The following is a 57,671-nucleotide window of genomic DNA, read 5'->3' on the forward strand; positions in this document are numbered from 1 at the left end:
GTCGCCGACGCCACGGCCACCTTGCCGTTCTGGCGGTCAAGCACCAACATCACACCACCTCCAGTGGTTCACGGCCGAGCAGCACGTCCGTGGACACGCCGAACAGGTCGGCCAGCTTGGCGATCTCGTCCGCGCTGAAACGGATATCACCCTTGAGCTTGTCGGAGAACGACGCACTGGAGATTCCCAGCTTCCGAGCTGCGTCTATTTGTCGTAATCCTCTTAGCGTTAGTAAGACCTTGATTCGACTAAAAGAATTAGTTTCAAACTTAACACTCATGTTTGAAACAAGTATCATGAACTAGTCTGTTTTGCAAATCGTGAGCGTTTCTTTTGATGAATTATTTAGTTATATGCTAATCTGTGAAGTATGGAAAGAACTCAACTACAGTCAACGGTAACCAAAAACATGAGAGTTGCATTGGCCGCTAACGGACTTCAGCAAAAAGATTTAGCCAATGCGCTTGGTATCACCAGTGCGAGCATGTCGGCCAAGTTCACTGGCCGGACCATGTGGAATCTTGTGGATATAGAAAAAGCCTCGGGCTTCTTTCATGTGAAGCCCGAGGCGTTGGTAGCGGGGCATGGATTTGAACCATGGACCTCTGGGTTATGAGCCCAGCGAGCTACCGAGCTGCTCCACCCCGCGTCGGCTGTTTCAAACAGCTCTCCATAGCTTAAGAGGAGTTTCCCAAAAGTCAAATCGGCGTGTCGCTCCGGTGGGCCGCCGTCGGCCGCCCCGGCGGCGGTTTGCCATAATGGGTGTCATGCCTATCAAGATCCCCAGCGGCCTGCCGGCCAGAGACATACTCGATTCCGAACGCATCTTCGCGTTGGAGAAGCCCGAGGCGGAGCGCCAGCGCGTGCGCCCGCTCCGGCTGGTGATCCTGAACCTCATGCCCAAGAAGATCGAGACGGAGACGCAGCTGCTCCGCCTGATCTCGAAGTCGCCCCTGCAGGTCGAGATCGACTTCATGACGACCTCGACGCACGAGTCCACGCACGTCAGCGCCGACCATCTGGTCAAGTTCTACGAGACCCTCGACGCGTTCCGCGACAACTACTACGACGGCTTCGTGGTGACCGGCGCGCCCGTGGAGCACCTGGCCTTCGAGCAGGTGGACTACTGGGACGAGTTCCGGGCGATCCTCGACTGGGCCGGCTCGCACGTGTTCTCGACCATGTACCTGTGCTGGGGCGCGATGGCCGCGCTGCACGACCGGTACGGCGTGCGCAAGGTCGACCTGCCGGAGAAGCTGTTCGGCGTGTTCCCGCAGTACCTGCAGGACGAGTACTGCTTCCTGACCAACGGCTTCGACGAGATCGCCCTGCAGCCCCATTCCAGGATCGCCGGCGTCGACGAGGCGGACGTCGCGGCCAACCCCGACCTCCAGGTGCTCACCTGGGGGCCGCGGTCCGGTCCGGGGCTCATCGCCACGCGCGACTTCTCCGAGGTGTTCGCGCTGGGCCATTGGGAGTACGGCAAGTACACGCTCGCCGAGGAGTACGAGCGCGACATGGGCCGGGGCCTGACGAACGTGCCGTTCCCGTGCAACTACTTCCCGCACGACGACCCGTCGCTGGAGCCGCTGTTCTCGTGGCGGGCCCACGCGAACCTGCTGTGGCGCAACTGGCTGAACTGGGTGTACCAGACCACGCCGTACGACCTGACCGAGGTGCCGCGGCTGCGCGCCGAGAAGCGGCTGGGCACCGACCGCTCGATCCGGCACGAGCCCGGTTCGCCGCGCCGCGACGGGTTCGGGCCGTTCCTGCGCGACGGGTACGGCGTGATCCCCGCCTGACCTCCGCTCCCGCCGGCCTGCCCACTATGTGAGATGCCGTGTTACGGCGCCGTGTCCTGCGCGCCGCGCCGGCGGCCCCGCCCGCGCCCCGCTCCGTCCGGTCGCCGGACCCGGGCCGGCGACCGGCCGCGCGTCTCGGTGTGTCGCGCGTCATGGGGCCGTCGGGGGCGTCGTGGCGCGCCCGGACGGGCGGCGCGACGCGGGCCTCCACACGTTGAGCCGTGCGGTTTATCGAGCTATTGTTAGATAACCTGGGCCCGGCCGACGCGACGAGGGGTCGGTCATACCGGCATGTCCACGACGGTGGTAGGATGCGTATCCAGCCATTCGGTTGCCCCATGCTCCCCGCCGCGTGCGCCCCGCCATGTCCGCAGGGCCGCAGACGAGGTGCGGGCCGGTAACCGAAACGTCACATTCGCGCATGCTGGTGGGCTAAACTGACAGCATCAAGCGAAGCAGGAGGTGTGAATATGGGTGCATGGGGCACGCTGGTGCTGGCGGCCGAATCGGGGCCGCATCTGCCCTCGGTCGAGGACTTCCTGCCTCCGGAGATACTCTTCGAAGGCACCCCCTTCGCGATCAACCGCATCATTCTCGTCCGGCTCATCGCCACCGCGGTGCTGCTCGCCGTCATGGTCGTGACCGCGTACCGCGCCAAGGTCGTGCCCGGCCGCTGGCAGTCGGCCGTCGAGTGGGTGCTGGAGTTCATCCGCGACAACATCGTGTACCAGATCATGGGCGAGCTGCGCGGCAGGCGCTACGTCCCGATGATCACGACGCTGTTCCTCACGATCTTCGTGTTCAACCTGTGCGGCGTCATCCCCGGCATGAACATCGCGGCGACCGCCACGATCACGATGCCGCTGGTCTTCGCGATCTGGACGTTCTGCCAGTACTGGATCGCCGGCATCCGGGAGAAGGGCCTCGGCCCCTTCCTCAAGGAGGAGCTGTTCCCCGCGGGCGTGCCGTGGCCGATCTACATCATCCTCACCCCGATCCAGCTGCTCGAGCTGGTGCTGATCCGGCCGCTGTCGCTGACGATCCGACTGTTCGCCAACATGATCGCGGGCCATCTGCTGCTCGCCACCTGCCTGGCGTTCACGCAGTTCTACATCGTCGAGTCGGCCGACAAGATCCTCGCGCTGCCCGGATGCCTGTGGCTGGTCGGCGGCCTGATCTTCACGCTGTTCGAGATGTTCGTCGCCGCGCTGCAGGCGTACGTGTTCGCGATCCTGTCGACCGCGTACATCAACCAGAGCTACCCGGAGAACGAGTAGCCGGCAGCATCCCATAGGATTTGCGGCTCCGAAGTACGGAGTCGTCCGGAATGTCGATTTCGGTAAGAAAGGACAACTCATGGATATCATCACTCTCGCCGAAGTGGCTGGAAACATCAGCATTCTGGGCTACGGCCTGGCCGCGCTGGGCCCCGGCATCGGCCTGGGCATCGTGGTCGGCAAGGCGCTGGAGGGCACCGCCCGCCAGCCGGAGGTCGCCGGCCGCCTGCAGACGCTGATGCTGATCGGCGCCGCCCTGATCGAGCTCCTGGGCCTGCTGGGCTTCGTCGCCTTCGTGATGGTGGCTCTGTGATCCGTCCCGGATCATCCGTGACCCTCATCACGCATCGGAAAGGAGAAGTCCATGAAGCCACTTGCTGAAGGCGGGATCGACCTGTTCCTGCCCGAGACGTATGACATCGTGTGGTCATTGGTCATTCTCGTCGTCATCGCGGCGGTGTTCTACAAGGTGGTGCTGCCCCGGTTCCAGAAGGTGTTCGACGAGCGTTCCGCCAGGATCGAGGGCGGCATCGCCAAGGCCGAGCAGGCGCGGAAGGAAGCGGACGAGGCGAAGCGCAAGTATGAGGAGCGGCTGAGCACGGCCCGCGTCGAGGCGTCCAAGATCCGCGACGACGCCCGTGCCGAGGCGTCGCACATCATCGCCGACGCCCGGTCCCGCGCCGAAACCGATGCGGCGCAGATCACCGCCAACGCGCAGCGTTCGATCGAATCGCAGCAGCAGCAGGCCCTGGTGAGCCTGAAGGGCGAGGTCGGCACGCTGGCGACCGCGCTCGCCGGCAAGATCCTGGGCGCCAAGCTCGAGGACGGCGCCGTGCAGGCCTCGATGATCGACCAGATGATCGCCGACATGGACGGCGACGGCGACGGGAAGTGACCGACAGTGCCCCGTTCACACGAGGCCAAGGAAAGGGAGGTGACCAATGCGAGGAGAGGCATCGCGCATCGCTGACCGCGTGTCGCGCGACTCGATGGCCCCCAGGCTGCGGGACACCCGCGAGGAGGCCTGGCGCATCGGCAACGAGCTGTTCTCGGTGACCAACGTGCTCGACAACAACATCCGGCTCGAGCGCGCCCTCACCGATCCCTCGCGCCCGGTCGAGGACAAGGTCGCCCTGCTCGACAGGCTCATCGGCGGCCAGTCCCATGAGATGACGATGGAGATCCTCACCGACCTGGTGGGGCGCAAGTGGAGCCGCGTCTCCGACATCGCCAACGCCGTCGAGGACTTCGGCGTGGACGGCATGATGTACTACGCGGACGCCACCGACGCCACGCTGCAGGTGTCGATCGAGCTGGCGGAGCTGCACTCCGCCCTGCTCAACCTGCCCGTCGTGCGCTCGGGCCTGGGCGACCCCAAGGTCCCGTCGCAGGCGCGCGTCGAGCTGGCCCGCCGGCTGCTCGAGGGCCGGGGCCTGAACAAGGTCACCTACCGCCTGGCCGAGCACGCGGCGTGCAACCCGCGCAACCGCAGGTACCTGACGACCATCCAGTGGCTGATCAACAAGTTCTCGCGCCACATGGGCGAGTCGATGGTCACCGTGACCACGGCCGCCCCGCTGACGCAGGAGCAGATCGAGAAGCTCATCGCGCTCTACACCAGGAAGCTCGGCCGCCCGGTGCACATCAACTCCGTGGTCGATCCGTCGGTCATCGGCGGCATGCGCATCCAGCACGGCGACGAGGTCACCGACAACACGGTGGTCGCGCAGCTGCAGCAGCTGCAGCGGCTCGTGCAGGCCTGAGCCCACCACAGACTTACCAGTCATCAACAAACCAATAAGGAGTGATCATGGCAGAACTGACCATTGATCCCGCCGCGATCCGCGATGCGCTCGAGGAATTCGTCGAGTCGTACAAGCCGTCGGATACGCCCACCCAGGAGGTGGGCTTCGTAGCCACGGCCGGCGACGGCATCGCGCACGTGACGGGACTGCCTGGTTGCATGGCCAACGAGCTGCTGACCTTCGAGGACGGCACGCTCGGCCTGGCGTTCAACCTTGACGCCCGCGAGATCGGCGTGGTCATCCTCGGCGACTTCGCAGGCATCGAGGAGGGCCAGGAGGTCCGCCGCACCGGCGAGGTGCTTTCGGTCCCGGTCGGCGACGGCTACCTCGGCCGCGTCGTGGACCCGCTGGGCAACCCGATCGACGGCCTCGGCGAGATCAAGTGCGAGGGCCGGCGCATCCTCGAGGCCCAGGCGCCCGACGTGATGCACCGCCACCCGGTCGACGAGCCGCTGTCCACCGGCCTGAAGGCCATCGACGCGATGACGCCGATCGGCCGCGGCCAGCGCCAGCTCATCATCGGCGACCGCCAGACCGGCAAGACCGCCATCGCGATCGACACGATCATCAACCAGAAGGCGAACTGGGAGAGCGGCGACCCGAAGAAGCAGGTCCGCTGCATCTACGTGGCCGTCGGCCAGAAGGGCTCGACCATCGCCTCGGTGCGCCAGAGCCTGGAGGAGTCCGGCGCGATGGAGTACACGACGATCGTCGCGTCCCCGGCCTCCGACTCCGCCGGCTTCAAGTACATCGCCCCGTACACCGGCTCGGCCATCGGCCAGCACTGGATGTACAACGGCAAGCACGTGCTCATCGTGTTCGACGACCTGTCCAAGCAGGCCGAGGCGTACCGTTCGATCTCGCTGCTGCTGCGCCGCCCGCCGGGGCGCGAGGCCTACCCGGGCGACGTGTTCTACCTGCACTCCCGCCTGCTGGAGCGCTGCGCCAAGCTGTCCGACGATCTGGGCGGCGGCTCGATGACCGGCCTGCCGATCATCGAGACCAGGGCGAACGACGTCTCCGCGTACATCCCGACCAACGTGATCTCCATCACCGACGGCCAGATCTTCCTGCAGTCCGACCTGTTCAACGCGAACCAGCGCCCGGCCGTGGACGTCGGCATCTCGGTGTCCCGAGTCGGCGGCGCCGCGCAGACCAAGGCGCTCAAGAAGGTCTCCGGCACGCTGAAGATCTCGCTGGCCCAGTACCGTTCGCTGGAGTCCTTCGCGATGTTCGCGTCCGACCTGGACGCCGCGTCGAAGGCGCAGCTGACGCGAGGCGCGCACCTGACCGAGCTGCTCAAGCAGCCGCAGTTCTCGCCGTACTCGATGGAGCAGGAGGTCGTGTCGGTGTGGGCCGGCACGCACGGCAAGCTCGACGACCTCGAGCTGTCCGACGTGCTGCCGTTCGAGCGTGGTCTGCTGGACTACCTCGACCACAACACGGACATCCTGAAGACGATCCGCGAGACCGAGGACTTCACGGCCGAGACCGAGCAGGCGCTCGATAAGGCGGTCGAGGACTTCCGCGCCACGTTCGTCACCGGCGCCGGCAAGCCGCTGATCGAGAAGAGGCCCGCGCCCGCCGCGCCGACCCCGGTCGAGCAGGAGCGCATCGTCGCCAACGCCGAGCGTCCCGAGCACGATCCCGGCAAGCATCCGATGGCAGGGGAGAAGAAGTAAGCATGGGATCGCAGCTCGCATTCAAGTCAAGGATTGCCTCCACCGCGTCGCTGGAGAAGATCTTCAACGCGCAGGAGATGATCGCGTCTTCGCACATCGCCAGGGCCCGCAAGGTCGCGATGGATTCGAAGCCGTACGCTGATGCGATCTTCGATGCCGTGCAGGCGGTCGTCGCCCACGCCCATATCACGCATCCGATCGTGCGCAAGGAGGAGAACAACCCCCGGGTCGCCGTCCTTGCGCTCACGTCGGACCGCGGCATGGCCGGCGCGTACACGTCCTCGATCATCCGCGAGACCGAGTCGCTGCTCGCCCGGCTCGACGCCGCGGGCAGGCGGCCCGAGCTCTACGTGTACGGGCGCCGCGGGGTGACGTACTACAAGTACCGCAACCGCGACGTCGCGCGGACGTGGGAGGGCGACACCGACAAGCCCGGCGTCGAGATCGCCGACGCCATCTCGAACGCGCTGATGGACGCCTACATGAAGCCGGCGGACGAAGGCGGCGTCTCGGAGCTGTACATCGTCTACACCGAGTTCATCAACATGGTCGTGCAGAAGGTGCGCGTGCTGCGCATGCTGCCGGTGGAGCTGGTCCCGGGCGAGACGGCCGTGGGCGGCGACCCGGGCGCGTCCGTGCAGGACGTCTCGCCGCTGTACATGTTCGAGCCGAGCCTGCAGGAGGTGCTCGACGTCGTCCTGCCGAAGTACATCCGCTCGCGCATCCACGAGTGCCTGCTCGAGGCGGCCGCCTCGGAGACCGCGAGCCGGCAGAACGCGATGCACACCGCCACCGACAACGCACGCAAGCTGATCGAGGACCTGACCCGCAAGCTCAACGCCTCGCGACAGGCCTCGATCACCCAGGAACTCACCGAAATCATCGGCAGCGCCGATGCGCTGAACACAGAGGAAGAGTAGGAACGCGAAATGGCTGAGAAGCAGACCACAGCGGCTCCCCAGGACACGACGGCCATGCCGCCGATCACCGGACGCGTGACGCGCATCCAGGGTTCGGTCATCGACGTCGAGTTCCCGGTGGGCCACCTGCCTGACATCTACAACGCACTCAAGGTGGACATCACCAATGTGGGCAGCACGGAGGGCGAGAGCTCGCACGAGATCACGCTGGAGGTCGAGCAGCACCTCGGCGACTCCACCGTGCGCGCCGTCGCCCTGAAGCCGACCGACGGCCTGGTGCGCGGCGCCACCGTCACCGACACCGGCGGCCCGATCAAGGTCCCGGTCGGCGACGTGACCAAGGGCCACGTCTTCGACGTCTCGGGCAACATCCTCAACGCCAAGCCCGGCGAGACGATCACCGTGACCGAGCGCTGGCCGATCCACCGCAACCCGCCGGCGTTCGACCAGCTGGAGTCCAAGACCCAGATGTTCGAGACCGGCATCAAGGTCATCGACCTGCTGACCCCGTACGTGCAGGGCGGCAAGATCGGCCTGTTCGGCGGCGCCGGCGTCGGCAAGACCGTGCTGATCCAGGAGATGATCCAGCGCGTGGCGCAGAACCACGGCGGCGTCTCCGTGTTCGCCGGCGTCGGCGAGCGCACCCGCGAGGGCAACGACCTGATCGGCGAGATGGACGAGGCCGGCGTCCTGGAGAAGACCGCGCTGGTCTTCGGCCAGATGGACGAGCCGCCGGGGACCCGTCTGCGCGTGCCGCTGACCGCGCTGACGATGGCCGAGTACTTCCGCGACGTGCAGAACCAGGACGTGCTGCTGTTCATCGACAACATCTTCCGCTTCACGCAGGCGGGCTCCGAGGTTTCCACGCTGCTCGGCCGCATGCCGTCCGCCGTGGGCTACCAGCCGAACCTCGCCGACGAGATGGGTTCGCTGCAGGAGCGCATCACCTCGACGCGCGGCCACTCGATCACCTCGCTGCAGGCGATCTACGTGCCCGCCGACGACTACACCGACCCGGCGCCGGCCACGACCTTCGCCCACCTCGACGCGACCACCGAGCTGTCGCGAGACATCGCGTCGAAGGGCATCTACCCGGCCGTGGACCCGCTGGCCTCGACCTCGCGCATCCTCGACCCGCGCTACGTCGGCCAGGCGCACTACGACTGCGCCAACCGCGTCAAGGCGATCCTGCAGCGCAACAAGGAGCTGCAGGACATCATCGCCCTGATCGGCATCGACGAGCTCGGCGAGGAGGACAAGACCACCGTCAACCGCGCCCGCAAGATCGAGCAGTTCCTTGGCCAGAACTTCTACGTGGCCGAGAAGTTCACCGGTCGCCCGGGCTCGTACGTGCCGGCCGAGGAGACCATCGAGGCATTCACGCGCATCTGCGACGGCGTCTACGACGAGGTGCCGGAGCAGGCGTTCTCAGGCATCGGCGGCATCGACGACCTCGAGAAGAAGTGGCACGACATGCAGAAGGAATATGGTGCGTGATGGCTGATTCGATCATGCAGGTGAACATCGTGGCCGCCGACCACCCCGTGTGGGCAGGGCAGGCGAAGTCCGTCGTCATCCCCGCGTATGAGGGCGCGATGGGCATTCTGCCCGATCACCAGCCGGTCCTTACGCTGTTCCAGGAGGGCATCGTCACCGTGGTCGACCCGGCGGGCGAGCGCCACGAGTTCGAGGTGAGCGACGGCTTCATCTCCTTCGACTCGAACAGGCTCACCGTCGCGGTCGAGCGCGGACGCGACGTCAGGCGGCGCGTCGCCGCCGACCAGGAGGACGACGGGGCCTCGGCCTGAGACCCCGCCACCCGTCGCGATCACGGCAACCGCACGTCCCGGGGCATCGGGGCGTGCGGTTTTTCCATAGGCGGACGGCGGTGGGTTATAGTGGTGGGTTGTGCGAATCATAGTTGCCGATTGCTCCGCCGAATACTCCGGCCGTCTCAACGCCTCGCTGCCGCCGGCCCGGCGCGTGCTGCTCATCAAGGCCGACAACAGCGTGCTCATCTTCTCCGAGCTGGGCTCGTACAAGCCGCTGAACTGGATGGCGGCGCCGTGCACGATCCGCGAGATCGACCCGGCGGACGCCGGCGCGGACGACGCCGGGGGGTCGGACGAGGGTGCGGACGGCGAGCCGCCGTGCATGGTGCTGCGCGTGAGCGCCGACAAGTCGAGCGACATCCTGGAGGTGACGATCCGGCGCATCTACAGCGACGAGACCTACGACCTGGGCGAGGACCCCGGCCTGGTCAAGGACGGCGTGGAGGACCACCTGCAGCGCTATCTCGCCGAGCAGATCGAGCGCATCGGCGAGGGCGCCAAGCTCGTGCGCCGCGAGTACCCGACCGCCATCGGCCCGGTGGACATCATGGCCGTCGACGCCGACGGCACGCATGTGGCCATCGAGATCAAGCGCCACGGCGGCATCGACGGCGTCGAGCAGCTGACCCGCTACTGCGAGCTGCTCAACCGCGACCCGCTGCTGGCCCCGGTGCGCGGCATCTTCGCCGCGCAGACGATCACGCCGCAGGCCCGCGTGCTGGCGCAGGACCGCGGCTTCGAATGCCTGCTGCTCGACTACGACGAGATGAAGGGCGCCGAATCCGACGAGCTGCGGCTGTTCTGAGCGCGGCGCCGCGGCGCGGATAATATAACGGCCATATACGCGACAGGGGCGGCCGTCCGGAGAATCGGACGGCCGCCCCTGTCGTCGGTGCGGGCCCATGCCCGTGCGCGGCCCGCGCGGGCGGACCCGTTCGGCGGCGTCAGTACGCCGCGAGGATGTCGACGACGAACACGAGCGTCGCGTCGCCCGGGATCGTGTCGCCCGAACCGGACGAGCCGTAGCCCTTGTCCGGGGGGACGACCAGCAGCACCTGCGAGCCGACGGTCTGGCCGGCCAGACCCTCCTGCCAGCCGGCGATGACGTCGGACAGCGCGAAGTCGGACGGCTCGCCGCGGTCCCACGAGGAGTCGAACTGCGTGCCGTCGAGCAGCCAGCCGGTGTAGTGGGCGCGCACCGTGTCGTCGGACTCGACGACCGCGCCGTCGCCCTTGATCAGCGGCTGGACCACGAGCTCGTCCACGTCGCCCTGGCCGTTCATGTCGATCGAGGGCTTGCCGTCCTCGTCGAGCGTGACGATCGGCAGGTCGGCCGGGACGTCGGCGACGGGCTCGCCGGTGGCGCGCGTGTAGTCCTGCGACTTGGAGACCAGCGTCAGCGCCATGATGTACGAGGCGTCGCTGTCGTTCACGCCGACGGCGAAGGTCGCGTTGATCCGCTGCCGGGCGATGAGCTCGTACAGCGCGGAGGAGTCGATGTTGTCCTGCGTGACGAGGATCGAGCAGTCGGGGGTGTCGTCCTCCCAGGTGCTCAGCATCTCGGAGCCGTCCTGCGTGTTGACGGCGACGTACTGGGCGCACACGCGGTCGCCGATCTCGACCGCGTCGCCGTTGCCCTTCTGCAGGATCGCGTAGGCGCCGTCCTCGACGGTCATCGGGGCGTGGAAGGAGATCGTCGGCTTCTCGCCGGGCTCGCCCTCGGCGGTCAGGCCGGGGATCTGGTTGACGTCGTCGAGCTTGGAGTCGGAGGCGTTCGAGTCGCCGCAGGCGGCCAGGCCGCAGCACAGGGCGAGGGAACAGCATGCGGCGATCACCCTCGCCGCGAACGGGTGGTTCGTCATGGTACGCATGCGCACCAGCGTAGCGCCCGACCCTGATTTTCGGCAGGCTGATGCGAGGCCAAGGGCGAGACTGTAGAATGTCAGGTGCTATGACTGTTGAAGAACTCGAACATGAGGAGCCGCAGGCTCAGACCGGTCCGACCCGCCATGCGAAGATCATGCGCGGCGTAGTCACGCCTGTGTTCGGGCTGATCGCCGTGGCGTGCATCGTGCTCGGCGTGCTGAACGCCACCATCTGGAGGCCCAGCACCGACATCACCGCGAACGCCGAGGTGAGCGGCACCCGGTACATCGTCACCGACCCCGGCGTGCTGGGGCTGGTCGACGACCGCGTGAGCCTGAGCGTCGACGGCGCGGACGACGCCGTGTCGGTATGCGTGGCCGTCGGGTCGGCGAAGGACGTGACCGGCTGGGTGTCCGGCAACCCGTACGTGCGCGTCACCGGCATGAGCGACTGGACCGCGCTGTCCACCTCCCGGGCCGCCGCGCAGGGCGAGAGCCTCGCCGGCGAGGGCGACGTGGCGTTCGCCGACTCGGACATGTGGACCAGCGTGCAGTGCGGCGACGGCGCCGTGAGCGTCGACGTGACCGACGAGGACTCCTCGCAGGTGGCGCTGGTCGACCTCGGCGCGGACGACGCCGACGCCGACGTCTCGATGCACTGGATCCGCCAGAGCGTCCCCGACTTCGCGATGCCGTTCTACTTCGCCGGCGGCATCTGCGTGGTGCTGGCGGTGCTGTCCGCCACCGTGTTCGCGATGTCGCCGCAGCGCCGCCGCAAGCGCGCCGCCGTCGCCGGTGCGGCCGGCGGGGCCGATGGTACCGCCGAGTCCGCCGTCGCCGAGGCCGCCGTCGAGGGTGCCGAGGGCGCCGGAACCGTCGGTGCCGCCGCCGGTGCCGGCACGGCCGCCGTCGCCGCGGCCCGCCCGCGCCGCCGCCGTCGGCACGCACGTCACGGCGGGGGCCAGGCGACGCCCGCCGCCGAGAGCGCCGAGAGCGCGTCCGAGACACCGGACGAGCGGGCCGGCACGTCGTCGCCGCTGATCATCGACCCCGCCGCCAGGAACCTGGTCGCCGACCAGGCCGCCCGGTCGGGCGCCCCCGCCGCCGACGAACCCGCCGACATCTTCGCCGCCGCCGGCGTGACCACGCCCGGCGATTCGCCCGCCGGGACCGATTCGGCGGACGACGTCGCCGAGGCGAGCACCTCGGTGATCTCGCAGGACGAGCTGGCCGCGTACTTCGCGCGCTTCGCCCAGGAGTCCGCCGAATCCGCCGCCGGCGACGGGACCAAGGAGGAGGAGTGAGCATGCGCACCCGAGCCACCAGAATCGCCGCCGCCGCACTGGCCGTCGCGCTGGCCTGCGGGCTGGGCGCGTGCGAGGGCCAGGTGCCCGAGCCCCAGGCCGCCGCGTCGAACGTGGACGTCCTGCCCGACCTCACCGAGGACCAGGAGCAGCGGATGCGCAGCGCCATCCTCGACGCTTACAACCAGTCGATCGCCGACCTCAGCGCCGACGGGCTGTCCTCCGTGCTCACCGGGCCGATGCTCGACGTGCACACCAGCAGGATCACGGTCGCCCGGTCGACCGGCGCGATGGACCCGCTGGCCACGATCCCGGGCGAGATCGAGCAGACGGTGATCCCCACCGATTCGGGGTGGCCGCGGGTCGTGTACTCGATCACCACCACGACCGAGGACCAGCAGTCGATGCGCCTGCTCGTGTTCACCCAGGACTCGCCGCGGCAGAACTACAAGCTGTGGGGCGTGGTGCGGCTGTTCCCGGGCACGGAGCTGCCCAGCTTCACGATCCCCTCCATCGGCTCGTCGATGGGCACCGCGGGCGACGAGGGCCTGGTGGCCACGCCGCAGGAGGCCGTCGAGCGCTACGCCGACGTGCTGCAGAACGGCGCGAACAGCGAGTACGCCGGCCAGTTCGCCGACGATTCGCTGCGCCAGTACCTGACCACGCTGTCGCAGACCGTCCAGGAGGGCATGGAGCGCAACAACGGCACCCAGCAGCAGACCTTCACGCCGGTGACCGACACGATCAAGGTGATGCGCTCCAGCGACGGCGGCGACCTCGTCGTCGCGCAGATCAACTCCGACTGGACCAGGGCCGCGGGCGACGGCCGGCAGTCGCTGCCGGCGTCGGACGCCGAGCAGGCGCTGTTCGGCGACGGCACCGCGACCAGCACGATGCACGTCACCTACGTGAACGTCGTGGCGCTGTACATCCCGCCGGCCGATTCCGGCGAGCAGATCGTGGCCGTGGGCGCCGAGCGCCAGCCGATCAGCGTCGAGGCGCTGTAAGGCCGCGGGGGCTGCAGGGCCGCCGGCGCGCCGCAGAGACATGCCCGGTGCGCCCCGACGAGCCCGGCGGAACCGTCGCGCCGGGTTCGGCCTGAGGGAAACCCCGGCGCGCTGGCGGGGCGGACGGTGTAAGTTGTGAGACAGCATCGAGTCGAATGGGAGGCAACATGGCAGGTCGTCAGCAGCAGTTCAACCCGGGGGTCTCGCTCGCCGGGGCGGTGGATCTCGAATCGCTCAAGCACCAGGTCAAGGCCGAGCCGGGGCAGGCGGGCGGTGCGCCCGCGGCGACCGGCTACGTGATCGACACCACCGAGGGCACGTTCCAGTCGATGGTGCAGACCTCCGCCACGTTCCCGATCCTGCTGCTGCTGTGGGTGCCGACCGACGACCGCCTGTTCGCGATGGCCCGGCGCCTCGGCGACGCCGTGAACGCGATGAACGGCCAGCTGCAGCTGTCGCGCATCGACATCGCGGCGAACCCGTCCATCGCCCAGGCGTTCCAGGTGCAGGGCGCGCCCGCGCTGTTCGCGCTGATCGGCGGCCGCCCGATGCCGGTGCTGCAGGGGCTGCCCTCCGACGCGGAGCTGGACCAGATCGTGGACGAGCTGCTGCCGCGGATCGTGCAGATCGCGCAGCAGGCCGGCGTCACCGGCACCGCGCCGTACTCCGGCGACCCGCAGGCGCAGGAGGAGACGGAGCCCGCGGTGCCGCCCGCGCACGAGGAGGCGCACGCGCTGGCGATGCAGGGCGACTACGCCGGCGCCGCCGAGGCGTACGGCAAGGTGCTGGAGGCCGACCCGAACGACGCCCTCGCCGCGCGCGAACGCGCCAAGGCGCTGCTGCTCGCCCGCTCCGCGAACGCCGACGTCCGCGAGGTGCGCGCGCTCGCCGCGGCCAGGCCCGACGACCTGGACGCGCAGCTCGCCGTCGCCGACGTCGACATGATCGGCGGCCAGATCCAGGACGCGTTCGACCGCCTGCTGGACTACCTGTCGGCCGGGCACCGCGACCAGACGGAGACGATCCGCGTGCGTCTGCTGGAATACTTCGCGATCCCCGATCCGTCGGACGAGCGGCTCAAGCGCGCCCGGCGCCGTCTGGCCACGCTGATGTACTGATGTGCTGATATTTGCACTGATGTTCTGACGCCCCGGAAAGGCGTCCGGACGCCGACCGTCGGCGGACGCAGCCCGGCTTGGCCCGAGCCTGTCCCGGGGTTGATCCGGGCGTTGGGGGACGGCCGCATGGATGCGCCGGCGCCGGAACCGCGCGCAGGCCGCCGCCCCGGGCGTTGCCGGGCCGCAGCCGGGCCGCCGACGCGGTCAGCGCGCGCCGAAGCGCATGCGGTTGGTGCCGAAGATCTGCTCGAACCTGGGGCCCTGCTCGGCCAGCTCGCGCTCGAACTCGTCCTGCCACAGCGAGTACGGGTTCGCGGCCAGGCCGTCGTTCGAGAACCGCGGCTGGTCGGTCACCTCGGTGACGCAGAACGATGGGATCATCAGGTTCGTCACCGGGCCGCTGCGCTCGGCCTCCGCGATGACCAGCGGCGCGTTCGGCCCGCCGAACACGTCGATGCTCCAGCCGTCCTCGCCGATCCACGCCGAGAAGCGGTTCTTGACGATCACCTCGCCGCCGCGCCTGACGAGCTCCGCCGCGATGCGCGCGTCGATCTCGCGCTCGGCCTCGTAACGGGTGCCGCCCACGGACGGGCCCTTGACCGTGACCGACGCCTGACGGAACGCGTCCTGGTGCCGGGCGAGCACGTCGAGCGGGTTGGTGTCGACGGTCATCGGCTCGCGCACCGCGCGGGTCTGCAGACGGACCCGCAGCGCGTAGTTGCCCGAGTGCACGTAGTAGCTCTGCACGATCAGCGTCGGCGCGTCGCCGTCATCGAGCTGCGACGGCATCTCGCGGCAGAAGAACCGACGTTCGTACTCGAAATCATCCATGAACCCAGTCTAGTGCGGAAAACCGCGAAATCACGGCAATCTCAGCAGGTGACCACCATGTGGACGACCCCGCGGCCCCGCCCCGCGGGTGCCGGCGGCCGGCGTGCGCGCGACCCGTCCGGCGCGCGGCGACGACGCCGTGGCGCGGATAAGTCAAGCGGGCGTGTAAAGTAGAGGGGCGCGGGTCCGTAGCTCAGTGGATAGAGCGTCTGTCTCCGGAACAGAAGGTCGAGGGTTCGAACCCCTTCGGGCCCACAGGGCAAGCCCCGCGGCGTGGCCGGTTCGTCCGGCGTCGCCGCGGGGCTTTCGCATATCCGCGCACCCGCGCATGCCCGCGCGCCCGCCGCTCCGGCCGGCCGGACCGGGCCGGGGCGCGCGCCACGGAACACAGGAGGACCGCATGGCCGAACGACACGAGGATCCCGCCGCGGCGACGGACGGCGCCGCGCCCAACGGGCTGGAACGCAAGATGGGCTCGCGCCACCTGACCATGATCTCGCTGGGCGGCGTGATCGGCACCGGGCTGTTCGTCAGCTCCGGGTACACCATCCACCAGGCCGGTCCGCTCGGCGCGATCCTCGCGTACGTGGTCGGCTCGCTGCTGGTGTACTTCGTGATGCTCAGCCTCGGCGAGCTCTCCGTGGCGATGCCGTACGCCGGCAGCTTCCACCTGTACGCCAAGCGGTTCATCGGTCCGGGCACCGCGTTCACGATCGCCGTGCTGTACTGGCTGAACTGGACCGTCGCGCTCGCCTCGGAGTTCACCGCGGCCGGGCTGCTGATGCAGCGGTGGTTCCCGGACTCGCCCGCGTGGGCGTGGAGCGCGGCGTTCATCGTGGTGGTGTTCGCGCTCAACATCCTGTCGGTGCGGCTGTACGGCGAGGCCGAGTTCTGGTTCGCCAGCGTCAAGGTGCTGGCCATCGTCGCCTTCATCGTCGTCGGGCTGCTGGCGGTGTTCGGCGCGATCCCCATCGCCGGGTACGCGCATGCGCCGCTGTTCGGCAACTACGTGGCCGACGGGCTGTTCCCCAACGGCGTGCTGCCGGTCTTCTCCACGCTGCTCACCGTGATCTTCGCGTTCTCCGGCACCGAGGTGCTGGGCGTGGCCGCCGGCGAGACGAAGGACCCCGGCACGGCGATCCCCAAGGCCATCCACACCAGCGTGCTGCGGCTGGCGATCTTCTTCATCGGCTCGATCGCGGTGATGGCGGCGCTGATCCCCTGGCACGAGTCCGGCGTGGACACCAGCCCGTTCGTGCTGGTGTTCCAGAGCATCGGCATGCCGTTCGCAGGCGACCTGATGAACTTCGTCGTGCTCACCGCGGTGCTCTCCGCCGCCAACTCGGGGCTGTACGTCAGCTCGCGCATGGTCTGGTCGCTCGCCAGGGAGCGCATCATCCCGCCGGTCCTGGGCCGGACGAACTTCCACGGCGTGCCGGTGTGGGCGGTGCTGGCCAGCATGGCGGGCAGCCTGCTGGCGCTGCTGTCGTCGGTGGTGGCGGCCTCGACCGTGTACCTGGCGCTGGTGTCGATGTCCGGCCTGGCGACGCTGGTCGTCTGGCTGTCGGTGGTCGTGTGCCACCTGCGGTTCCGCAGGGAGTGGGTCGGCGCCGGCCACGACCCCGACGAGCTTGGATACCGGGCGTGGGGCTACCCGGTCATCCCGTGGATCGCCGTCGCGATGTGCGTGTTCGCGCTGGTGCTGGTCGCCGTCGACCCCTCGCAGCGCACGACGCTGATCGCCCTGATCCCATGCGTGCTCGCGTGCTACGGCTACTACTACGGGCGGCTGGCGTGGCGCCGGCGCCACGGCGCGGCGGAGGGGTAGCGGCCCTCGCGTCCGGTCCATGGCCATGAAACACCGCGGCAACACGGAACGGTGCTAGGGTGCTTACGTTCCACGGCCCGCATCGGGCCACCGCAACGAGGAGGACACCGCAATGAACGAGGACATCAAGGAGATCGCCACCGCATCCGCGCCCGCCGCCCTGGGCGCCTACAGCCAGGCGGTGATGGCCAACGGATTCGTGTTCGTGTCCGGCCAGCTCGGCATCGACCCGGTCACCGGCGAGCTGGCGGGCGAAACCGCCGGCGAGCAGGCCGCCCAGGCGCTGAAGAACATCGCGAACATCCTGGGCGCCGCGGGCACCGACATGACGCGCGTGGTGCGCGCGACCATCTACCTCAAGCACGTCGATGACTTCGCCGAGGTCAACGCGCGCTACGCCGAGGTGTTCACCGGATCGGTCAAGCCGGCGCGGTGCGCGTTCGGCGGCAACGACATCCCCAAGGGCGCGCTGGTGGAGATCGACGCGATCGCCGCGGTGTGACGCGCGGCTGCGGCCCACGGAAACCGGTCGATGCGCCGGCATCTCGCCTAGATGTGGCGGATTTCGGGGGTTGCGGACATCCAATTGCGTTAGCTGAGGCAGCCTGGACGGGTGCCGGCGGGTATCGATGGCGGTATGACGCCATCGATACCCGGGGCGTCCCGTCCAGGCTGCCTCACGTAGTACAGATAGGTGTCCGCAAGGCGCCGAATCCGCTACAACTAAGCCGGATCATGCCCCAGGGGGCGCGATTCGGCCCGGTTCCGGCTGTCCGTGCCCGGTCGATCCGCGACGGCGGCGATGCGGTCCGATGCGCATGGCGCTTCGGCCGGTCGCGGCGGGGCCGTCCGGCGCGCAGGTCGGCGCCGCCGGCGGCGCAGGCCGGGGCCGCCCGGCGTCGGCCGCCGGTCTCGCGCGATCCCGCGCCCGGGGCGACGGCCCGCGCTGTCGGCACGCCCGGTATCCTTGGAAGAATGAGTCCAGAAGCGCTGAGTGAACTGATTTCCGGGATCGCCCACGACCTTGTCGCGCAAGGCAAGGCCGGCGATCTGACCGATGACCTGATCCCGCCCGTCGACAAGCTGACCGTGATGCGCCCGAAGGACCGCGCGCACGGCGACTGGGCCTCGAACATCGCGATGCAGCTGGCCAAGAAGGCCGGCATGAAGCCGCGCGACCTCGCCGAGCCGTTCGCCGAGGCGCTGCGCGGCGCCGACGGCATCGCCGCCGTGGAGGTGGCCGGCCCCGGCTTCGTCAACATCACGCTCGACTCCGCCTCCGCCGCGGCAGTGGTGGACAAGGTGCTCGCCGAGGGCGCCGCGTTCGGGCGGAACGACCATCTGGGCGGCGAGACGCTGAACCTCGAGTTCGTCTCCGCCAACCCGACCGGCCCGATCCACATCGGCGGCACCCGCTGGGCGGCCGTCGGCGACTCGATGGCCCGCGTGCTCGAGGCCAACGGCGCGAAGGTCGTGCGCGAATACTACTTCAACGACCACGGCGAGCAGATCAACCGCTTCGCCAAGTCCCTCGTCGCCGCCGCGCACGGCGAGGAGTGCCCGGCCGACGGCTACAAGGGCGCCTACATCGACGAGATCGCGCGGCGCGTCATCGACGAGGCCGCGGCCGACGGCGTGGACGTGCTGGCGCTGCCCCGCGTCGACGGCGGCGTGGACGCCGAGGGCAGGCCGCTGGGCGAGGGCGACTCCGAGCAGCGCGAGGAGTTCCGCCGCCGCGCGGTGCCGATGATGTTCGCCGAGATCCGCGAGTCGATGCGCAACTTCCGCGTCGCGTTCGACGTGTGGTTCCATGAGAACAGCCTGTACGAGGACGGCGAGGTCGAGCGCGCGATCGCCGACCTGCGCGAGCGCGGCGACATCTACGAGAAGGACGGCGCCACCTGGTTCGCCTCCACCCGGCACGGCGACGACAAGGACCGCGTCATCGTCAAGTCCGACGGCAACTACGCGTACTTCGCCGCGGACATCGCGTACTACCGCAACAAGCGCCACCGCGAGGCGAACCCCGCGGACGTGGCGATCTACATGCTCGGCGCCGACCACCACGGCTACATCGGCCGTATGATGGCGATGTGCGCCGCCTTCGGCGACGAGCCGGGCGTGAACATGCAGATCCTCATCGGCCAGCTGGTCAACGTGGTCAAGGACGGCAAGCCCGTGCGCATGTCGAAGCGCGCCGGCAACGTCGTGACGATCGACGACCTGGTCGAGGCCGTCGGCGTGGACGCCGCGCGCTATTCGCTGGCCCGAACCGACTACAACACCCCGGTCGACATCGACCTCGACCTGCTGGCCTCGCACACCAACGAGAACCCGGTGTACTACGTGCAGTACGCGCACGCCCGCGCCTGCAACGTGGACCGCAACGCCGCCGACGCCGCCATCACCTACGAGGGCGCCGACCTGTCGCTGCTGGACACCGAGGCCGACGGCGAGGTGCTCGCCGCGCTGGCCCAGTGGCCGGCGCTGCTGTCGCTGGCCGGCGACCTGCGCGCCCCGCACCGCGTGGCCCACTATCTGGAGGACCTCGCGGCGACCTACCACAAGTGGTACAACGTCGAGCGCGTGGTGCCGATGGCGCTGACCGACCCCGAGGAGCGGCAGGACGACGCCGCGCGCGAGGCGCTGCGCATCGCCAAGTGCCCCGAGCCGGCCCGTGCGGCCGCGCGTCTGAGGCTCAACGACGCCGTGCGCACGGTGATCGCCTCGGGCCTCGACCTGCTCGGCGTCACCGCGCCGGAGAAGATGTGACGGCCGCACGGCCCCGCATCCCGTCGCGCCGCGCGTGAAACACCGCGTGAAACGTCTGTGAAACACCGCGTGAAACACTGAGTGCGTCATCGCGCGGCGACGGCGCGGGACGCCGGACGCGGACCGTACGGTCCGCCCGCCGGCCCGCGCCGCGGAATCGGACCCGCCCGTCGCCCGCGACGCGGCGGGTCCGGCGTACCGCCGGCGCACCCGGCGGACGGAACCGATGAATGGAGAGAATCATGGCTGTCACCCCCATCTGGCCCGAGGCCACGGCGATCGACGCCGACGGCGCGCTGACCTTCCACGGGCGCACCGCGGCCGGGCTGCTCGACGAGTTCGGCTCGCCGCTCTACCTCATCGACACCGACGAGGTGTCCGCGCGCGCCAGGCGCTTCGTGCGCGCCGCCGCCGACGCGTTCGCCAACACGACCACGCACGTCAGCTTCGCCGGCAAGGCGTTCCTGTCCAAGGAGGTGGCCCGCATCGTGGCCGACGCGGGCATGCTGGTCGACACCTGCTCGATGGGGGAGATGCGCATCGCCCTGGCCGCCGGCCTGCCCGGCCGCCGCCTGGTGCTGCACGGCAACAACAAGTCGGACGAGGAGATCGCGCTCGCCGTCGAGCAGGGGTTCGCGAAGATCGTCGTGGACTCGCCCGACGAGCCCGCGCGCATCGCCGCGATCGCCCGCCGCCTCGGCCGCCGCGCGCGCGTGATGCTGCGCGTGACCGCGGGCATCCACGCCGGCGGCCACGAGTTCATCTCCACCGCGCACGAGGACCAGAAGTTCGGCGTCCCGCTGCTGCCCGCCGGCGTCGACGCGGGCGTGCTGTCCGTGCTCGACGACCTCGCCGCGCTCAGCCCGGCCGCCGCCAACGCGCGCGTCGTGCCGGAGGGGACGCGGGGCGCGGACGGCCACGCCGACGCCGCCGACGGCGGGCGCGGACTGCGCTACGACGTGCGCTACCCGTACGACCTGCACGCCGAGGACCTGCCGGACGCCGACCGCGCGTTCGCCGCCGCGATGGAGGCGGTCGCCGACGGGCAGGCGGTGGCCGTGCTCAAGGACATCCTGCGCCGCGGCGAGGATCTGGAGCTCGTCGGCATCCACTCGCACATCGGCTCGCAGATCCACGACGCGAACGCCTTCGTCGAGGCCGCCAAGCGCATGATGCTGCTGCGCAAGACCTTCTACGCCACCGACGCGTACACGCTGCCGGAGGTCGACCTCGGCGGCGGCTACTCGGTGGCCTACACCGACGGCGAGGACTCGATGGACATCGACGTCGAGCTGCGCCGCCTGGCCGAGGCCGTCGCCGCCGTCAACCGCGCGCTCGGCATGCCCGCGCCGGTCGTCTCCTTCGAGCCGGGCCGCTGGATCGTGGCGCCCGCCGGCGTGACGCTGTACCGCGTCGGCACCGTCAAGCCGGTGCATCTGCCCGCCGGCACCGTCGACTCGCACGGCGAGCCGATCGACGAGCGCGTGTACGTCTCCGTCGACGGCGGCATGAGCGACAACATCCGCCCGGCGCTGTACGGCGCCGACTACACGGCGCGGCTGGCGAACCGCGCCGGCTCGGCGGACACGATGCTGGCGCGCGTGGTCGGCATGCACTGCGAGTCCGGCGACATCGTCGTGCGCGAGTGCCGGCTGCCCGCCGACCTGCGCCGCGGCGACGTCCTGGCCGTGCCGGTGACGGGCGCGTACGGCCGCACGATGGCCAGCAACTACAACCAGGCGCTGATCCCGGCCGTGGTCGCGGTGGGCGGGGCCGGCGCGCACGTCATGCTGCGCCGCCAGAGCGTCGACGACCTGCTCGCCCTGGACGCCGGCTGATCGCCGGGGCCGGGCGGCCCGCGGCGAATGTGAGACGCCGGCCGTCCGTGTCGGATTCGTTTCGTAGGATGAAAACCGTACGTCCCGGGCCGCCGGAGCGTACGGTTTTCGGCATTCGGCTTCGGTTAGGAAGGATGATCCGTGGCACTGCATCATGAAGCCCCAATCCGCGTCGGCCTGTTGGGCGCGGGCACCGTCGGTTCGCAGACCGCCCGTCTGCTCGTCGAGCAGAAGGACGAGCTCTCCCAGCGCATCGGGCGCGACATCGAGCTCGGCGGCGTCGCCTGCCTGGACCCGGACGAGGTGGACTTCCCGTGGATCGACCGGTCGCTGCTGACCTCGGACACGATGGCCGTGGCCACGAACGCCGACATCGTCGTCGAGCTGATCGGCGGTCTGGAGCCGGCGCGCACCTTCGTGCTCGCCGCCATCGAATCCGGCGCCTCCGTGGTCACCGCCAACAAGGCGCTGCTGGCCAAGCACGGCCCCGAGATCTACCAGGCCGCCGCCGACAAGGGCGTGGACATCTACTTCGAGGCCGCGGTCGGCGGCGCGATCCCGATCGTGCGCCCGCTGCGCGAGTCGCTGGTCGGCGACAAGGTCACCAGCATGCTCGGCATCGTCAACGGCACCACCAACTACATCCTCGACGAGATGACCACCAAGGGCCTGGACTTCGACGTCGCGCTGCGCGACGCGCAGGCCAGGGGCTACGCCGAGGCCGACCCGACCGGCGACATCGAGGGCCACGACGCGGCGAACAAGGCCGCGATCATGGCCACGCTCGGCTTCCACACCAACGTGGGCATCGACGACGTGACCGTCGAGGGCATCACGAGGATCACCGCCGACGACATCGCCGCCGCCGCCGCCGAGCACAAGGTCGTCAAGCTGCTCGCCGTCGTGGAGAACGGCGAGGCCGGCGTCTCCGCGCGCGTCTACCCGGCGCTGATCGACGAGAACCATCCGCTGGCCTCGGTGCACGGCAGCTTCAACGCCGTGTTCGTCAAGGCCGAGGCGGCCGACGACCTGATGTTCTACGGCCGCGGCGCCGGCGGCGCCCCGACCGCCTCCGCGGTCGTCGGTGACGTCGTGACCGTCGCGCGCCACATCGCGCAGGGCTGCACCGGCCCGGTCATCCCGATGTACAACGACCTGCCGAAGGCGCCGATCGAGGCGTCGAAGGCCGCGTTCGCCGTGCGCTTCCTGATCCACGACAAGCCGGGCGTGCTCGCCGCCATCGCCGCGGAGTTCGCCAAACGCGGCGTGTCCATCAACGGCGTCAACCAGGACCTCAAGCCCACGCTGCACGATCCGGGCTATTCGGGCGAGCTCCAGCAGCTGCGCATCGTGACGCACCTGACCGACGAGGCCACGCTGCGCGACACCGTCAAGGCCGTGTGCGAGCTCGACTTCGTCACCGGCGAGCCGTCGATCCTGCGCGTGCTCGACTGACGCTTCCGGGCCCGCGCCGGGCGCGGGCCCGTCGCATACCGACAACCGATGGCCTCCGGCGCCCGCGCGGCGCCGGACGGCGGAGAGTGAGGCGGCAATGACCCCTGTGACCGATCGCGTGCACGTGCGCGTCCCCGCGACCAGCGCGAACCTGGGCTCCGGTTTCGACACGGTCGGCCTGGCGCTGGACTACCACGACGAACTGACCTTCACGCTCGACCCCGCGGGATCCGGGGCCCGGGTCTGCATCGAGGGCGAGGGCGCGGACAGCCTGCCGCGCGACGAGACCCATCTGGTCGTCTCGACGTTCCGGCGCGCCTGCCGGACCTTCGGCCTGGGCCATCTCGGATTCACGCTGGAGGCGCGCAACCGCATCCCGCAGGCGCGCGGCATGGGCTCATCCGCCGAGGCGATCGTGGCCGGCATCGCCGCGGCCGCGGCCTTCGCGCAGGACGGGCCGCTGAACCGCCAGGCCATCTTCGAGCTCGCCGCCACGATCGAGGGCCATCCCGACAACGTGGCCCCGGCGGTATTCGGCGGGCTGACCGTCTCGTGGGACTTCTCGACCGCCGAGGGCGTCGGCTCGGTGCCGATCCCGGGCGGCGAGCCGCTGCACGGCGGCTTCCACACGGTCAACTATCCGGTCGATCCGGCCATCACCGCGGCGGTGTTCGTCCCCGACTACGAGCTGTCCACCGAGAAGGCTCGGCAGGCACTGCCCGCGCAGCTGCCGTACCGCGACGCGGTCTACAACGTCTCGCGCGTCGGCCTGCTGCCGGCGGCGATGAACCCCGGCCAGCTCGCCGCGCCCGCCGGCGATGCGGCCGCCGGAACCGAAGCGGGCCGCACCGAGGCCGTGGCCCTGGCCGCGGAATCGAACACGCTGCTGTTCGCGGCGACGCAGGACCGCCTGCACCAGCCGTACCGCGCCGCGCTGATGCAGCCCTCCTGGGACCTGATCGGCAGGCTCCGCTCCCACGGCTACGCCGCCGCGGTGTCCGGCGCCGGCCCCTGCGTGCTGGTGCTGCACTACGGCGACGCGCGCGAGGCCATCGACCGGCTGTCCGCCGACGAGCTGTCGTCCGGCCACTGGCGCGTGCTGCATCTGCCCATCGACCGGATGGGCGTGACCGTCGAGCGCGGCTGAGCGGCCGGCCGGGCCGCTTCGGTAGGCATTTCGGGCGTTCCGTAGGCACCCGCTGCGCGGTATCCGCGTGCGGCATGCCCGGTATTCCGCGGGGCCGCCGTCGCGGCGCCGCGGCCAGGGCGCCTACGGAACCGGATAAGTGCCTACTGAAGCCGCGACCCCGGGCGACGGGGCATAATCGCGATCCTCAACAACGGAACGCGGTCACTGTCTGACCATGCCCCCGGGCGACGGGGCGCAATCGGGGTGCGGTACAGTGGGCGGTATGACGATTCCGCTGATTCTTGCCTCCAAATCCGCCCCGCGCCGCGACGTGCTGTACTCGGCCGGCGTATGCCCGACCATCCGCGTCTCGCATGTCGACGAACCCGCGGCGCTCCGGGCCGCGGCCGCCGCGCGCGGCGTGGACGTCGAGGCGCTCGGCGTCGACGAGCGGGTGACGATTCTGGCCGAGGCGAAGGCGCAGGCCGTGCACCGCGCCTACCGCGACGTCGCCGCGACGGCCGCGGCGGCGACGGGCGAGCGCGTGACGGCGTTCCCGCTCCGGGCCGACGCCGCCGACGCCGCCGAAGCGCCTGCGGAACAGGCCGGCGGGGAGACCGGAACCCCGGTCCCCGACGGCATGCACGGCATGATGCCCGCCTCGGGCAAGGGCTCGGACATCACCCGCGACTTCTCCGGCGTGCAGGTGCCGACCAGCGTCGCCCCGATCGCGGTGGAATCCGAGGGCGTGGGGCTGACCTCCGGCGCGGTCGGCCCGCTGATCCTGGGCTGCGATTCGATGTTCCTGTTCCACGGCGCATGCTACGGCAAGCCGCACGACGTCGAGGTCGCGCGCGAGCGGCTGCGCGCGATGCGCGGCGACAGCGGGGAGCTGTGGACCGGGCACTGCCTGATCGACTTCGCCACCGGCCGCGCGGCCAGGGGCGCGAGCCGGGCCGTCGTGCGCTTCGGCGACTATTCGGACCGTGACATCGAGCGGTACATCGCCACCGGCGAGCCGCTGGAGGTGGCCGGCTCGTTCACGCTCGAGGGCTTCGGCGGCGCGTTCATCGACGGCATCGAGGGCGATCCGCACGGCGTCATCGGGCTGAGCCTGCCGCTGGTGCGACGGCTCGCCGGCGAGCTGGGCGTCGACTGGACGGATCTGTGGAACGTGGCGCGCGGCGACCACGCCCCGGCCGCCAAGGCCGAGGGGGTGACCAGCCAGGCGGCGGGCGCGGTCCCGCCGAAGGACAACGTCCGCCAGCCCGGCGACGGGTGGATCGACTGCGCGTGCGGACGCCGTCACTGGGGGCTCAACGGCGCCTCCGGCGTGCTGCTCGCGCGGCGCGGGGCCGACGGCGCGGTGACGCACGTGGTGATGCAGCACCGCGCGCTGTGGAGCGCGGAGGGCGGCACCTGGGGCATCCCGGGCGGCGCCACCGCCGACGGCGAGAACGCGATCGAGGGCGCGCTGCGCGAATCCTACGAGGAGGCGAACATCACCCCCGAGGACATCGACGTGGTGGGCACCTGGCGCGAGGACCACGGCAACTGGGCCTACACCACGGTGTTCGCCTTCGAGAGGCCGGGGCATACGGTCACGCCGCGCGCGAACGACGACGAAAGCATGGAGATCGAGTGGGTGCCGATCGACGAGGTGCCCGAACGCAGGCTGCTCACCGCGATGCGCACCGACTGGCCGCGGTTCCGCGCGCGGCTCGACGCGCTCGCCGCCGGCCGGTAGGCCGGTCGGGCGCCGGTCGGCGGCCGGCGGCCGGAACGGTCCGGCGTCGCGGGCCGGCGGCGGGCGCGCCCGGCCGGTCCGGACGGTTCGGCGATGGCGTGACCGGATGGCGGTCCGGGTCGGTGACGGCATGGCCGTCCCCGCCCGATGTGAGCGCTCACTGTGTTATCGTGGGTCTACTGGGATGGTCGCCGCCGGGGCGCCCCTCCGCGCGACGACACCGCCGTCGGCCGCGGCGTCCGGCGACGGTGCGGCGGCCGCATGACGACCGAAGGGAGAGTCACATGGTTGCGGGGCGGGGAGAGAAGCGGCCTTCGATGTTCGAGGTGGCCAAGCTGGCCGGCGTCAGCCACCAGACCGTCTCGCGGGTGATCAACGACTCGCCGGACGTCTCCGACGCCACGCGGGCCAAGGTCCGGGCGGCCATCAAGGAGCTCGGCTACCGGCCCAGCAACTCGGCGCGCGCGCTGGCCTCGCACCGCTCTCGCACCATCGGGCTGATCGCGGGCGGCCTGCGGTTCTTCGGCCCGATCTCGGCCATCTCCTCGATCGAGTCGATGGCGCGGTCCCACGGGCTGTTCATGTCGGTGACGATGGTGCACGAGGCGCTGTGCTCGCAGGCCGATTTCGAGGAGCTGTGCGAGACCTTCGATCAGCAGAACGTGGACGCCTTCATCTTCCTGACGCCCACCGACGTGATGTTCTCCGCCGCGTGCCACGCGCAGGTGCGCCAGCCCCGGGTGTTCGTCACGTCCACGCACGGCGAGCTGGGCATCCGCGAGGGGGTGTCGGCGATCCGACCGGCCGACCGTCGCCGCGTCGCGTTCGCGGGCATCGACCAGTGGGGCGCGATGGCCGACGTCATGCATCTGGTCACCGAGTACGGCCACCGCAGTACGCTGTACTTCGCGGGGCCGCGCGAGTGGCGCGACGCCGCCACGCGCGCGGCCGCCTGGAACCAGCTGTGCCGGGAGCGCGCGGTGTCCTGCACGGTGGTGCGGTGCGGGAGCTGGGACTCCTCGGAGGCCTACTCGCGCATGAACCGCCTGCTCGACGAGCACGGGCGCGCCGGCGCCGAGCTGCCGACGGTCGTGGTCACCGCGAACGACAGCCAGGCCGTGGGCGTGGCGCGCGCGCTGCACGAGCACGGCCTGAGGATCCCGCAGGACATCAGCCTGGTCGGCTTCGACGACATGCCCGCGATGGACAACATGTTCCCGCCGCTGACGACCGTCAGGCCCGACTTCGAGCGGCTGGGCACGCTGGCGATGCGCGAGGTGCTGCGCCTGCTCGGCGAGGCCGACGACCCGGCCGGACCGGCCTCCCCGCACGGGGTGCGCCTGATCCCGGCGACCGTGATGCAGCGCAGTTCGCTGGGCCCGTCCCCGCGCTGACCCGGCGGCCCGCGGCCCGCGTCCCGCATGGCGCCGGCCCCATGCCGTAGTCCCGTCCGGCGCCCGCGTTCCGTCCGGCGCCGCCGCCTCCGCGCCGCGTTCCGTCCGGCGTCCCACGTCCCGCCCCGTGCCGCCGCCCCATGCCGCCTGTTCCGGCCGCCCGCGGGCCGTCGCTCCTCCTTCGGCGCGGCGGGGGGCGGGGACACGGCGGAGTTGTCAGTTCCCGATGACATGGGTACAATGGCAACTACAAATTGTGAGCGCTAACAACATGTCGTATCCCAAGCTTGTGAGCGCTCTCGGAACCGGCGGGCGGAGCAGCCCTGCCGTTGACGTGAAGGAGTGTGACGAGCATGGCACTGGACGCCTCCGAGCAGATCGCCGGCATCGCCGAGAAGATCCGCGCGGGCAAGACCTCGCTGGGCATCGAATTCGGGTCCACCCGCATCAAGGCCGTACTGATCGACGACACCTACCGCACCATCGCATCCGGCGACTACGGCTGGGCCAGCCACCTCGAGAACGGCCTGTGGAGCTACGGCGTCGACGAGATCTGGACCGGCCTGCGCACCGCCTACGCCGAGCTCGCCCACGACGTCGAGGCCGCGTACGGCGAGAAGCTGACCCGCGTCGGCCGCATCGGCTTCTCCGCGATGATGCACGGCTACCTCGCCTTCGACGCCGACGGCGAGCTGCTCGTGCCGTTCCGCACCTGGCAGAACACCAACACCCACGAGGCCCACGAGCGCCTCTCCGAGCTGTTCCAGTACAACATCCCCGAGCGCTGGTCGATCGCCCACCTGTACCAGGCCGTGCTCAACGGCGAGGAGCACGTCGGCCGCGTCGCCTTCTTCACCACGCTCGCCGGCTACGTGCACTGGAAGCTCACCGGCCGCAAGGTGCTGGGCGTGGGCGACGCCTCGGGCATGTTCCCGATCGACCCCGCCACCCGCACCTACGAAACGGCGTTCATCGAGCGCTTCGACGCCCTGCCGGAGATCGCCGCGCAGCCGTGGCGCCTCGAGGACCTGCTGCCCGAGCCGCTGGTCGCCGGCACCCCCGCCGGCGAGCTGACCGAACAGGGCGCGCGGCTGCTCGATCCGACCGGCACGCTCGAGCCCGGCATCACGCTCGCCCCGCCGGAGGGCGACGCCGGCACCGGCATGATGGCCACGAACTCCGTGCGCCAGCGCACCGGCAACGTCTCGGCCGGCACCTCGATCTTCGCGACGGTCGTGCTGGAGCGCAAGCTCGAGCGCCTGCACCCCGAGGTCGACCTCGTCGCCACCCCGGCCGGCGACCTGGCCGGCATGAGCCACGCCAACAACTTCACCTCCGACCTGAACGCCTGGGTCGGGCTGTTCGGCCAGTTCGCCGCGGCCCTCGGCCAGCCGGTCGACGCGGGCACGCTCTACGGCACGCTGTTCCGCGCCGCCATCGCCGACGACGTCGACGCCGACTGCGGCGGCCTGCTCAACTACCCGTTCCGCTCCGGCGAGTTCCTCGCCGGCCTGCCCGAGGGCCGCCCGCTGTTCGCCCGCGCCCCGGAGGCCCGCATGACGCTCGGCAACTTCATGCGCGCCCAGCTGTTCGGCGCGTTCTCGCCGGTCAAGATCGGCATGGACGTGATGACCAAGGACGAGGGCGTCGCCGTCGACTCGCTCGTCGGCCACGGCGGCATCTTCACCACCCCGAAGGTCGCGCAGAAGATCCTCGCCGCCGCGTTCGACACCCCGATCAAGGTCATGTCGACCGCCGCGGAGGGCGGCGCCTGGGGCATGGCCGTGCTCGCCGACTACCTGTGGCGCGCCGACATGCCGCTGGCCGACTACCTGGACGAACGCGTGTTCGCCGGCGCCGAGTCGACCACCGAGGACCCGGACCCGCGCGACGTGGCCGGATTCGAGGACTTCTTCGGCCGCTTCCAGCGCGGCCTGGACATCGAGCGGGCCGCGATCGCCGCGATCCCGCTCGAGGAGGACTGAACCCCGGGCGCCGGGGCCTCCGGCGCCCCCGACATACGACGTCGCGGCCGCGGCCGACGCGGCCGACGCGACACCGACAACAGAAAGGAACATCCCATGGCAACGTTGGCTGACTACGGCCCCGAGGTCCGCGCCGAGGTCAAGCAGGTCCGCGAGGTCGTCGCGCGCCTGCACGACCAGCTGATCAAGTGGAACCTCGTGGTGTGGACCGCGGGCAACGTCTCGCAGCGCCTGCACACCGCCGACCTGATGGTGATCAAGCCCTCCGGCCTGCGCTACGAGTACCTGACCCCGAGCTCGATGGTGGTGTGCGACCTCGACGGCAACGTCGTCGACGGCACCGAGTCCCCGTCCTCGGACACCGCGTCGCACTGCTACATCTACCGCAACATGCCGGACGTGTACGGCGTCGTGCACACCCACTCCACCTACGCGACCGCGTGGGCGGCCACCGGCCAGAACATCCCCTGCGGCCTGACGATGATGGGCGACGAGTTCGGCGGCGAGGTGCCGGTCGGCCCGTTCCGCCTGATCGGCTCCGAGGCTATCGGCGAGGGCGTCGTCGAGACGCTGAAGAAGTACCCGAAGTCCCCGGCGGTGCTCATGCAGAACCACGGCCCGTTCACGATCGGCAAGGACGCGGAGGCCGCGGTCAAGGCCGCCGCGATGACCGAGGAGGTCGCGCACACGATGTGGGCCGCCCGCCAGCTCGGCGACATCATCCCGATCCCGCAGGAGGACATCGACAAGCTTAACGACCGCTACCAGAACGTCTACGGGCAGCACTGACGCGATGGAGCGTCATCCGCACCGCAGCGGGTTCGACGTACCGTCGTACGCCTTCGCCCGCCGCGGCACGGATGCCGCACGCATCGCGCCAGTGCTGCCGGCTGGTCGGCCGGGAACGGCCGGCGCTGCAGCCGGCGTCACGCACTCAACCATCCACACAGCGAAGTAAAGGAACGAAACAACAATGACTATGGAAAACCCCTTCGAGGGCAAGGAGATCTGGTTCGCCGTCGGCTCCCAGGACCTGTACGGCGAGGAGGCCCTGCGCCAGGTCGCCCAGCAGTCCGCCGAGATCGTCGACTACCTCAACGGCACCGGCGCCATCCCGGTCAGGCTCGTGCTCAAGCCGACGCTGAAGTCCTCCGACGGCGTCAAGCGGTTCATGGTCGAGGCCTCGGCCAACCCGGCCGTCATCGGCGTGATCGCCTGGTGCCACACCTTCTCCCCGGCCAAGATGTGGATCCGCGGCCTCGAGGTGCTCACCAAGCCGCTGCTGCAGCTGAACACCCAGCACCACATGGAGATCCCGTGGGAGACCATCGACATGGACTTCATGAACCTGAACCAGGCCGCCCACGGCGACCGCGAGTTCGGCTACATCGTCTCCCGCCTGGGCATCGACCGCAAGATCGTGGTCGGCCACTACACCGACCCCGAGGTCGCCGAGCGGATCGCCGTCTGGGCCCGCGCCTGCGCCGGCTGGGACGCCTCCAACACGATGAAGGTCATGCGCTGGGGCGACAACATGCGCAACGTGGCCGTCACCGAGGGCGACAAGACCGAGGCCGAGCGCGTGTTCGGCGCCTCGATCAACACCTGGGCCGTCAACGAGCTCGTCGCCGCCTACGAGGCCGTCAAGGACGACCAGGTCAAGGCCATCATCGAGGACTACAAGGCCAAGTACGACGTGGCCCCCGAGCTGCTCGACTCCCGCTACGACTCGCTGTTCATCGCCGCCAAGGAGGAGGCCGCGATGATCAACATGATGAACGAGAACGGCTGCACCGCCGGCGTCGACAACTTCGAGGACCTCGGCGCCCTGCCGCAGCTGCCGGGCGTCGGCCCGCAGCGCTTCCCCTCCGAGTACGGCTTCGGCTTCTCCGCCGAGGGCGACTGGAAGACCGCCGTGCTCGTGCGCATCGGCGCCGTGATGGGCTACGGCCTCGAGGGCGGCGCCTCGCTGATGGAGGACTACTCCTACAACTTCGTGCCCGGCCATGAGATGAACATGGGCGCGCACATGCTCGAGGTCTCCCCGTCCATCGGCACGATCGCCAAGCCGCGCCTGGAGATCCACCCGCTGGGCATCGGCGGCAAGGCCGACCCGGTGCGCCTGGTGTTCACCGGCGCCCCGAAGAAGGACGCGGTCGTCGTCTCGATGTCGGACGTGCGCGAGCGCTTCCGCCTGCTGATGAACGTCGTCGACCTGGTCGAGCCGGAGGGCTCCCTCAAGGCCCTGCCGTGCGCCCGCGCGCTGTGGAAGCCGCAGCCGGACCTCAAGACCTCGGCCGAGTGCTGGCTGCGCGCCGGCGGCTCGCACCACACCTGCATGACCACCTCGGTGGGCCGCGAGGCGTGGGAGGACTTCGCCCGCATGGCCGGCGTCGAGCTGGCCGTCATCGACGAGACGACCGAGCCGCGCGCGTTCGAGCGCGAGCTGCAGCTCAGCGAGATGGTGCATCGCCTGAACAACCAGCACTGACACGACGCGGCGCGCCCAGGTCGCCCTACCCAACGCATCAGCCGCTGTCGCCTAACGCACAATGTGCAGTTTCTCACGCTGAGGCCAAGAAAATGGCCGCTCAGCGTGAGAAACTGCACATTGTGCGTTAGGCGGGGCGGCCCGTCGCATCCGGGCATTACGGTATCATGCAAGGCACGGCCAAGGCGGGCCGCGCCCGCCCGGCCGCGAGTCGATGACGACACCGTTGCGGAAAGGCGGCCCGACATGACCCAGACGATTCCGGCGCTGGTCCCGCGCCCCCGCACGGTGGCGATGACGGCGGGGGAGTACACGATGCCGGCGTGCGGCACCATCGTCGCCCCGGAGCCCGACCTGGACGGCGCCTGCTCGCGCCAGCTGGCCGACGACATCCGCCGGCACTGCGGCCTGGAGTGGCGGCGCGCCAGGGGCGTGGCCTACAAGGCGGACATCCTGCTTGAGATCGACGGGTCGCTGCCCGAACGCGCCTACCGGCTCGACGTCGACGCGCACGCGGCCGTCGCGGTGCGCGTCGCCGGCGGATCGCGGCGCGGGCTGCGCGACGGCGTGCAGACGCTGCGCCAGCTCATCCGGCAGCGCGGCCCCGCCCTGCCCTGCCTGCGCATCGAGGACGAGCCGGCGTACGCCCGGCGCGGCTACTACCTCGACGTGACGCGCGGGCGCGTGCCCACGCTCAGGCACCTCAAGGCGTGGGCCGACCGGCTGTGCCTGTACAAGTACAACGAGCTGCAGCTGTACGTCGAGCACGCCTTCACGTTCCCCGGACTCAGCGAGATGTGGCGCGGCACCGACGCGCTGCGGCCCGACGACCTGATGGAGTTCGACGACTACTGCGCCGGTCTGGGCATCGAGCTGATCCCCTCGATCTCGACGTTCGGCCACCTGTACATGGCGCTGCGCACGCGCGGGTACGCCGGGCTCGGCGAGCTCCCGCAGGACGCCGACCGCCCGTACAGCCTCATCGAACGCCAGGAGCACCACACGCTCAACGTGGCCGACCCGCGCTCGCTGGATTTCGCCAAGCGGCTGATCGACGCCTACGTGCCGCTGTTCCGCTCGCGCCGGGTCAACCTCGGATGCGACGAGACCTTCGACCTGGGCAAGGGGGCGTCGGCGCCGCTGACGGGCCGCATCGGCGTCGGCGCCGCGTACGCGGACTTCGTGGGCGCGCTGTGCCGGCACGTGCAGGAGCGCGGCGGCGAGCCGATGATCTGGGCCGACATCGCGCTCCAGCACCCCGACATCCTGGACCGGCTGCCCGACGGCGTGACGCTGCTGAACTGGAACTACGCGCCGCTCGCCGGCCCGGACGGGTTCGAGGCGGTGGCCCGCTCCGGGGCGGAGCAGATGGTGTGCCCCGCCGTGCTCGGCTGGAACGCGCTCGTGCCGCGCATCGACGGGGCGTGGAGCAACATCGCGCGCGTCGCCGCCTACGGGCGGCGGGTCGGCGCGGCCGGCATGCTGGTGACCGACTGGGGCGACTTCGGCCATGTGCAGGACCCGCGGCTGTGCGCGCCGGGCATGATGATGGGCGCCGAATGCGCCTGGGGCGGCGGGGTCGCGCCGTCCGACGGCGGCGCCGGCGAGGGCGGGGGCGTCCCGCCCGCCCCGACGGAGGTGCTGCGGCGGATATCGCGCGCCGCCTACGGCGACCCGGACTTCGTCGGATTGCTGCGCGACGCGGCCGCGCAGGCGACGTTCGGCTGGCATGAGCTGGTGTACTGGGTCGAACTGGACCAGGGCGACGGCACCGTCAACCCGGACGTCGCCGCGGCGGCGGACGCCGGGCGCCCCGAAGGCGGGGAGCCGGTCGCCGGGGCGGGAGACCTGCCCCAGGCCCGCCGCCGGTACTGCGCGCCGATGCGGGGGCGTCTGTTCGCCGCCGGGGCGTGCAACGAGGCGCTCGACGCGATCCGGACTCGGATCGGGCATGCGCTTGCGGGCATGAGGGAATCGGCGCGCACGGACGTGGCGACGGCGGCGCTGCTGGCCGTCGAGGGGCAGCGGCTGCTCAACGAGGCCGGCCTGCTGCTGGTCCGGTCGCTCGACGCGGAGCCGGCGGATACGGCGCCGGCGGATGTAGGGTCGGCGGACGTGGAACCGGCGGATACGGCACTGGCGGCTGCGGAATCGTCGGATGCGGACTCGACGGGTCCGCATCCGTCGGCCGCCGTGGCCGACGGCGAGCGCGCCGCCGCCCTGGCCGGCTCGATCGAATGCTGGTGGGAGGCCTACCGGCGCAACTGGCGGGCGGTCAGCCGCGAATCGGAGCTGGCGCGCGCCGACCGCATCGTGTGGCGTCTCGCCGACGAGCTGCGGGCGCTGTAGCCGGCCGCATGCGCCACGCGCCGGCCCTCGGGCGTCGACCGGCGGATGCGGGCCGGCGAGCGCGAATCGGCACCCGCCATCGGTCCGGTGGTCACCCGCCGGTCGCGGCGTTCCGGCCGCGGACCGCCGGAAGACGGGGCGCGCCCACCGGTCGGGACCCGCTCGGCGCCCGCCGGCCGGGCGTCCGCGCGCCGGCTCAGCGCCCGCCGTACAGGTCGTGGTCGATCGCCGCGGCGAACACCCGCGCGACCTTCGGGCGCACCACCTTGAGCGACGGCGTCAGGCAGCCGTTGTCCTGCGTGAACCGCTCGGGCAGCACCACGAACCGGCGCACCGACTCGGCGCGCGACACCGTGGCGTTCGCCCGCTGCACGTAGTCCTCGATATCGGCGCGCACCTCGGGCAGCCCGGCCGCCTCGGCGAGCGGCATGTCGGCGTCGAGCCCGCGCGAGGGCAGCCAGGCGGCCAGCCCCTCGGGGTCGAGCGTCACCAGCGCGCCGACGAACGGCCGGCCGTCGCCGACCACCACGGCGTGCTCGACGATCGGGCAGTCGGCGATCACGTGCTCCAGCGGGATCGGCGAGACGTTCTTGCCGCCGGCCGTGATGATGATGTCCTTCTTGCGCCCGGTGATCGTCAGACGGCCCGCGTCGTCGATCTCTCCCAGGTCGCCGGTGCGGAACCAGCCGTCCTCGGTGAACGCCTCGGCGGTGGCCTGCGGCATGCGGTGGTAGCCGACGAACACGTTGCCGCCCTTGAGCTGCACCTCGCCGTCCTCGGCGATGCGCACCGACGCGCCGGGCGCGGGCTGGCCCACCGTGCCGATCACGTTGTCGTGCGCGCGCGTGACGGTGAACGGCGCCGCGGTCTCGGTCAGGCCGTAGCCCTGGATCATCGGCAGGCCGATGCCGGCGTAGAAATGCGCCAGATCCTCGTTCAGCGGCGCGCCGCCGCACGCCACGTAGCGGATGTTCGGGCCGAGCGCGCCGCGCACCGTGCGGTACACGGACGCCTCGTACGCCAGATGCTCGGCCGTCTGCCTGGGCGTGGGGCGCCCGCCGGCCTGCCGCATGCGCGACCAGGCGCGCGCCGAGGCCGCCGCCTTGAGGAACACGCGGCCCTTGAGCCCCATGCCGGCCTTGCGCGAGGCCGCGTTGTACACCTTCTCGAACACGCGGGGCACGCCCAGCAGATACGTCGGCCCGAACGAGCGCAGGTCCGGCAGCAGCGACCGGGTGTCCGGCAGGTAGCCGACCACGCCGTCGTCGGTGCCGATCGAGCAGTACTGGATGAACCGCGCGAAGCAGTGGGCCAGCGGCAGGAACAGCAGCAGCCGCGGATGGCGCTCGCACAGCATCTCGGGCAGGCAATCGTACCCGGCGCGCACGATCCACAGGAAGTTGCGGTGCGTCAGCTCGACGCCCTTCGGCGTGCCGGTCGAACCGGAGGTGTACACGATGGTGGCCAAGTCGTCCGCCGTGACCGAGGCGATGCGCTCGTCGAGCCGCTCGTCCGGCACCGAGACGCCCAGCCCCTCCAGGGCGCCCATGGCGTTGCCGTCCAGCATCAGGATGCGCCGCAGGCTCGGGCAGTCGTCCGAGACCGACTCCAGCCGGCCGTAGCGCTCGCGGTCGTCCGCGATGGCGAGCCGCACCTCGGCGTCGTTGATGATGCGCTCGGCCTGCGCGGCCGAATCCGTGTCGTAGATGGGCACGTTCACCGCGCCGATCGCGGCCAGCGCGAGGTCGAGCACGCCCCACTCCCAGCGGGTGGGGGAGAACAGCGCCACCGCGTCGCCCTTGCCGATGCCGAACGCCATGAACCCCTTGGCCGCGGCCCGCACCAGGCGGTGGAACTCGCCGGCGGTGATGTCCTCCCACCGGCCGGGGCCGGTCTTGCGCGAGGCGATCACCGTGTCCGCGCCGGTGCGGGCGATGCGCTGCGGTAGCAACGCATACAACGTGTCGTGGTCGTCGATGGCGATGGATCCCGGGCAGGTGTACTGGGTGAGCATCGTGGAACCTCGTTTCTTGGCGGATGCGGCCGGTGCGGGCGCGCGCCCGGCGCCGTCGCTGGGCGGCGGGCCGCGCGGGGCCCTGTGGCTTCCATGGTACGTGACGACGGGCGGGCCGGCCGCCCCCGTGAGCGGGATCACACCGGGCGCCGCCGGAACCGGCCCGTCCCGGTGCGCCGCCGGTCCCGGCCGGGCGCGGGCCGCCCCTCCGCCGCGGCGTCGGGGGCCGGATGTCGGGGGACGGACGCGCCCGAGGGGCGGAAAAGGGTCTGGCGCGTGGCCGCGCTTTCCGTTAGGGTGACAGGGAGTCGTGCAGAAAACGAGGTGGTCGTCGTGTTTGACAAACGCTTGTTCTCCCTGGCCCCGGGCGTCGGGCGCCTGGTCGCCGCCAAGGTGGCGTCGCTGTGGCTGTCGCTGCTCGCCGACGTGCTGTTCGCGTTCATCATGGCGGGCATGCTGACCAACGTGGTGCAGTGCGTCATCTGGCTGGCCCAGGGCTACCAGGTCGGCATCACCGTCGCCGACCTGGCGGTCATGCTGTTCGCCCTGCTGGCGGTGTGCGTCGTGAAGTACCTCACCGCGCGGGCGTCCGCGGCCTTCGGCACCGAGGCCGCCGAACGCGTCAAGATCGCGCTGCGCGAGCGGCTGTACCGCAAGATGCTGGCGCTGGGCCCCTCGTACTCGTCGCGCGTGCGCACCTCGGACGTCGTGCAGTCGGCCGGCGAGGGCATCGACCAGATCCAGAGCTTCTTCGAGCTGTTCCTGCCGCAGCTGTTCTTCGCGGTCCTCGCGCCGGTGACGCTGTTCGTCGTGCTGCTGCCGTTCAACGTGCCCGCCGCCGCCACGCTGCTGGCGTGCGCGCCGCTGATCGTGCTGATCGTCGGCGCCGTCGCGATGAGCGCCGCCCGCGTCTTCAAGAGGTACTGGGGCAAGTACACCGACATGGGCGCCGCGTTCCTCGACGACATGCAGGGCCTGGAGACGCTCAAGACCTTCGACGCCGACGCGCGCGCCGCCGCCGACATGGACGCGAAGGCCGAGGAGTTCCGCGTGATGACGATGAAGGTGCTGCAGATCCAGCTGCGCTCGCTGACCGCGATGGACCTGGTCGCCTACGGCGGCACCGCCGCGGGCATCGGCGTGGCGGTCTGGCAGTACGGCTCCGGGGCCCTCGACCTCGACGGCGCGCTGCTCGTGACGCTGCTGTCCGCCAGCTTCTTCCTGCCGCTGCGCCAGCTCGGCTCCTACTTCCACGTGGCGATGAACGGCATGACCTCGACCCGGCGCATCTTCGCGCTGCTGGACGCGCCGGAGCCCGAGCGCGGCGACGTGGCGTTGCCCGCCGGCGTTCGCGACCTGGGCGTGCGGTTCGACCACGTCGGCTTCAGCTATCCCGTCGCCGCCGGCGCGGACGACGGCGGCGACGGCGACGGCGGCGACGACAAGGCTCCCGCCGCGCTGGCCGGCGTCGACCTGACCGCGCGGCCGGGGCGCCTGACGGCCATCGTCGGCGAATCCGGCTCCGGCAAGTCCACGGCGGCGGCGCTGCTGGCCGGCACGCTGACCGGCTACGACGGGTCGATCGCCCTCGTCGCCGGCGCCGGAAGCGGGGCCGAGACCGCCTGGGAGCTGCGCGACCTCGACGCCGCCTCGCTGACCCGGGCGGTCACGCTGGTCTCCTCGCGCAGCCACCTGTTCGCCGGGACCCTGCGCGACAACCTGCTGATGGCCGACCCGGCCGCGGACGACGAGACGCTCTGGCGGTCGCTGGAACGCGCCCACGTGGCCGACTTCGTGCGCACGCAGCCCGCGGGGCTCGACATGGCCATCGAGCAGGGCGCGGCGAACCTCTCCGGAGGCCAGCGCCAGCGCATCGCCATCGCCCGCGCGCTGCTGCGCGACTGCCCGGTGTACGTCTTCGACGAGGCGACCAGCAGCGTCGACGCGGAGAGCGAGGCGTGGATCCTCGACACGATCCGATCGCTGGCCGGCCGCGCGACGGTCATCATGATCACCCACCGCATGGCGAACGCCGTGGACGCCGGGCACATCGTGGTCTTCGAGCATGGCCGGGCCGTGGAATCCGGCGACCACGTGTCGCTGATGTCGCAGGACGGCGTCTACGCCCGGCTGTTCCGCACCCAGCAGGCCGTGGAGCACGTCGGCCATCGTGGGGCCGCCCCGGCCGCGGCCGCCGTGCCGCCGGCCCCGCCGATACCGCCCGTGCGCGGCCTCGCCGGCGACGCCTCCGCCGCCGGCCGGCCGGCCGGTCCGACCGCGCAGACGGATGGCCGGGACGCCGGACGGGCCGGCGATGCGGCCGATGCGACCGGCACTGCCGATGAGCCCCACACCGCCGCGGCGGCCGATCCGGCCGGCGGGGCCCGCGGCGGCACCGGCGCGCTGGTCCGCCGCCTGCTGCGCGAGGTCGGGCCGCTGCGCCCGTACATGATCGTCGCCTGCGTGTGCGGCACCGTCGGGCACCTGGCCGCGACGTTCCTTCCGGTGTTCGGCGTGTTCGCGCTGTGCTCGATCCTGGGCTACCCGCTGTGGGGCATGGGCGTGGGCGAGTCGCTCGCCGCGATGGCCGTGTGCGCGCTGGTCCGCGGCGCGCTGCGCTACGCCGAGCAGTACATGAACCACAACGTGGCGTTCCGCCTGCTCGCGCTGTTCCGGTCCAAGGCCTTCGCCGCGATGCGCCGGCTCGCCCCCGCCAAGCTCGACGGCAAGGGCAAGGGCGACCTGATCGCGCTGATCACCACCGACGTCGAGCTGCTGGAGATCTTCTTCGCCCACACCATCTCGCCGGTGGTCATCGCGGTGGCGACCACGGTCGTCTACGCGGCGGCGCTGCTCGCGCTGTCCCCGTGGCTCGCGCTGCTGCTGGTCCTCGCCCATCTGCTGGTGGGCGTGGCGCTGCCGCGCTGGTTCGCCGGCAGCGTGCGCGACCTGGGGCCGCGCCTGCGCCGCGAATCCTCGGCGCTGGACGACGTCATGCTCGACGACATGCGCGGCCTGGACGAGATCATCCGCTTCGGAGCGGGCGAGACGCGGGTGGACGACATCGTCGCGCGCAGCCGGGCGCTGTGGCGCGACCGCATCGACCTGAGCGCGCGCAACGGGCGGTTCTCCGGACTGGGCGGCGTGTTCGTCGTGCTGGCCTCCGTGATCGCGGTGGCGGTGGCGTTCGCCGTCGTGCTGTTCGCCTTCTCCGGCGCGCACGCCGGCGCGCTGGTCGCCGGCGTGGTGCTCATCGTCGGCTCGTTCGGCCCCACGCTGGCGCTGAGCGCGCTGCCGGCCAACCTGACGCAGACCTTCGCCTCGGCCCGCCGTCTGTTCGCGCTGATGGACGAGGAACCGGCGGTGCGGGAGCACGGCACGCAGGCGCCCGCCTATGCGGGCATGGCGCTGGAGCATGTGGACTTCGCCTATCCCGGCGGCGCCGACGATGCCGACGGAGTCGACGGAGCCGACGGTTCCGCGGGCGCCGGTTCCGCGGCCGCCGCGGGCCGCATCTTCGAGGACCTGTCGATGGAGATCCCCGAACACGGCATCCTCGGCGTGCAGGGGCCGTCCGGGCGCGGCAAGTCGACGATGCTCAAGCTGCTCATGCACTACTGGGAGCCCGACTCCGGCCGGGTGACGATGTCCGGCGAGGACATCCGCGGCATCGACGCCCATCACCGCCGCCGCGTGCAGACCATGCTGGCGCAGGAGACCTACCTGTTCGACGGCACGATCCGGGACAACCTGCTGCTGGCCCGGCCCGAGGCGACCGACGACGAGCTGCGCGCCGCGCTGGGCAAGGCGTCGGCGCTCGCCCTGGTCGACTCGCTGCCGGCCGGGCTGGGCACGGCGGTCGGCGAGCTGGGCGGCCGGCTGTCCGAGGGCGAGCGCCAACGCATCGGACTGGCCCGGATCTTCCTGCGGGACGCCGACCTGGTGCTGCTCGACGAGCCGACCAGCCGGCTGGACGCCCTGAACGAGGCGGTGATCCTGCAGTCGGTGAACGCGCTGGCCGAGGAGCGCGACGCGGCGATCGTGCTGGTGTCGCACCGCGAATCGACGATGCGCGTCGCCGACGCCGTCGTGCGCGTCTGAGCCCGCCCTCGCGGCGTTCATGCCGCGCGGGCGTGAGCCGAACTTCACGGCGTTGAATACATTGGGCACGGTTGACGTACATGCCATGCGGGCGTGACCCGATGGCCGGCATGGTCTTCATCCATCCGGCGTATGGGCCCCGGATCGCCGCGGTCCGGGGCCTGTTGCCCCGGGCCGGTTCACGGGATGGAGCCGGGCGATCCTGTGAATTGGCGTTGATGCGGAATCGAACATTCGCGCCCGGTATTCCGCCGATGTCGATGTGCGCATGTGTGCGATTCCATATCGTTTCGGTTCACAGGATTTCCGTGTTTCAACTTGTGAATTAGGTAAACGTTGTATTTTCTGGGAGGACCGTGCCGTGCCCTCCCGTCCGCCGGTCCGGCGCCCGGTCCGGCGGTCCGTGCCGGGCCGATGGGTATGCTGGGATGAGAACCATGCCAAACCGAGCCGAAGGAGCAGCCATGAGCGACCAGCATCAACCCGCCGTACCGATGATCCGTCTGCGCGACGGCAACGAGATCCCGCAGATCGGCCTGGGCGTGCTGCGCATCGACGACGAGGGCGTCACCCCGGTCGTCGAGTCGGCGCTCGAGGCCGGCTACCGGCACATCGACGGCGCCGCCGGGTACAACAACGAGGGCGGCGTCGGCCGCGCGCTGGTCGCCGCGGGCTACGCCACCGGGGAACGCCGGCGCGAGGTGTGGATCACGACCAAGCTGCGCGACTCCGAACAGGGCTACGACAGCGCGCTGAGGGCCTTCGACCGCCAGATCGGCCTGCTGCGGCTGGAGTACGTGGACATGTACATGATCCACTGGCCCACGCCGTTCGACTGGCGCTCCGCCGAGACGTGGAGGGCGTTCGCGCGACTGCGCGAGGAGGGCCGCGTGCGCACGCTGGGCGTGTGCAACTTCCTGCCCGAGCATCTGGAGCGGCTGCACGCCGAGACCGGCGAATGGCCGGCCGTCGACCAGATCGAGCTGCACCCGACCTGGCAGCAGCGCGAGGTGACGGCCTTCTGCCGCGAGCACGGCATCGCCGTCGAGGCGTACTCGCCGATGGCCCGCGGCGCCGACCTGAACGCCGGCGACGGCACGATCGAGCGCATCGCCGCCGCGCACGGCGTGAGCCCGGCGCAGGCGATCCTGCGCTGGCACATCGAGAACGGCACGATCATCATCCCCAAGTCGGTGCACGCCGAGCGCCAGCGCGAGAACCTCGACCTGTTCGGCTTCGAGCTGACCGAACAGGAGCACGCCGCCATCGACGCGCTCGACGGCCCGACGCGCGCCGGGCATGATCCGCTCACCTTCTCGTACGCGTGACGGGCGGGCCGGCGCGCCTCGCCCGCGCCGCGGCATCGCCTCTTGGCCATGCGGCACCCGTCCGGGGCCGTGCATCGGATGCGAGGCCAAGGACTCCGGCGCGGACCTGGCCGGCACCTGTCCGGATCCGCGCATCGGATGACGCACCGGCCGTCGGCGCGCATGTGCGGCGGGGGAGTTCGCCGGCCGGCGACGGACGTGACCGGCAGGACCGGTGAGGCGGCCGATCCGGCCGTCGCCGGCGTGCGCGGCGGTCGATGAATGGGCGGCTCGCGCCGTCGCACGTGACGGGAAGGCCGGCGGGCGGTACAGTAGGGCGGTATGTCCGCTCATCCCCGCACACCGTCATCCCGCCGCCGTCCGTACCGCCGTCGCGCCGCCCGCCGGACGACGCGCTACGCCGCCCGGCGCTTCAACGCCTCGAACCCGCTGGAACGCCTGCTGATCCTGCTGGTTATCGCCGTCGTCGTGGGCGTCACCATCGGCATCGTCCTGCCGAAACTCAGCCCGACGGTGGGCGGGCTGACCGGCGAGTACACGGCGGTCGGCGACGCCGCCGAGACCCTGGAGACGCTGACGGTCGACGACGACCAGAGCGGCGAGGGCTACGACCGCGACCTGTTCGGCTACCGCGAGACCGACGTGGACGGCAACGGCTGCGACGTGCGCGACGACGTGCTCGCCCGCGACCTGACCGACGTGACCTACACCGACGGCTGCAAGGTCGCCTCCGGCGTGCTCGACGACCCCTACACCGGGCGGACGATCGCGTTCACGCGCGGCGCGCGGACCAGCTCGGCCGTGCAGATCGACCATGTGGTGGCGCTGGAGAACGCCTGGCAGTCCGGCGCGAAGGACTGGGACACGGCCAGGCGCTACGAGTTCGGCAATGACATGTACAACCTGCTCGCCGTGGACGGGCCGGCCAACTCGGAGAAGGGGTCGGCGTCGGCCGCCTACTGGCTGCCCACCAACGGCGACTACCGGTGCGAGTACGTGGCCCGGCAGATCGGCGTCAAGGCCAAGTACGGGCTGAGCGTGACCAGCCAGGAGAAGCAGTCGATGCTCGCCGTGCTGCACGGCTGCCCGGCGCAGGAGGTGCCGAGCAGCTGAGCCGGGACGGGTGGCCGTGGGCCAGCGCCGCGGGTACCCGCCGGATGCACGGTCGGCTCTCGGGTGGTGAGGCCGGCCTTCGGGCGGTGCGGTCGGTCCCTCAGGTGGTGCGACCGCACCTCGTCGGGCGGAGCCGATGGCGGGCCGTGCAGACCGGGCCGTCGACGGCGAGGCCGGTCCTTGTCGGGCGAAGCCGATGGACGCCTAGGGGTGTGACGGACGTCCGGGCGGAATTCCGGGACGTGCCGGGTTCGGCACGCCCCGGGAGCCCCGGAGCGGTCAGCGCTCGGCGTGCCCGACAGCGGCGTGCATGCGCCGCAGCGCGCGCTGCGTCAGGTCGCGGGTGGAGCCCGCGCCGTTGCCCTTGACGCCGAAGAACACCATGAGCACCATGCCCAGGCAGATCGCGGCGCTGATCCGCAGCGCCCACTGCACGCCGAACACGTTGGCCGCGGCGGCCACGTCGGCGCCGCCGCCGAGCGCGGCCTGGCGCATCGCGGTGAACGTCTCCATCAGGATCACCAGCACCGGGGCACCGATCGCGCCGGCGATCTGCCGGACCGTGTTGGTCACGGCCGAGCCGGCCGACACCTCGTCGGGCCTCAGGCAGTTGAGCGACCAGGTGGTGATCGGCATCAGCACGAATCCCATGCCGATCTGGCGGACGAACTGCCAGATCGAGACCCACCAGATCCACGAGTCCATCGAGACCGTGCTCATCATGACCGTGCCGAACAGCAGCGTGATCGTGCCGATCAGCGCCACGGGGCGCGCGCCGAAGCGGTCGAGGGCCTTGCCGCCGAAGAACTGGGCGATGGCCTGGCCGAGCGCGCCCGGCAGCATGATCAGGCCGCTCATCGTCGCCGAATAGCCGCGGTCGTCCTGGATGTACAGCGGCATGATCACGGTGATCGAGCTGAACGCGAAGAAGCTCAGCGCCGCGGTGATCGTGCCGATGGTGAAGCTGCGGTTGCGCAGCACCTCCAGGTCGAGCAGCGGCTCCCTGCCCGTGGTGCGGCGCCAGCGGTGGAACCGGCCGTGCAGCAGGCCGTGCGTCCCGGCGTCTTCGTCATGGTCCGGTTCGGCGGCATCGGCGGCCGCGTCGCGCGCCGCGACCCAGGCCCGCTTGCGGCTCAGCTGGCGCAGCACGAACCACACGATGCCGACCAGGCCGACGGCCATCGGCAGCCAGGTCATCGGATGGACGATCGGATAGCTTTCGATGTTGGTGAAGCCGAACATCAGCCCGCCGAATCCGAACACGGACAGCGCCACGGAGAAGAAGTCCGCCTTCACGGTCCGGTCGGTCGTGCCGAAGTTGCGCAGCCAGCCGGCCGCGAGCACCAGCGCCGCGGCGCCGATGACGGACAGCGTCAGGAAGATCGAGCGCCAGCCGTTGGCGTCGGTCTGCCAGCCGCCGAAGGTCGGGCCGATGGCCGGGGCGACGCTCATCGCCATGCCGACCATGCCCATCGCCATGCCGCGCCGGGACAGCGGGTAGATCGAGAACACGGTGATCTGCAGCACCGGCCACATCACGCCGGTGCCGACGGCCTCCAGCATGCGGCCGAGCAGCACGAGCAGGAACGTCGGCGACAGCAGCGCCATCAGCGAGCCGGCCGTGAACACCGCCATCGACGCGATGACGATCTGGCGGGTCGAGAACCGGCGGGTCAGGTATGCGGTGAGCGGCACCATCACGCCCATCACCAGCTGGAAGATCGAGGTGAGCCACTGCCCGGTGGTCACCGAGATGCCGAACTCCGCGACGATGGTCGGCAGCGCAGCGCTGAGCTGCAGCTGGGTGAAGTTGCCGACGAAGGTGATGAACGTCAGGATCGCGATGGACACCATGGCCGCGTGGGTCAGGTGGCCGTCGACGAACGATTCCTCCGGGGTGAGCGCCTGCGACAGGGGTCTGCGGTTGCGTGCGTCGGTCATGGGACGATTCTCTTCTCTCGCGCGTGACTGGGTGCGGCGGACGGTTCGAGATCATCCGTCGTGTGACCTGAACAGGGTCACGCCACGTGTGGACAACGGGGGCTGCGCCGGTCCGCCGGGCCGCCGTCCGTCCGGCCGGATACGCGAGGACCCCGCCGAAGCGGGGTCCCGTCACGGTCGCGGCGCCGATCAGTACCAGTGGTTGGCCGTCCAGAAGTTGTAGGCGCCGGTGATCGAGCCGTAGCGGCTGTTGCAGTAGCCCCAGAACCACTTGAGCTGCGTCTGGTAGTTGGTCGCCCAGTCGGCGCCGGCGGAGGCCATCTTGCTGCCCGGCAGCGCCTGCGGCAGGCCGTACGCGCCGGAGCCGGCGTTCGTCGCGTTCACGCGCCAGCCGGACTCGTGGTTGATGATGTAGACGGTCGCCGTGAAGTCGGCCTCGGTGTAGCCGTTGGCGAGCAGGTAGTCGTGCGCCCACTGCTGCATGTCGCTGGCCGGCACGGTGGTGCCGATCGACGAGGCGCCGGAGGACGACGAGGCCGACGACGATCCGGTGCCGACGAGGATCACCTCGTCGACCGGCTCCTGCTTGACGTACGAGGCGAACACGTTCGAGGAGACGACGGTGTCGCCGGCGCGGGTGACGAGGCTGGTCGTCTCCATGACGCCCTCGACGCCCTCGGTCTGCACCTGTTCGGTGCCCTCGGGCAGGGAGGAGGTCTCCTTGCGGATCGTGTTGTACGCGATGGGCTCGTCGGTGGTCTCCAGCGTCGCGCCGGCGCGTTCGATGGTGATGACCGTCGATTCGGTCACCTCGGCGTCGAGCGCGGGATCGACCGTATCGCCCGGCTCGAGCGTGATGTTGCCGGCGTCGAGCACGGATTTGACGGTGGTGAAGTCGTCGCCGAGCACGATGCGGGAGTCGCCGTTGATCTTGACGGTGACGTAGCTCGTGTTCTCGTCCACCCCCTGCAGGTCCTCGCGGACCGTGCCGCGGGAGACGCCGAGCGCGTCGGTGTCGGTGACCGAGTACGACGTGGTCCGCGGCTCGTCGGCCGCGGTGGTCGACAGATAGAAATGACGCGTGACGATGCCGCCCGTGGCCAGCAGCGCGACCGTGGCGGCCGCGGCGGCGATGCGGATCCCGAGACGGCGATTGAGACGGGGTAGGGCCAGGGTGGTCTTTCTACGATGGTTGGCCATTACGCTCCTCACGGCTATCCGGCGTTATGCACACTTTCTTCATAATAACGCCGGGGCCCGAACAACTCCCGGGCCGGACCTCTGGGGATCCGACCCGGGCGGGCCCCGGCGTGTCGTCGGTGCGGCGTCAGGCGTCCTGGCCGTTCGCGGCGTTCAGGTCCAGCGCCTTGGCCTGGGCGATCAGGTCGTCGAGGTCGGAGGCGCGCAGCGCGCCGGCCTGCTGGAACACGACCTGGCCCTGCTTGACGATCATCAGCGTCGGCACCGCCTGCACGCCGGCCGCGGTCGCGAGGTCCTGGTTCTGGTCGATGTCGACCTTGGCGAAGTAGATGTCGTCGTGCGCCTCGCTGGCCTTCTCGAACACCGGGCCGAAGGCGCGGCACGGACCGCACCACGTCGCCCAGAAGTCGACGAACACCAGATCGTTGCCGGTGATGACCTGCTCGAACTCCTGCGAGCTGACTGCATGCGTTGCCATGGGATACTCCTTATATATCGTGGTGGTCTCGCTATGAGTATGCCTCCAGCATCCCAGCACCACCCAACATCTTGAGCCGTGGGAGGAACGGCGCCGTCCGCGTTCGGCGAACCGTCACGCCGCCGTCATGCAATGGTCATGAGGGGCCACGATAATGAGGGGCATGCCAGTGATGAACGATGAGGTGCCGGACGACGGCGACTTCGACGCCGGCCGTCGGCGCGGCGAATTCGACGACATCACCCCGGAGGACTTCGCGCGCGGGACCCGCCGGGGCGATCCCCCGGGGTGGCTCGACCGCCCGCGGCTCGACGAGGTGCGCCGGTCCGTGCCGGTGGTGTACGTGGAGGTCGTGCCCGTGCACACCGACGAGCTCGGCCGGGCCACGCAGATCGGCACGCTGCTGCACGCCTCGGACGACGGCTCGATCGAACGGACGCTGATCGCCGGCCGCGTGCTGTTCCACGAGACGCTGCGTGAGGCCATCGCGCGCAACATCGCCAAGGACCTGGGCGAGATCGCGCTGCCCGCGCTGCCGATGAGCCTGCAGCCGTTCACGGTCGCCGAGTTCTTCCCCACGCCTGGCGTCAGCGAGTTCTACGACCCTCGCCAGCATGCGGTGGCGCTGTGCTACGCGGTGCCGATCGCCGGCGACTGCCGTCCGCAGGACGAGACGCTGGACGTGGAATGGATCGACGTGCACGCGCCGGCGCTGCCCGCGCTACTCGACCAGATGCCGTACGGGCACGGCGTGATCGCCCGTCGGGCGCTCGACTGGCTGGGGTAGCCGCCGCGACATGCGGCACGGTAGATATGTACCCGCCCGGGCGTCCGTCGTGTACAACGGATCGCAGGCGCCCCGCCGGCGAGACGGCGGGGCGAGTCGGCAAGCAAAGGAAGCAGACATGAGCATCGAACTGAACAACACGGTGTACCGCGAGGGGTGGGGGATCCCCCTGGTGCTGGTGCACGCCTTCCCGATCGACCACCGGATGTGGGACGACTGCGCCCGGGCCATCATCCGCCTTGCGGACGCCGAGGGCATGGAGCCGTTCCCGATCTGGGCGCCGGACATGCCGGGCGCCGGCTCCGGCCCGATCCCCGCGCCCGCGGAGTGCGGCGCCGTGGCCGCCGACGGCGCCTATCCCGAGGCGCTGGACCGCATGGCCGACGCCTATGCGGCGCTGGTGCGCGGCGCCGGGTACGACCGGGCCATCTGGGTCGGGCTGTCGATGGGCGGCTATCTGGTGATGGACGTCCAGCGCCTGCACCCGGACATGGTGGCGGGCCTGGCGATGTGCGACACCAAGGCCGACGCCGATTCGGCGGCGTCGCGGGCCAACCGCCTGCGCATCGCCGAGACCTGCGAGCGCGATCGGACCGTGGAGCCCGTGATGCACTTCGCGCGGCCGCAGGAGGGCGACTCCTCGGTGAAGCGCTCGCCGGCGTTCGTGGAGCGGTTCACGGCGTGGATCAACGAGCAGCGCCCCGAGGGCGTCGCCTGGCGGGAGCGCATGGCGGCCGGCCGGCCCGACCTGAACGACCAGCTGCCGAAGGTGAGCGCGCCGGCCGCGGTGGTCTGCGGCGATCTCGACCCGTCGAGCCCGCCCGAGGCGATGCGATCGCTGGCCCGGGCGATGACCGGCACCCGGGCCGAGGTGACGGTCGTCGAGGACTGCGGGCATTTCAGCGCCTACGAGCACCCCGACGTCGTGGCCGCCGCGCTGCTCGGCCTGGTGCGCCGCGTCCGCGCCGCGGCGTGAGCGCGACCGGGCGTCCGTGGAACCGTACACAGGGAATCGAGGCATTGACATGGGGATGTTCGCTCCGTTGGCGTTGACGCAGGTCCTGCCGTTCCTGCCGCTGGCGCAGGGGGATATCGACTACCAGTCGTCCCGGCGGTCGGAGCCCGGGCTGATCGAGGGGCTGCTGGCCCGGCCGGGCACCAAGGTGATCCTGGTGCGAGACGGCAGGCTGGCGGTGCCGCGCGGCCAGGGCGCGCTCGCCGGCAGGGACGCGGCCTCGATGCGGCTGGCCACGCTGCCGGGCGCGTACGCCGCGGACGAGCTGGCGGCCTGCCCCGAGGCGGTGGCCATGTTCCTGGGCGGCTACGGCGGCGCGCGCGACGAGCACGTGATCGCCGTGGACATCACCCGCGTGCGCGTGGCCGGCGACGCCGGCCTGGTGCCGGACGCCGTGTCGAACGGCGCCGACGACGCCTTCGACGAATCCGCAGCCGCGCCGGGGCGGGCCGGGGCGCGGCGCGCATCGCTGTTCGTGCAGGCGGTCGAGCGGTTCGACTGGGTGGATCTGCGCGGGTTCGCGCCCCACGCCCCGGCCCGCGAGGCCGGCCAGGCCACCACCGCGGCGAGCCTGGGGCGCTGGCATGCGGTCCAGCGCCACTGCCCGACCTGCGGCGCCCCCGTGGAGCCGGCGATGGCCGGCTGGGCCCAGCGCTGCACCAACGCCGAGGACGGCCGCCGCATGCTCTTCCCGCGCGTGGAGCCGGCGGTGATCACGGCGATCGTCGACGGGCGCGACCGCCTGCTGATCCAGCACAACAGCGCCTGGCAGGACCCGCGCCTGTACTCGGTGTCGGCCGGATTCGTGGAGGCGGGGGAGAGCCTGGAGCATGCGTGCCGGCGCGAGGCCAAGGAGGAGGTCGGCATCACGCTGGGCGAGGTGCGCTACCTGGGGTCGCAGCCCTGGCCGTTCCCGGCGTCGCTGATGGTGGCGTTCAAGGCCCAGGCGCTCGACACGGACATCCGCGTCGACGGCGACGAGACCGTCGACGCCCGGTGGGTGACCAGGGACGAGTACACCGCCGAGCTGGTCTCGGGCAGGATCGTGGCCCCGGGCCGCTCCGCCATCGCCCGGTACATGATCGAGGAGTGGTACGGCCGCGAATTATGAGGTCGGCGCGTCGCGTATAGTAGTTGCTCGGACTTATCGAACATGAGGGTGGACCATGGCTGACGAACATCTGTTGGATGAATTTGCCGAACCCAACAACGACGAGACGGTGATCATACCTCCGGTCGCGGGTGGGGGAGCCGCCGCCGGATACGGGGCGCCGGCGTTCGCCGCCACGGCCGACGGCGCGGCCGCCGCCACGGGTCCGTCCCGGCCGGATGCGCGCCGCCGGAACCCCCGACTGCCCCTGATCGCCGCGCTGATCGTCGTCGGCGTGCTGCTGGTCGCAGCGGTCGCCGGGTTTTTCACCGCCCGCTGGTACTTCGGCGACAAGGCCGCCCCCGGCGTGAGCCTGGGCGGCGTGAGCGTGACCGGGCAGACCCACGACGAGCTCGTGGACACGGTCGACGGCGTCGTCGCCGACACCGTCGTCACGGTCCGCGACGACGAGGGCAACGAGATCACGGCGACGCTGGAGGACCTAGGCGTGAGCGTCGACGTGGACGCCACGGTCGACGACCTGCTCAACGCCAAGGGCGCCGACGAGCTGCTTGGGCTGACGCGCGTCAACCCCTTCGTCTCGCGCGAGGTCGGGCTGCACGCCGAATTCGACGACTACACGATGGAGACCTACCTCACCGACGCCTTCGTCTCCGAGGACGAGCGCGCCGTGGCCTCGACCATCGCCTACGACCCGGCGTCGCAGCGCTATGCGGTGACCGAGGGCCGGCAGGGGCGCTCGGTCACCGCCGACGAGGTCGCCTCGGCGGTCAAGCACGCCATCGCCCATCCGGGAACGCCGTCGACGGCGACGATCGCCTACGCCGACGTGGACATGCCGATCGGCGTCGACGCGGCGAACCAGGCCGCGGCCTTCGCCAACCAGCGTCTGGACAACCCGATCGTCATCACCAACGGCAACGCCAGCGAGTTCCAGCTGCCTGCCGACGCCATCGCCTCGTGGACCGTGGTGACCAACGACCTGGAGAACGGCACGATCGACGTGAGCTACAACGAGCAGGCGGTCGCCGACTACCTGGCCACGGCGATGCCCGAGCGGCTCAACCAGGAGATGGTCACCCAGGAGGACGTGGTCAACTCCTCCGGCGCCGTCGTGCTCACCAAGGTGCGCGGCGTGGACGGCGTGACCGTCACCTCGACCGACGACGCGGCGACCCAGGTGTTCCAGGCGCTGCAGGCCGGCCAGCCGGCCACCGTCCAGGCGACGGTGGAGGTCGTCGAGCACGACACCACCCAGACGGTGGTCACGATGCGCATCGTCGTCGACAAGAGCTCGCAGACCGCCACGGTGTACAACAACGACGCGGCCGTGCGCACGTTCAACGTCTGCACCGGCACGCCGGGCTCGTTCGGCGAGACCGACGGCGGCACCTTCTACATCTACCTCAAGTACTCGGTGCAGGACATGACCGGCAAGAACGAGGACGGCTCGACGTACCTGTCCAAGGGCGTCAAGTGGGTCAGCTACTTCAACGGCGGCGAGGGCTTCCACACCGCGTCGTGGAACAACTACGGCATCGCCCACGGCGATCCGGCGAACTACGGCTCGCACGGCTGCGTGAACATGTACGAGGCCGACGCGCAGTGGATCTACGACAACTGCCCGGAGGGCACGATCGTGCAGGTCGTCGGCACCACCCCCTCCGGCCCGGTGCGCTGAAGCCCGCGTCCGGCGTGCGCCCGGCGCGTGCCGGACGCACGCCGTGCGGTACGCTTGGGCGTATGAGCGAAGCCATTGACAGCAGCATGCCCAATCTCGACGTCCCCACCCACCTGGAATACTCCCAGGACCACGTGTGGGTCGACGCCTCCGTCTCCCCGGCCATCGTCGGCCTGACCGCGTATGCGGCGAACCGCCTCGGCGAGCTGGTCTACGTCGATCTGCCCGAGCCCGGCGACCGCGTGGAGGCCGGCGACGAGATCGTCGAGCTGGAGTCCCAGAAGGCCGTCGAGCCACTGGTGTGCCCGGTGGCCGGCGTCATCCGGTACGTGAACCGCGGCGTGGCCGACGATCCCTCCATCGTGACCAACGACCCGTACGGCGAGGGCTGGATCCTCAAGATCGAGCTGGACGACGACGAGCCGGACCTGCTGACCGCCGAGGAGTACGCGGCGGTCGCCCGGTAGCCGAGCCGTCCGGCGCGCGGCCCGTCGCCGCGGCGCCCGGCCCGCCGGCCCGCCCGGTCCGCGCGGCCGCCCGGAGTCCGACCGGTCGCATGCGCCCGGGCGCGCTCCAGGCGGCCGTATGCGGCCCCGGGCATGGCGCCGTGGCGGGCGCCCTCGACGGCGCCCCGACGTACCCTGAAATTCCCCTGAATTCGCCGGCCGCCGACATCCTGTGGACATATTGTGCAGGTATAGTGAACATATGGGTACGTCACGTCGAACATCATCGGATACTGCGCAGCACGGCACGGCCGCGCCCATCCCCGCGCGCAAGGCCGTCACCACCTTCGACGCGGCGTCGCGCCATGAGCGCATCGAGGGCAAGCCGCCGCTGATCCGCGTCATGCGCCGGCTGATCACCGGGGGCGTGGGGCTGTGGGCCCGGGTGTCCACGGCCGTGGTGAGGCATCTGGGCTGGTACGGCCGCGTCGACCCCTACGTGGGGTACGGCACCGAGCGGTACTCGCGCCTGATCTGCCGCACCGTGTACGCGCCGGAGCACAGCAAGTCCGGCGCCCGGACGCGCGGCATCTGGGGGATGCTCGCCATCCCGGCCCCGCACCGCGAGGTGCGCATCGCCATCGACGGCACGCCGCTGGAGACGATGCAGGTGGGTTCGTCCGAGGTGTACGACCGGCCGGACCCGGCCCGGGCCACGCCCACCGAATACGTCTCGTCCGACGACGCCGGGTACCTCGACCTGGTCGCCGAGCACCGCCTGAGCCCGGGCGTGCACCACGTCTCCTACCGCGTGCCGCGGCGCAAGCCCGTCAGCGCGAACCTGTTCACGATCCCGGCCGGCTCGAAGGTCGGCATCATCTCGGACGTGGACGACACCATCATGGTCACGCAGGTGCCCACGCTGTGGAAGGCCGTCTACAACCTGCTGTTCCTGAACCCGCGCAAGCGCGCCCCCGTGCCGGGCATGAGCGTGCTGTTCACCAAGCTGGCGTCGCTGTTCCCGGACGCCCCGTTCTTCTACCTGTCCACGTCGCCGTGGAACGTGGAGAGCTCGATCCGCCACTTCATCGCCGACCACGGCTACCCGGACGGCCCGCTGCTGCTGCGCGACCTCGATCCGCGGCCCAAGACCTTCGTGCCCACGGGCGTGCAGCACAAGCTCGAGTTCGCCGAGCAGCTCATGGGCGACTTCCCCGGCATGCGGTTCATCCTCATCGGCGACGACGGACAGAAGGACCCGACCACCTACGCCACGATCGCCAAGCGCTACCCGGGCCGCGTGATCGCCATCGGCATCCGCCAGCTGTCGCCCCGCGAGTCCTCGCCGCTGGGGTCGGTGTCGGGGCTGTCGTCCACCCAGCCGATGCCGGTGACCGACGTGCCGGTGTTCACCGGCACGACCGGCGCGAACCTGATGAAGACGATGCTGCCGTACCTGGAACGGTACGTGGCCGGCGACGCGGCGCCGACGCGCACGCCGCCACGGGCATGAGGGCCCCTATAATCGCCTGCATGAACGACCACACTGCCATGCCCGCCGCCGCGCGCGGCGAGGCGCCCACGCGGGGCGCGACGCCCGCCGATGCGCCGACGCCCCCCGTCGCGAAGCGGGTGCCGCACGAGCGCACCTGCCACGGCGACACGTTCGTCGACCCGTACGAGTGGATGCGCGACAGGCAATCCCCCGAGGTCCGCGCCTACGTCGACGCGCAGAACGCCTACTGCGAGCGGCGCACCGCGCATCTGGGCGCGCTGCGCGCCACCCTGTTCGACGAGCTGAAGTCCCGCGTGCAGGAGACCGACATGTCGGTGCCCACCCGCATGAACGGGTACTGGTACTTCACGCGCACGCGCGAGGGCAGCCAGTACGCGGTGCAGTGCCGCCTGCCGATCCGCGGCGAGGACGACTGGACCCCGCCGCGGGTGGACGCCGCCGGCGAGCCCGGCTCGATGCCCGGCGAGCAGATCGTGTTCGACACGAACCGTGAGGCGGAGGGCCACGACTTCTTCCGCGTGGGCGGCATGGACCTGAGCCGCGACGGCCGGTGGCTGCTCTACGGCACGGACACGGCCGGCGACGAGCGCTACGACTACCGCCTGCGCGACCTGGAGACCGGCGAGGAGCTGCCGGAGCGCATCGAGGGCGTCGCCGGCGCCTGCCTGACCCCGGACGCGCGCTGGGTGTTCTACACCCTGCTGGACGACGCGTGGCGCCCGTACGCCGTGCGCCGCCACCGCGTCGGCACGCCGGTGGCCGACGACGTCGAGGTGCACCGGGAGGACGACGAGCGCTTCTGGCTCGACGTCGGCCTGAGCTTCGACGAGCGCCATCTGATCATCGGCGTCGGCTCGAAGACGACCACCGAGGTGCTGATGCTGCCGACGGCCGCGCCCGAGGGGGAGTTCCGCGCGTTCATCCCGCGGCGGGACGGCATCGAGTACGACGTGAGCTTCACCTGCTTCGAGGGCGCGGCCGAGGACGGCGGGGACATCCCGCTGGCCGTCGTGTACCACAACGCCCGCAACCCCAACTTCGAGATCGACGTGATCGACATGCGCGGCCACGAGCCGCCGTACCGCCTCGGCGAGGGCGTGTGCGTGGCCGAGGGCTCGCCCTACGGCTGCGAGGACGGCGACCTCGTCGAGCCGGGCGCGTCGCGCGAGCCGATCACCCGGCCGTACCGCAGCCCGCGCAACCCGGCGATCCTGCAGGGGGCGCACGGCCTGGGCATCGAGGGCATCGCGATCCACCGGCACTTCGTGGCGCTGAGCTACCGCTCGGACGGCCTGCCGCGCCTGGCGGTGATGACCAAGGCGGACGCGGCGCGCGACTTCCTGGCCGGCAGGCCGTGGCGGTTCCGCGAGCTGCTGCCGCCGGCGCTCGAGAACGACTGGGACGTCGCCGACGACGACGCGGACGGCGGCATGTTCGCCCCCGACGCGGACGACGCGCTCGTCGCCTCCAGCGACGACCTGTCCGGCCCGCACTCGACCGTGACCTCGTCGGACGGCGCCTCCGCCGACGGCCTGCCCGGCGAGACCCGCCGGCTGTACACGATCGGCGCCGGCGGCAACCCGTCGTACGACGCGCCGCGCATGCGCTACTCGTTCGCCAGCTACACGCGCCCCGGCGAGCTGCACGAGGTCGACCCGGCCACCGGCGAGGACGTGCTGCTCAAGCGCGCCACGGTGCTCGGGGACTTCGACCCGCGCGACTACATGGAGCGGCGCGTGTGGATCAGGGCGCGCGACGGCGAACGCATCCCGGTCTCTCTGGTGTGGCGGCGCGACGTGCCGGTCAGCGACTGCCCGATGTTCATCACCGGCTACGGCGCCTACGGCTCCAGCTCCGACCCGGCGTTCTCGGTGGGCCGCCTGAGCCTGCTCGACCGCGGCGCGCTGTACGCGGTGCCGCACGTGCGCGGCGGCGGCGAGCTGGGCCGCGCCTGGTACGAGCAGGGGCGGAGGCTGCACAAGCGGCACACCTTCGAGGACTTCGTCGACGCGACCGCCGCGCTGCAGGACGCGCGCCTGGCCGACGTCCGCCGCACGGTGGCCAACGGCGGCTCCGCGGGCGGCCTGCTCATGGGCGCGATCGCGAACATGGCGCCGGAGCGCTTCGCCGGCATCGAGGCGGACGTGCCGTTCGTCGACGCGCTGACCACGATCCTGGACCCCTCGCTGCCGCTGACCGTGATCGAGTGGGACGAGTGGGGCGACCCGCTGCACGACCGCGCCGTGTACGACTACATGAAGTCGTACACGCCGTATGAGAACGCGCCGCAGGCCGGCGACGCGGACGGCGCGGCCGCGCGCTTCCCCCGGATCCTGATCACCACGTCGATGAACGACACCCGCGTGCTGGTCGTGGAGCCGCTGAAATGGCTGGCGCGGCTGCAGTCGGCCGGCGTCGACGCCGTCGCCCGGATCGAGGTGGAGGGTGGGCACGGCGGCACCTCGGGCCGCTACAAGCAGTGGGAGGAGGTCTGCTTCGAGAACGCCTGGTGTCTGGATGTGATGCTCAACGGGCGGCACGCCGCCGAATCGGGCGCCTGACCCCCGTGTCCATCTGCTGAGCCGGGGGGCGCCGCGGCCGGTGCGGACGAGTAGTCTCGCTCACTATGAGCGAAACAACGAAGAAGTATCGGATCGCCGTCATCCCCGGCGACGGCATCGGCAAGGAAGTCACCCCGTGGGCCCAAAAGGCCCTCGAACACGCAGCGCAGGGTGTCGCCGACTTCGAGTACGAGGACTTCGACCTGGGGGCGGAGCGCTATCTGCGCGACGGCGCCATCCTGCCGGACGAGGAGCTGGAGCGCATCAAGACCACCGACGCCATCCTGCTGGGCGCGGTCGGCGACCCGCGCATCAAGGCGGGCGTCCTGGAGCGCGGCCTGCTGCTGCGCCTGCGCTTCGAGCTCGACCAGTACGTTAACCTGCGCCCCTCCAAGCTGTACCGCGGCGTGACCTCGCCGCTGGCGAACCCCGGCGACATCGACTTCGTGGTGGTGCGCGAGGGCACCGAGGGCCTGTACTGCGGCGCGGGCGGCGCGGTCCGCCGCCAGACCCCGCACGAGGTGGCCACCGAGGTGTCGATCAACACGGCGTACGGCGTCGAGCGCGTGGTGCGCTACGCCTTCGAGCTGGCGATGAAGCGCCGGAGGCACGTCACGCTGGTGCACAAGAAGAACGTGCTGGTCAACGCCGGCGACATGTGGCAGCGCATCGTCGACCGCGTCGGCGAGGAGTACCCCGAGGTGACGCACGACTACAACCACATCGACGCGGCCACCATCTACCTGGTCTCCGACCCGTCGCGCTTCGACGTGATCCTGACCGACAACCTGTTCGGCGACATCCTGACCGACGAGGCGGGCGCCGTGGTCGGCGGCGTCGGCTACTCGGCGTCCGGCTGCATCAACGCGAGCAACGAGTTCCCCTCGATGTTCGAGCCGATCCACGGTTCGGCCCCGGACATCGCGGGCCAGGGCATCGCCAACCCGACCGCCGCAATCCTGTCCGCCGCGATGCTGCTGCGCCACCTCGGCTTCGACGAGGCGGCGGCGCGCATCGACGCCGCCGTCGAGGCCGACATCGCCGAGCTGGGCTCCACGCCTCGCAGCACCGACGAGATCGGCCGCGACATCCTCGCGCGCATGTAACCGTCGGGCGCATGGCGGAAACGGGGGCGTCGCCGGGATCCGGCGGCGCCCCGTCGTATGCCGGGGTCCGGTTTCAGGGTCGGTTCAGGGGTGACTGCGGTCGTGCGGCGCCGTGCGGTGGGTTATCGTGGTGGTGTGAACGAGAACGAGAACACCGGCGCCCCGCAGGGCGGATACGCGCAGAACCCCCAGTACGCGCAGCAGCCGTACGGCCAGCAGCCCTACGGCGGGACCGCGTACGGACAGCAGTCCTATGGTCAGCAGCCGTACGGCCAGCAGGCCGGGCAGGGCTACGGCCAGCAGCCCTACGGCGGCCAGGCGTACGGCCAGCAGTACGGCCAGGCGTACGGCCAGCAGCCGTACCGGCAGCCCGGCTACCAGGACCCCAACGTGCCGTATGGCTACGTGCCGCGCAACAAGCTCGTGGCCGGCCTGCTCGGCATCTTCCTGGGGTCGCTGGGCATCCACAACTTCTACCTGGGGTACACGTCCAAGGCGGTCTGCCAGCTGCTGCTCACCTGCGTGGGCTGGATCCTGTTCGGCCTCGGCCCGCTCGCCGCGGGCATCTGGGGCCTGGTCGAGGGCGTGCTCATCCTGTGCTCGAACGTCGGCTCGCCGTGGCACCGCGACGCGCGCGGCGTGGAGCTGCATGACTGAATGCGCGGCCTGTGCAAGCAGCCCGGCGGCAAGCTCGTCGCCGTCGCCGTCGAGTCCGGCGGCGGGGCGTGGTCCTGCCGCCTCGACGGCGACTTCTTCGCGGACGGCGCCGACGACGCGGCCTGCCGCGCGCTGATCGCGGACATCGAGGCCTCGCTGGCGGCCGTGGCCGCGGGCCCGGCGGC

Annotated in this window: 45 protein-coding genes and 2 tRNA genes (1 of these 47 running past the window's edge); 39 read left to right on the forward strand and 8 right to left on the reverse strand. The window is 70.7% G+C overall.

Annotated features, from left to right (window positions below; translation table 11 throughout):
• Positions 1-49: 49 nt before the first annotated feature.
• Together KIH73_RS07555 and KIH73_RS07565 are read right to left on the reverse strand one after the other, a co-directional pair.
• Positions 50-280, reverse strand: a complete 231-nt coding sequence (locus KIH73_RS07555; RefSeq protein WP_219082159.1) for a helix-turn-helix domain-containing protein — start codon at positions 278-280, stop codon at positions 50-52.
• Positions 281-572: 292 nt separating this feature from the next.
• Positions 573-649, reverse strand: a tRNA-Met gene (locus KIH73_RS07565).
• Positions 650-767: 118 nt separating this feature from the next.
• Here KIH73_RS07565 and KIH73_RS07570 point away from each other — a divergent pair.
• From KIH73_RS07570 to nucS, 10 genes are all read left to right on the forward strand, one after another.
• A complete protein-coding gene (locus KIH73_RS07570; RefSeq protein ID WP_219082162.1) occupies positions 768-1,802 on the forward strand; it encodes a homoserine O-succinyltransferase in 1,035 nt (344 codons plus the stop codon).
• A 470-nt stretch (positions 1,803-2,272) separates the two neighbouring features.
• Entirely contained in the window at positions 2,273-3,079 is an 807-nt protein-coding gene (gene atpB / locus KIH73_RS07575) for a F0F1 ATP synthase subunit A (RefSeq protein WP_219082250.1), read from the forward strand.
• A 79-nt stretch (positions 3,080-3,158) separates the two neighbouring features.
• Positions 3,159-3,392 (forward strand): ATP synthase F0 subunit C, encoded by a 234-nt coding sequence (gene atpE, locus KIH73_RS07580; protein ID WP_219082164.1) that lies wholly within the window; start codon positions 3,159-3,161, stop codon positions 3,390-3,392.
• 51 nt (positions 3,393-3,443) lie between these two features.
• Complete coding sequence (locus KIH73_RS07585) at positions 3,444-3,974, forward strand: F0F1 ATP synthase subunit B (RefSeq protein WP_219082166.1); 531 nt, start codon at positions 3,444-3,446, stop codon at positions 3,972-3,974.
• A gap of 46 nt (positions 3,975-4,020) precedes the next feature.
• Positions 4,021-4,842 carry a F0F1 ATP synthase subunit delta gene (locus KIH73_RS07590; RefSeq protein WP_219082168.1) on the forward strand — a complete coding sequence of 274 codons (822 nt, stop codon included), beginning with the start codon at positions 4,021-4,023 and terminating at the stop codon, positions 4,840-4,842.
• A 47-nt stretch (positions 4,843-4,889) separates the two neighbouring features.
• Complete coding sequence (gene atpA, locus KIH73_RS07595) at positions 4,890-6,566, forward strand: F0F1 ATP synthase subunit alpha (RefSeq protein WP_219082170.1); 1,677 nt, start codon at positions 4,890-4,892, stop codon at positions 6,564-6,566.
• Between the two features lie 2 nt (positions 6,567-6,568).
• The gene (locus KIH73_RS07600; RefSeq protein WP_219082172.1) at positions 6,569-7,486 is read left to right on the forward strand and encodes a F0F1 ATP synthase subunit gamma; all 918 of its coding nucleotides are present in this window, start codon (positions 6,569-6,571) and stop codon (positions 7,484-7,486) included.
• 9 nt (positions 7,487-7,495) lie between these two features.
• Positions 7,496-8,983 carry a F0F1 ATP synthase subunit beta gene (gene atpD / locus KIH73_RS07605; RefSeq protein ID WP_219082174.1) on the forward strand — a complete coding sequence of 496 codons (1,488 nt, stop codon included), beginning with the start codon at positions 7,496-7,498 and terminating at the stop codon, positions 8,981-8,983.
• Positions 8,983-9,294, forward strand: a complete 312-nt coding sequence (locus KIH73_RS07610; RefSeq protein ID WP_219082176.1) for a F0F1 ATP synthase subunit epsilon — start codon at positions 8,983-8,985, stop codon at positions 9,292-9,294. The genes atpD and KIH73_RS07610 overlap by 1 nt, the downstream gene beginning before the upstream one ends.
• 100 nt (positions 9,295-9,394) lie before the next feature.
• On the forward strand, positions 9,395-10,123 hold the full coding sequence (gene nucS / locus KIH73_RS07615; protein ID WP_219082178.1) for an endonuclease NucS: 729 nt from the start codon (positions 9,395-9,397) through the stop codon (positions 10,121-10,123).
• Between the two features lie 139 nt (positions 10,124-10,262).
• Here nucS and KIH73_RS07620 read toward each other — a convergent pair whose 3' ends face one another.
• Positions 10,263-11,189, reverse strand: coding sequence for an FKBP-type peptidyl-prolyl cis-trans isomerase (locus tag KIH73_RS07620; protein WP_219082180.1), 927 nt, complete (start codon positions 11,187-11,189; stop codon positions 10,263-10,265).
• Positions 11,190-11,269: 80 nt separating this feature from the next.
• Here KIH73_RS07620 and KIH73_RS07625 point away from each other — a divergent pair, with 80 nt between their 5' ends.
• The 3 genes from KIH73_RS07625 (at position 11,270) to KIH73_RS07635 (ending at position 14,612) form a co-directional block, all read left to right on the forward strand.
• Positions 11,270-12,487, forward strand: a complete 1,218-nt coding sequence (locus KIH73_RS07625) for a hypothetical protein (protein ID WP_236022658.1) — start codon at positions 11,270-11,272, stop codon at positions 12,485-12,487.
• Positions 12,488-12,489: 2 nt separating this feature from the next.
• On the forward strand, positions 12,490-13,494 hold the full coding sequence (locus KIH73_RS07630; protein ID WP_219082252.1) for a DUF8094 domain-containing protein: 1,005 nt from the start codon (positions 12,490-12,492) through the stop codon (positions 13,492-13,494).
• 167 nt (positions 13,495-13,661) lie between these two features.
• Positions 13,662-14,612: a tetratricopeptide repeat protein gene (locus tag KIH73_RS07635; protein ID WP_219082184.1), complete on the forward strand. Its 951-nt coding sequence runs from the start codon at positions 13,662-13,664 to the stop codon at positions 14,610-14,612.
• A 204-nt stretch (positions 14,613-14,816) separates the two neighbouring features.
• Here KIH73_RS07635 and KIH73_RS07640 read toward each other — a convergent pair whose 3' ends face one another.
• On the reverse strand, positions 14,817-15,443 hold the full coding sequence (locus KIH73_RS07640; RefSeq protein WP_219082185.1) for a CYTH domain-containing protein: 627 nt from the start codon (positions 15,441-15,443) through the stop codon (positions 14,817-14,819).
• A gap of 182 nt (positions 15,444-15,625) precedes the next feature.
• On the opposite strand from KIH73_RS07640, the gene KIH73_RS07645 reads away from it, so the two are divergent.
• The 13 genes from KIH73_RS07645 (at position 15,626) to KIH73_RS07705 (ending at position 34,431) form a co-directional block, all read left to right on the forward strand.
• Positions 15,626-15,698 (forward strand) — tRNA-Arg (locus KIH73_RS07645).
• A gap of 145 nt (positions 15,699-15,843) precedes the next feature.
• On the forward strand, positions 15,844-17,271 hold the full coding sequence (locus tag KIH73_RS07650) for an amino acid permease (RefSeq protein WP_219082187.1): 1,428 nt from the start codon (positions 15,844-15,846) through the stop codon (positions 17,269-17,271).
• Between the two features lie 112 nt (positions 17,272-17,383).
• Entirely contained in the window at positions 17,384-17,773 is a 390-nt protein-coding gene (locus KIH73_RS07655) for a Rid family detoxifying hydrolase (protein ID WP_219082189.1), read from the forward strand.
• 473 nt (positions 17,774-18,246) lie between these two features.
• Positions 18,247-20,043 (forward strand): arginine--tRNA ligase, encoded by a 1,797-nt coding sequence (gene argS, locus KIH73_RS07660; protein WP_219082191.1) that lies wholly within the window; start codon positions 18,247-18,249, stop codon positions 20,041-20,043.
• 242 nt (positions 20,044-20,285) lie between these two features.
• Positions 20,286-21,881, forward strand: coding sequence for a diaminopimelate decarboxylase family protein (locus KIH73_RS07665; RefSeq protein ID WP_219082193.1), 1,596 nt, complete (start codon positions 20,286-20,288; stop codon positions 21,879-21,881).
• A gap of 141 nt (positions 21,882-22,022) precedes the next feature.
• Positions 22,023-23,336: a homoserine dehydrogenase gene (locus KIH73_RS07670; RefSeq protein WP_219082195.1), complete on the forward strand. Its 1,314-nt coding sequence runs from the start codon at positions 22,023-22,025 to the stop codon at positions 23,334-23,336.
• 97 nt (positions 23,337-23,433) lie between these two features.
• The gene (locus KIH73_RS07675) at positions 23,434-24,483 is read left to right on the forward strand and encodes a homoserine kinase (RefSeq protein WP_219082197.1); all 1,050 of its coding nucleotides are present in this window, start codon (positions 23,434-23,436) and stop codon (positions 24,481-24,483) included.
• 265 nt (positions 24,484-24,748) lie between these two features.
• The gene (locus KIH73_RS07680) at positions 24,749-26,212 is read left to right on the forward strand and encodes a Maf family protein (RefSeq protein ID WP_219082199.1); all 1,464 of its coding nucleotides are present in this window, start codon (positions 24,749-24,751) and stop codon (positions 26,210-26,212) included.
• A 317-nt stretch (positions 26,213-26,529) separates the two neighbouring features.
• Entirely contained in the window at positions 26,530-27,606 is a 1,077-nt protein-coding gene (locus tag KIH73_RS07685; RefSeq protein WP_219082254.1) for a LacI family DNA-binding transcriptional regulator, read from the forward strand.
• Positions 27,607-27,959: 353 nt separating this feature from the next.
• Positions 27,960-29,591 carry a xylulokinase gene (locus KIH73_RS07690; RefSeq protein WP_219082201.1) on the forward strand — a complete coding sequence of 544 codons (1,632 nt, stop codon included), beginning with the start codon at positions 27,960-27,962 and terminating at the stop codon, positions 29,589-29,591.
• A 96-nt stretch (positions 29,592-29,687) separates the two neighbouring features.
• Entirely contained in the window at positions 29,688-30,380 is a 693-nt protein-coding gene (locus KIH73_RS07695; protein WP_219082203.1) for an L-ribulose-5-phosphate 4-epimerase, read from the forward strand.
• Between the two features lie 184 nt (positions 30,381-30,564).
• Positions 30,565-32,082, forward strand: a complete 1,518-nt coding sequence (araA, locus tag KIH73_RS07700) for an L-arabinose isomerase (RefSeq protein WP_219082205.1) — start codon at positions 30,565-30,567, stop codon at positions 32,080-32,082.
• Positions 32,083-32,328: 246 nt separating this feature from the next.
• Positions 32,329-34,431 carry a beta-N-acetylhexosaminidase gene (locus tag KIH73_RS07705; protein ID WP_219082207.1) on the forward strand — a complete coding sequence of 701 codons (2,103 nt, stop codon included), beginning with the start codon at positions 32,329-32,331 and terminating at the stop codon, positions 34,429-34,431.
• 196 nt (positions 34,432-34,627) lie between these two features.
• Here KIH73_RS07705 and KIH73_RS07710 read toward each other — a convergent pair whose 3' ends face one another.
• Positions 34,628-36,445 carry an AMP-dependent synthetase/ligase gene (locus KIH73_RS07710; protein WP_219082209.1) on the reverse strand — a complete coding sequence of 606 codons (1,818 nt, stop codon included), beginning with the start codon at positions 36,443-36,445 and terminating at the stop codon, positions 34,628-34,630.
• A gap of 333 nt (positions 36,446-36,778) precedes the next feature.
• Here KIH73_RS07710 and KIH73_RS07715 point away from each other — a divergent pair, with 333 nt between their 5' ends.
• The 3 genes from KIH73_RS07715 (at position 36,779) to KIH73_RS07725 (ending at position 42,987) form a co-directional block, all read left to right on the forward strand.
• The gene (locus KIH73_RS07715; RefSeq protein ID WP_219082211.1) at positions 36,779-40,546 is read left to right on the forward strand and encodes a thiol reductant ABC exporter subunit CydD/CydC; all 3,768 of its coding nucleotides are present in this window, start codon (positions 36,779-36,781) and stop codon (positions 40,544-40,546) included.
• Between the two features lie 464 nt (positions 40,547-41,010).
• Positions 41,011-41,874 (forward strand): aldo/keto reductase, encoded by an 864-nt coding sequence (locus KIH73_RS07720; RefSeq protein ID WP_219082213.1) that lies wholly within the window; start codon positions 41,011-41,013, stop codon positions 41,872-41,874.
• A 321-nt stretch (positions 41,875-42,195) separates the two neighbouring features.
• Positions 42,196-42,987 (forward strand): HNH endonuclease family protein, encoded by a 792-nt coding sequence (locus KIH73_RS07725; RefSeq protein ID WP_219082215.1) that lies wholly within the window; start codon positions 42,196-42,198, stop codon positions 42,985-42,987.
• A 279-nt stretch (positions 42,988-43,266) separates the two neighbouring features.
• Here the strand turns inward: KIH73_RS07725 and KIH73_RS07730 are convergent, their stop codons facing one another.
• From KIH73_RS07730 to trxA, 3 genes are all read right to left on the reverse strand, one after another.
• A complete protein-coding gene (locus KIH73_RS07730; protein ID WP_219082218.1) occupies positions 43,267-44,928 on the reverse strand; it encodes an MDR family MFS transporter in 1,662 nt (553 codons plus the stop codon).
• Positions 44,929-45,117: 189 nt separating this feature from the next.
• Entirely contained in the window at positions 45,118-46,128 is a 1,011-nt protein-coding gene (locus KIH73_RS07735) for a G5 domain-containing protein (protein WP_219082220.1), read from the reverse strand.
• A 127-nt stretch (positions 46,129-46,255) separates the two neighbouring features.
• Positions 46,256-46,606, reverse strand: coding sequence for a thioredoxin (gene trxA / locus KIH73_RS07740; RefSeq protein WP_219082222.1), 351 nt, complete (start codon positions 46,604-46,606; stop codon positions 46,256-46,258).
• Positions 46,607-46,769: 163 nt separating this feature from the next.
• Between trxA and KIH73_RS07745 the strand changes: the two genes are divergently transcribed.
• The 10 genes from KIH73_RS07745 to KIH73_RS07790 form a co-directional block, all read left to right on the forward strand.
• Positions 46,770-47,393, forward strand: coding sequence for a DUF4916 domain-containing protein (locus KIH73_RS07745; protein WP_219082224.1), 624 nt, complete (start codon positions 46,770-46,772; stop codon positions 47,391-47,393).
• A gap of 118 nt (positions 47,394-47,511) precedes the next feature.
• Entirely contained in the window at positions 47,512-48,369 is an 858-nt protein-coding gene (locus tag KIH73_RS07750) for an alpha/beta fold hydrolase (RefSeq protein WP_219082226.1), read from the forward strand.
• A gap of 49 nt (positions 48,370-48,418) precedes the next feature.
• Positions 48,419-49,519 (forward strand): NAD(+) diphosphatase, encoded by a 1,101-nt coding sequence (nudC, locus tag KIH73_RS07755; protein ID WP_219082228.1) that lies wholly within the window; start codon positions 48,419-48,421, stop codon positions 49,517-49,519.
• Between the two features lie 55 nt (positions 49,520-49,574).
• Positions 49,575-51,200 carry a L,D-transpeptidase gene (locus KIH73_RS07760; RefSeq protein WP_219082230.1) on the forward strand — a complete coding sequence of 542 codons (1,626 nt, stop codon included), beginning with the start codon at positions 49,575-49,577 and terminating at the stop codon, positions 51,198-51,200.
• 62 nt (positions 51,201-51,262) lie between these two features.
• Complete coding sequence (locus tag KIH73_RS07765) at positions 51,263-51,667, forward strand: glycine cleavage system protein H (RefSeq protein WP_219082232.1); 405 nt, start codon at positions 51,263-51,265, stop codon at positions 51,665-51,667.
• A gap of 241 nt (positions 51,668-51,908) precedes the next feature.
• On the forward strand, positions 51,909-53,159 hold the full coding sequence (locus KIH73_RS07770; RefSeq protein WP_219082234.1) for an App1 family protein: 1,251 nt from the start codon (positions 51,909-51,911) through the stop codon (positions 53,157-53,159).
• A gap of 20 nt (positions 53,160-53,179) precedes the next feature.
• The gene (locus KIH73_RS07775) at positions 53,180-55,723 is read left to right on the forward strand and encodes a S9 family peptidase (RefSeq protein WP_236022660.1); all 2,544 of its coding nucleotides are present in this window, start codon (positions 53,180-53,182) and stop codon (positions 55,721-55,723) included.
• Positions 55,724-55,788: 65 nt separating this feature from the next.
• On the forward strand, positions 55,789-56,829 hold the full coding sequence (locus tag KIH73_RS07780) for a 3-isopropylmalate dehydrogenase (RefSeq protein WP_219082236.1): 1,041 nt from the start codon (positions 55,789-55,791) through the stop codon (positions 56,827-56,829).
• Positions 56,830-56,886: 57 nt separating this feature from the next.
• Positions 56,887-57,486 carry a TM2 domain-containing protein gene (locus KIH73_RS07785; protein ID WP_219082238.1) on the forward strand — a complete coding sequence of 200 codons (600 nt, stop codon included), beginning with the start codon at positions 56,887-56,889 and terminating at the stop codon, positions 57,484-57,486.
• On the forward strand, positions 57,487-57,671 hold the 5' end (the start) of the coding sequence (locus tag KIH73_RS07790; protein WP_219082240.1) for a lipoate--protein ligase family protein. 967 nt of this gene lie beyond the right edge of the window; the window shows 185 of its 1,152 coding nt (coding positions 1-185); it begins with the start codon at positions 57,487-57,489; its stop codon lies off the right edge, out of view.

This window comes from Bifidobacterium phasiani, from assembly GCF_019331775.1.
GTDB classification, from domain to species: Bacteria; Actinomycetota; Actinomycetes; order Actinomycetales; family Bifidobacteriaceae; genus Bifidobacterium; species Bifidobacterium phasiani.

Excerpts from the sequence above, each read along its gene's own strand:
- KIH73_RS07555 (WP_219082159.1), bottom strand. The coding sequence starts at position 280 with ATGAGTGTTAAGTTTGAAACTAATTCTTTTAGTCGAATCAAGGTCTTA.
- KIH73_RS07570 (WP_219082162.1), top strand. The coding sequence starts at position 768 with ATGCCTATCAAGATCCCCAGCGGCCTGCCGGCCAGAGACATACTCGAT.
- atpB (WP_219082250.1), top strand. The coding sequence starts at position 2,273 with ATGGGTGCATGGGGCACGCTGGTGCTGGCGGCCGAATCGGGGCCGCAT.
- atpE (WP_219082164.1), top strand. The coding sequence starts at position 3,159 with ATGGATATCATCACTCTCGCCGAAGTGGCTGGAAACATCAGCATTCTG.
- KIH73_RS07585 (WP_219082166.1), top strand. The coding sequence starts at position 3,444 with ATGAAGCCACTTGCTGAAGGCGGGATCGACCTGTTCCTGCCCGAGACG.
- KIH73_RS07590 (WP_219082168.1), top strand. The coding sequence starts at position 4,021 with ATGCGAGGAGAGGCATCGCGCATCGCTGACCGCGTGTCGCGCGACTCG.
- atpA (WP_219082170.1), top strand. The coding sequence starts at position 4,890 with ATGGCAGAACTGACCATTGATCCCGCCGCGATCCGCGATGCGCTCGAG.
- KIH73_RS07600 (WP_219082172.1), top strand. The coding sequence starts at position 6,569 with ATGGGATCGCAGCTCGCATTCAAGTCAAGGATTGCCTCCACCGCGTCG.
- atpD (WP_219082174.1), top strand. The coding sequence starts at position 7,496 with ATGGCTGAGAAGCAGACCACAGCGGCTCCCCAGGACACGACGGCCATG.
- KIH73_RS07610 (WP_219082176.1), top strand. The coding sequence starts at position 8,983 with ATGGCTGATTCGATCATGCAGGTGAACATCGTGGCCGCCGACCACCCC.
- KIH73_RS07620 (WP_219082180.1), bottom strand. The coding sequence starts at position 11,189 with ATGCGTACCATGACGAACCACCCGTTCGCGGCGAGGGTGATCGCCGCA.
- KIH73_RS07625 (WP_236022658.1), top strand. The coding sequence starts at position 11,270 with ATGACTGTTGAAGAACTCGAACATGAGGAGCCGCAGGCTCAGACCGGT.
- KIH73_RS07630 (WP_219082252.1), top strand. The coding sequence starts at position 12,490 with ATGCGCACCCGAGCCACCAGAATCGCCGCCGCCGCACTGGCCGTCGCG.
- KIH73_RS07635 (WP_219082184.1), top strand. The coding sequence starts at position 13,662 with ATGGCAGGTCGTCAGCAGCAGTTCAACCCGGGGGTCTCGCTCGCCGGG.
- KIH73_RS07640 (WP_219082185.1), bottom strand. The coding sequence starts at position 15,443 with ATGGATGATTTCGAGTACGAACGTCGGTTCTTCTGCCGCGAGATGCCG.
- KIH73_RS07650 (WP_219082187.1), top strand. The coding sequence starts at position 15,844 with ATGGCCGAACGACACGAGGATCCCGCCGCGGCGACGGACGGCGCCGCG.
- KIH73_RS07655 (WP_219082189.1), top strand. The coding sequence starts at position 17,384 with ATGAACGAGGACATCAAGGAGATCGCCACCGCATCCGCGCCCGCCGCC.
- argS (WP_219082191.1), top strand. The coding sequence starts at position 18,247 with ATGAGTCCAGAAGCGCTGAGTGAACTGATTTCCGGGATCGCCCACGAC.
- KIH73_RS07665 (WP_219082193.1), top strand. The coding sequence starts at position 20,286 with ATGGCTGTCACCCCCATCTGGCCCGAGGCCACGGCGATCGACGCCGAC.
- KIH73_RS07675 (WP_219082197.1), top strand. The coding sequence starts at position 23,434 with ATGACCCCTGTGACCGATCGCGTGCACGTGCGCGTCCCCGCGACCAGC.
- KIH73_RS07680 (WP_219082199.1), top strand. The coding sequence starts at position 24,749 with ATGACGATTCCGCTGATTCTTGCCTCCAAATCCGCCCCGCGCCGCGAC.
- KIH73_RS07685 (WP_219082254.1), top strand. The coding sequence starts at position 26,530 with ATGTTCGAGGTGGCCAAGCTGGCCGGCGTCAGCCACCAGACCGTCTCG.
- KIH73_RS07690 (WP_219082201.1), top strand. The coding sequence starts at position 27,960 with ATGGCACTGGACGCCTCCGAGCAGATCGCCGGCATCGCCGAGAAGATC.
- KIH73_RS07695 (WP_219082203.1), top strand. The coding sequence starts at position 29,688 with ATGGCAACGTTGGCTGACTACGGCCCCGAGGTCCGCGCCGAGGTCAAG.
- araA (WP_219082205.1), top strand. The coding sequence starts at position 30,565 with ATGACTATGGAAAACCCCTTCGAGGGCAAGGAGATCTGGTTCGCCGTC.
- KIH73_RS07705 (WP_219082207.1), top strand. The coding sequence starts at position 32,329 with ATGACCCAGACGATTCCGGCGCTGGTCCCGCGCCCCCGCACGGTGGCG.
- KIH73_RS07710 (WP_219082209.1), bottom strand. The coding sequence starts at position 36,445 with ATGCTCACCCAGTACACCTGCCCGGGATCCATCGCCATCGACGACCAC.
- KIH73_RS07720 (WP_219082213.1), top strand. The coding sequence starts at position 41,011 with ATGAGCGACCAGCATCAACCCGCCGTACCGATGATCCGTCTGCGCGAC.
- KIH73_RS07725 (WP_219082215.1), top strand. The coding sequence starts at position 42,196 with ATGTCCGCTCATCCCCGCACACCGTCATCCCGCCGCCGTCCGTACCGC.
- KIH73_RS07730 (WP_219082218.1), bottom strand. The coding sequence starts at position 44,928 with ATGACCGACGCACGCAACCGCAGACCCCTGTCGCAGGCGCTCACCCCG.
- KIH73_RS07735 (WP_219082220.1), bottom strand. The coding sequence starts at position 46,128 with ATGGCCAACCATCGTAGAAAGACCACCCTGGCCCTACCCCGTCTCAAT.
- trxA (WP_219082222.1), bottom strand. The coding sequence starts at position 46,606 with ATGGCAACGCATGCAGTCAGCTCGCAGGAGTTCGAGCAGGTCATCACC.
- KIH73_RS07745 (WP_219082224.1), top strand. The coding sequence starts at position 46,770 with ATGCCAGTGATGAACGATGAGGTGCCGGACGACGGCGACTTCGACGCC.
- KIH73_RS07750 (WP_219082226.1), top strand. The coding sequence starts at position 47,512 with ATGAGCATCGAACTGAACAACACGGTGTACCGCGAGGGGTGGGGGATC.
- nudC (WP_219082228.1), top strand. The coding sequence starts at position 48,419 with ATGGGGATGTTCGCTCCGTTGGCGTTGACGCAGGTCCTGCCGTTCCTG.
- KIH73_RS07760 (WP_219082230.1), top strand. The coding sequence starts at position 49,575 with ATGGCTGACGAACATCTGTTGGATGAATTTGCCGAACCCAACAACGAC.
- KIH73_RS07765 (WP_219082232.1), top strand. The coding sequence starts at position 51,263 with ATGAGCGAAGCCATTGACAGCAGCATGCCCAATCTCGACGTCCCCACC.
- KIH73_RS07770 (WP_219082234.1), top strand. The coding sequence starts at position 51,909 with ATGGGTACGTCACGTCGAACATCATCGGATACTGCGCAGCACGGCACG.
- KIH73_RS07775 (WP_236022660.1), top strand. The coding sequence starts at position 53,180 with ATGAACGACCACACTGCCATGCCCGCCGCCGCGCGCGGCGAGGCGCCC.
- KIH73_RS07780 (WP_219082236.1), top strand. The coding sequence starts at position 55,789 with ATGAGCGAAACAACGAAGAAGTATCGGATCGCCGTCATCCCCGGCGAC.
- KIH73_RS07785 (WP_219082238.1), top strand. The coding sequence starts at position 56,887 with ATGCCGGGGTCCGGTTTCAGGGTCGGTTCAGGGGTGACTGCGGTCGTG.